The organism is Rhodococcus rhodnii NBRC 100604 (assembly GCF_001894925.1).
In the GTDB taxonomy this organism is placed as follows: Bacteria; Actinomycetota; Actinomycetes; order Mycobacteriales; family Mycobacteriaceae; genus Rhodococcus_F; species Rhodococcus_F rhodnii.
In genome coordinates, this window is the sequence record NZ_BCXD01000016.1 from 57,672 (window position 1) to 115,342 (window position 57,671).

The following is a 57,671-nucleotide window of genomic DNA, read 5'->3' on the forward strand; positions in this document are numbered from 1 at the left end:
ATGCGGCGCATGCCGGGCGCCGGGTCGCGTCCGATGCTGCCGAACACGGTCAGGACGACGATGCCGGAGAGGTCGAGTCCGCCGGGAATCTCCTCGACCGTGCCGTCGAGTTGCATGTGATAGAGCTCGTCGAGGGGGGCCGGGCTCGCGAGTTGTGCAGTGACGACGGCACCCGCGGACGTCCCGACGAATCTGTCGGCGGTGCGGAGGTCGACGCCCTGTTCGTGGAGGCCGTACGCGATGCCGACAGCCCAGGCGACGCCGGTGAGTCCGCCGCCACCGACGACGAGTGCGCGTTCGACGTCGCTCATCCGTCCATTCTGGCAATCCCGGCGCGTCGCGGTCGGGTGCAGCGAGAAATTCCAGGTGGATCGCGGATTTCTGCGCGTCGTCGCCACATGGAGTCACCCATGTGGTCTACGTTTCTGCGAGAGGCACGGTCACGGCACCGGCCGAAAGCGATCGAAAGGAAGTGACCATGGCACTGCCCACACTGACCCCGGAGCAGCGTGCGGCTGCGCTCGAGAAGGCCGCCAAAGCTCGGAAGGCGCGCGCAGAACTGCGCGAAAGCCTCAAGTCGGGCAACCAGACTCTCGCGGACACCCTCGCGAAGGCGGATTCGGACGAACTCGTCGGCAAGACGAAGGTCCTGTACGTGCTCGAGTCGCTGCCCAAGGTCGGCAAGGTGAAGGCCCGCAGCATCATCGAGGAGCTCGGCATCGCGGAATCGCGCCGGCTCGGTGGGCTCGGCGCCCGCCAGCGTTCGGAGCTGCTCGCGAAGCTCTCCTGATCGCCTGAGGCGGTTCTGCACCCCGAACAGCGTTCTGCACCCCTATCGGTCGCCCGATAGGGGTGCAGAGTTCTATTAGGGGTGCAGAACGGCGGGAAAGAACGGGGTGTGTTGTGGAACTGGGACTGACGACGTTCGCCGAGATCGACCCCGCCGCGGCCCGCGACGGCCGGACGCCGGGGCAACGGCTATGCGACCTGCTCGCGGAAGTGGAACTCGCCGAGCAGGTCGGGCTCGACGTCTACGGCGTCGGCGAGCATCATCGCGCCGACTACACGGCGTCCGCGCCCGCCGTCGTGCTGGCGGCGGCCGCGGCACGCACGAGCCGGATCACGCTGACCAGCGCCGTCACCGTCCTGAGCTCCGACGATCCGGTTCGCGTGTTCGAGGAGTTCGCGACGCTCGACCTGATCTCGGACGGACGCGCCGAGGTCATGGCGGGCCGTGGTTCGTTCACCGAGTCGTTCCCGCTGTTCGGGTACGACCTCGCCGACTACGACGACCTCTTCGCCGAGAAGCTCGACCTGCTCCTCGCGCTGCGCGACAACGAGACGGTGACGTGGGAGGGCCGGCATCGTCCCGCGCTCGACGACCAGAGCGTGTACCCGCGGCCCGCGCGGCCGTTGCCGGTGTGGGTCGCGGTCGGCGGCAACCCGAGGTCCGTCGTGCGTGCCGGTCTGCTCGGCCTGCCGATGGCACTCGCGATCATCGGTGGGCAGTATCGCGCGTTCGCACCGCTCGCGGACCTGCATCGCCGCGCGGTCGCGGAGGGCGGCCACGAGCACAGGCCCGTCGCGGTCCACGCCCACGGCTTCGTCGGCGAGACCGAGCAGCAGGCGATCGACGCGTTCTATCCGTCGTACGCGGCGGCGATGACGGCGCTCGGGCGCGAGCGCGGCTGGACTCCGATGAATCGCGGTGCCTTCGACACGATGCGGGGCGCGGACGGCTCGCTGGTGCTGGGCTCGCCCGAGCAGGTCGCCGAGAAGATCGTCGCGATGCGCGACACGCTGGGACTCGACCGGTTCATGCTGCATCCGAGCGTCGGCCCCGTGCCGCACGCCGACGTGATGCGCTCGATCGAACTGCTCGGCACGCGCGTCGCACCGCTCGTGAACGCTGCGACCTGACGGCTCGCCTGCGCGGATTCCCGGCCGCGGGCGTCAGCGGTTCCGTTAGCGTCGGATTCGTCGTGACGACGGAAGGTGTGTCCGATGACCGCTGCCGAGCAGCCCGCTTCGTCGGTGTCGACGTGGGCGCCGATGGCGTCGATGGCGTTCGCCGCGCTGTGGATCGCCCAGCTCGTGTCCAACCTCGGCACGTGGATGCAGACGGTCGGTGCGCAGTGGATGCTCGTCGGTGAGCCGAACGCGTCGACGCTGGTCTCGCTCGTGCAGACGGCGACGCTGCTGCCCGTGATGCTGCTCGCGCTCCCGGCGGGTGTGCTCGCCGATCTCGTGAATCGGCGCCGCATGCTCATCGCGGCGCAGTCGGCGATGGCGATCTTCGCGGCGATCCTCGCGGTGCTGACGTGGACGGGTCACACGACGCCGCCGGTGCTGCTGTCGCTGCTGTTCCTGCTCGGCTGCGGGCAGGCGATCACGGGTCCCGCGTGGCAGGCGATCCAGCCCGAACTCGTCCCGCGCGAGCAGATTCCCGCCGCTGCGGGGCTCAACAGCATGAACATCAACGTCGCGCGGGCGATCGGCCCCGCGATCGCGGGCTTCCTCGTGTCGCTGTCGGGCCCGACGCTGGTGTTCGCGCTCAACGCCGTGTCGTTCGTCGTGATCGTGGTGGTCCTCGTGCTGTGGCGGGAACCGGTGACGACGAGCTCGCTGCCGGCGGAGAAACCGTTCCAGGCGCTCGACGCCGGGTGGCGGTTCATCCGGGCCGCACCGGCGATCCGGCGCGTGCTGCTGCGGTCGGTGCTGTTCGTCGTGCCCGCGAGCGCGCTGTGGGCGCTGCTGCCCGTCGTCGCGCGGCACGATCTGGGGCTCGGCTCTTCGGGGTACGGCTTCATGCTCGGTGCGCTCGGCCTCGGTGCCGTGCTCGGTGCGCTCGTGCTGTCCCGGCTCCGGCGCCGGTTCTCCGAGAACGAACTACTCGCGGCGTCGGCGATGATCTTCGCGGCGGGGACCCTCGTGCTCGCGACGGTCCACGTGTTCGCGATCGTCCTCGTGGTGCTGCTGTTCGCGGGTATCGCGTGGCTGGTCGCGCTGTCGACGCTGAACTCCGCGATGCAGCTCATGCTGCCCGCGTGGGTCCGTGCCCGCGGGTTGTCGGTCTATCTGCTGGTCTTCATGGGCGGACAGGCGATCGGTGCGCTCGCGTGGGGCGTCGTCGCGGGCCGGCTCGGTGATTCCGCGGCACTGTCGATCGCGACGGTTCTGCTCGCCGCGGCCGCAGTGTCGGTGTGGTGGCTGCCGCTGCGCGAGCAGGAACGACCGATGGACGTCGAGGTGGCGACGCTGTGGCCCGAGCCGAATCTCGTCTTCGAGCCCGATCCCGACGACGGACCCGTCATGGTGCTCAGCAGCTATCGGGTGCGTGAGGGCGCCGAACGCGAGTTCCTCGACGCGATGGCCTATCTCGGTCGTTCCCGGCAGCGAACGGGTGCGATGGAGTGGCAGGTGTATCGCGACAGCACCGAGGAGAATCGCTTTCTGGAGACGTTCGTCGTGCGCTCGTGGGCCGAACACATGCGGCAGCATCGCGACCGGCTCACCGGGGTCGATCGCAGCAACGAGCAACTGGTCGAGACGTTCCTCACCTCACCGTCGACGACGAAGCACCTCATCGCGGCGAAGGCGCCGGCGGCGAAGCGGCACTGAACGGCGCCGTCTTCGGTCACCGTCGTGCGCGGATCCAGTTGCCCTGCTCGTCCGTCGTGACGCGGTGCACGAGCAGGACGGGCTCGCCGGGCGCGATGGCGAGCACGGCGAGGTCGAGCGACCACGGCACCTCGTCGACCTCGGGCACACCCCGAGCCTACGGGCGCGGCCCTCAGGAGGTGAGGACGGTGAGCGCCTCGTCGAGCGCCGTCGTGACCCACGCGATGTCGGCGCTCGCGAACGCGAGCGGCGGCCGGAGCTTGAGGACGTTGCCGTGCGGCCCGGCGACCGAGGTGAGGACGCCGCGCTCGCGGAGTTCCTCGAGGACGTCGAGCGCGAGCGCGCGATCGGGGGTGAGCGCGGTGCGATCGGAAACGAGCTCGAGGCCGACGAACAGCCCGGCGCCGCGGACGTCGCCGATCGCCTCGTGCCGGGTCGCGAGGCCGCGCAGCGCCGTGAGCAGTTCCGCGCCGATGGCGGCGCTGTGCTCCTGCAGGCCTTCGCTGCGGATCGTGTCGAGGACGGCGCGCGCCGCGGCCATCGAGACGGGATTGCCACCGAAGGTGTTGAAGTACGGGATCCGGTCGCTGAAGGCGTCGAGCACCTCGGTGCGCGCGACGAGCCCGGAGACCGGGATGCCGTTGCCCATCGGCTTGCCCATCGTCACGACGTCCGGGACGATGCCGTGCCGCGCGAAGCCCCAGAACGCCTCGCCGGTGCGCGCGAAGCCGGGTTGCACCTCGTCGGCGATGACGACGCCGCCCGCGCGGTGCACGACGTCCGCCGCCTCGCGCAGGTAGCCCGCAGGCCCGGGAAGCACGCCGTCCGACGAGAACAGCGAGTCGACGAGGAGTCCCGCGAATCGTGTTCCGGCACGTTCCATGTCGTCGATCGCGTCGCTCACGCGCTGCGCGAACCACGCGCCGAGGTCCGGTGTGTCGACGCGATAGGCGTCGGGGGCGTCGACGAGCCGCGCGGTGGGAGCGATGGGCTGGCCCGACCCCAGTGCGGGCGAGACGCTCGACGTCAGCTCGCTCGTGCCGTGGTACGCCTCGCGGGTGACGATCACGCCGTCGCCACCGGTCACGAACTTCGCGACGCGCAGCGCGAGGTCGTTCGCCTCCGAACCCGTGCACATGTACATCGCGCGATCGAGTTCGGCGGGAAGCGTCGTGAGCAGGTCGTCGGTGTAGTCGAGGATGGTCTCGTGCAGGTAGCGGGTGTGCGTGTTGAGCGTGCTCGCCTGCCGCGTCACGGCCTCGACGACAGCGGGATGGCAGTGCCCGAGGCTCGCGACGTTGTTGTACATGTCGAGATAGCGGCGGCCGCTCGCGTCCCACAGGTACTGGCCCTCGCCGCGGACGAGATGGACGGGACGGCGGTAGAACAGGCGGTAGGAGCCGCCGAGGCTCTTCTCTCTGCGCTCGGTGAGCGCCCTGGTCGCGGGGTCGAGCGCGTCGGCGTGCTCTGCGCGAAAGCTGTTGTCGTCCATGATCGTCGAACGCGCGGACATGCGTCACTCCTCGGTGTTTCGCCGGTCGGATCTCGGGCCCCACGCCCTCCGGTGATCGGTGTGTCCAGTCTCGCCGACGGACGTGGCGGTTCGCCCCTCCGGATGTATCGGACACGTGAACGACGGCGCCGGCAGATGAACGATCCGTTTCGTGTGGTGCGGGGTGTTTCGGTGGCGTGAACACGCCCGGCGAACCCTGGCATCGAACAGGATCGGTATGGGACGCTTCGGGTCCCACGCTCTCCTCTCGCTTCGAGGAGTCCGATGACGTCACACGTCCCCCTGAATCTCGGTGCCGAACGCACGCAGCCCGGTGCAGCGCCGCTCGCCGCGTTCGATCACCTGAGCCGAGGCGACAGCGCGCCGACGTGGCTCGCCGACGCCGTCCATGCCGGATGGGGGCTCCCGCCCGCCGCCACCGCAATCGAACTCGTCACGGTCTCGGAGAACGCGACCTTTCTCGTCCGGTCGAGCGAACACGACGACTTCGTCCTGCGGGTCCATCGGCCGGGGCACGTCGAGGACACGAGCCAGATCCTCGGCGAACTCGCGTGGGTCGCGGCGCTCGGCGACGCCGGCGTCGTCTCGGTCCCGGACGTCGTCCCCGGTGCGGCGGGGTCGGCCCTCGTCTCCTTCGTGGACGACGCGGGTTCCGAATGGCACTGCGTCGGATTCGGTTTCGTCGAGGGCGTCGTCCTCGAGGACGCGGGAGACCCGCGGCCGCACTACCGAGAGATCGGTGCCGCGACGGCCGTGCTGCACGATCACGTGACGCGCTGGTCGCTCCCGGACGGATGCAACCGCTTCACGTGGGCACTGCCCGACATGCTCGGCGAGACGAGCCGATGGGGCGACTGGCGCGGCGCAGACCTCACGGCGCCGCAGCGCGACGTCCTCGCCCGCGCCGAAGCGCTCGCCGTCGCGACGCTCTCGTCGTTCGACGGCGAATGGGGGCTCGTGCACGCCGACCTGCGGCCGTCCAACGTCATGGTCGGTCCGGGCGGGCTCTCGCTCATCGACTTCGACGACTGTGGATTCAGCTGGCTGCTCTACGATTTCGCGTCGGCACTCTCGTTCGTCGAGCACGAGGAGTACGCGCCGGACATCGCGAAGCTGTGGGTCGAGGGCTACCGCTCGGTGCGTGAGCTGCCCGACTCCCTGCTCGTGTACGCGAACACGCTCAGCATGATCCGGCGGCTCACGATGCTCGGATGGACGACGACGCACCGCTCGGACGCACTGCCGCCTGCCCTGTGGGACGCGCAGATTCCCGGTTCCGTCGCGGTGGCCGAGCGGTATCTCGCGTCGCAGACGTGGCTGTTCGACCGGTGAGGTCCGGACGTGAGCCCGGTGAGGTCGCGGGCCGTCAGGAGGCGTCGTCGGACGCTTCGGCGAGTGCCCTGGCGAGCATGCTGTAGGCGGTGACGGTCGGTGGGGCGAGCCGGCTCGGCTCGATCAGCGTGCCCGAGGCGAGGTGCTGGTCGTAGGGGATCTCGAGGATCGCGTGGATCTGGCCCTCGAGATAGCGGCGCAGCAGGTCGACGTCGACCTTCCAGCCGTTCGGGTCCTGATGCGAGATCGCGATGACGGTGCGCTGGAGCAGATCTCGTCCCGCGGCCGCGGCGATCGCGTCGAGCGTGAAGCGCATGCGGTTGATCGCGTCGACTCGGCACGGCACGACGAGGGCCATCGGCGCGTGCCGCGAGCGGAGGATCGGCGCGAGGTAGTCGGCGCCGAGGCGATGCCCGACGGAGTAGAGACCGCTCGCGTGGCGAGCACGCAGATAGTCGGCGATCGCGCGGTATTCGCGGTCGTTCGCGAGCGTCGTTCCCGTGCGCTGCAGGATGCGTGCCCCGGTGCTCGTGTGCGACGACGCGCGCATGAAGGCGTCGTCGCCGATGATGCCGTCGGACGTCGTCGCGAGGAGTTGCTCGATGCCGAGTTCGGCGGTCATGGCGTCGGCGCCGCGATCCGCGATGTCGTCTCCCGCCGGGGTCGCGTCCACCGCGACGATCGGAACACCCTGTGTCACAGCGATGTTCGCCAGGCCCAGCGCCGTCGTCGTCGCTCCCGCGCCGCCGCACGCCCCCGCCACGATCACCGCGGTGGGGTACGGCACCCAGGTGAGCGGGGGAGACATCAGCCCGCGCCCTCGATCCGGTCGACGAAGTGGCGACCGTCGACCTCGACGGTGGTGATCCGCTGCTTGTACTCCGCGCTCGTTCCGTCCGGCCTGAGTTCACCGAGCGTCACCGCATACACCCCGGGCTCCGTCGCAGGGGTGATCGTCAGGCAGTGCTCGGTCCCCTCGGGGATGTGCTGGTCGATGTTGGCCTGGACTTCGCCGGGAGGCACCATCGACGACTCCGGCGCGACGAAATCCCATGCACGCTCGCCACTGCGCAACACGTAGTAGGCGTGATCGAAGCCGAGGATCGCGTCGGCGCCGTTGCCGTGCCCGCCGGCGCCGGCGCCGACGATGGTGTCGCCGTAGGTGGCCTCGGAGCAGAACTCCCCGGCGGGTGCCGCGGCGTCGTCGGTGGGTCGTTCGGCGAGCGAGACACCCGCGTCACCGTTCGCCGGTGAGGCCTCGGCGGGCTCGTCCGAGCCGCCGAGCGCGATCAGTGCCGCGCCACCGAGTCCGAGCGCGAGGACGGCGACCGACGCGACACCGATGATCAGCGGCTTCGACGACCGCCGTGCGGGCTCGGGCGCGGGGTCCTCGGGTGTCGCCGCAGCAGGCGGCTGGACGGGCGGCGGCGGAGGCGTGGGCTGCGCGGCGGGCGCGGGGCGCGGCGGCTGATAGGCCGGCGCAGCAGGCGGGGTCGGCATGGGCGCAGACGCCGGCGGAGTGGGCCGGGTGGGTGCGGCAGGCGGAGCGGCCTGCTTCGGCGGTGCGACCGGCTTCGGTGTGACCGGTTCAGGAGCAGACGGTTCAGGAGCGGACGGTTTCGGGGCGGGCGGCTGGGCAGGAGGCTGCTTCGCTGCCGGCGGCTCGTCCTTCGACGGCCCGGGCGTCGACGGCCCGGGCGTCGTCGGCTCGGACGTCGTCGGGGCAGCCTCCGGGGGCTCGGGCTTCGCGGTGGGAGCGCTCGGCTCGGGCGCCTTCGGTGATGTCGGCTCGGCAGCCTTCGGCGGCGTCGGGACGTACGACTGTTGCGGCGGCGGTGCCGGCGTGTACGGCTGGGACGCGTACGGCTGCCCCTGCGTGAACGGCCCCTGCGGGTACTGCTGGCCCTGGGTGTACTGGGGCGGCGCGTACGGCTGCGGAGAGTACGGCTGCTGCTGCGGCGGATAGGGCTGCGCGGACGGTGCGTACGGCTGCGGTGCCTGGTTCCGCGGAGCCTGGTTCTGCGGTCCCTGATTCTGCGGAGCAGGGTTCGGAGGCATCGGGTTCCCGGAAGCCTGATCGCGGGGAGCGGGCGCGGGCTGGTGCGGCGCCTTCTTGTCGCGGGGTTCCTTCGACTTCCGGCCGAAGCCTCGCTTGCGGCCGCGCTGCGGCGCCGCGGCCTCGGGGGCGGGATCGGTGAGCCACATCGGCGTCGGTGCGGCGGGTGGCGGACCGAACGTCACGGGCGGCGGGGCAGGGGTGCCGTCCGCAGGGCCCGCTGCGGCGCCGTCGTTCGGTCCGGAGCGACCCTGTCCCTGGTCGGGACGTGAATCGTTCGTGTCCGCGGGCGCCGGGGTGAACGCGGGATACCACGTGTCACGACGGTCGCTCTGCCCCCCGCTTTCTGTCATGGCGGGAATTGTCTCACCGGAGTGCGAGAGGGTCGCGCCGGGGGAGTGCGCCGGCGCACCGTTCTCGCAGTTCGCCGCATGTACCGGGGTGACGAAGTCGATTCCCCGCCGCTGGTGGCGTCTCATACAATGGAGCGTGCCGGTCGCGGTGTTGCACCGGCGAGTGCGTGATCACGTCGAGAACGCCGTCGTGGCCACGGGCGGAACATTCGTTGTCGCTGGTCGAGGGTGCCGGATCTCGCGTTTGATCCGACGCGTTCCGGGGCGTGTGCGTTCCGGGGCTTCGTTCCGACGAGGAGCCGAGCGATGTGATCGACGTTCGTTTCACATGAGTAAACCGGGTGCAGACGTGCTCTCCGACACAGTTGTCGCAGGTGGACGAGGTATTAGCCGACCCTTAGTTGTGTACTTCTCACCTGTCTGAATTATCGTTCCGTTTACACGGTTGACTCACAACAGTCTCAACCGACCGAGAGCCGCGTCGCGAGGCTGCGCCAGATCGGTGCGAGCCGCACCCAGCGCCTGTGTGGAGCGAGAGCGTATCGGTGGTGCCTGTCACATCGAGGTGACGGTGCGCCTTTCAGGATGATGGCCATCAGCGCTGCTGGTCGTCGGTGCATCTCTTGGCATGCGAAGGCTAGGTATGAAGCAACTTCCAGGGCCGCAAGGCCTCTACCATCCCGCGAACGAGCACGATTCCTGTGGTGTCGCGTTCGTCGTGGACATGAAGGGTCGTCGGAGCAGGGACATCGTCGAGAAGGCGATCACCGCGCTGATCAACCTCGAGCATCGCGGTGCCGCCGGATCCGAGCCGAACTCCGGCGACGGTGCCGGCATCCTGATCCAGGTTCCGGACAAGTTCTTCCGTGCCGTCGTGGACTTCCCGCTGCCCCCGCAGGGCGCGTACGCGACGGGTATCGCCTTCCTGCCGCAGGGACGCAAGGCCGCCGAGCAGGCTGCCGAGGCCGTCGACAAGATCGTCGAGGCGGAGGGCCTGAAGGTCTTCGGCTGGCGTGACGTCGCGATCGACGACTCCTCGCTGGGCGCGCTCGCACGTGATGCGATGCCCACCTTCCGCCAGATCTTCATCGGCGCCGAGGACGGCTCGCTCGACGGCCTCGAGCTCGAGCGCAAGGCGTACATCGTCCGCAAGCGCACCGAGCACGAGCTCGGCAGCGAGGGTGCGGGCAAGGGCGCGACCGGTCAGGAGACCGTCTACTTCCCGAGCCTGTCCGGCCAGACGTTCGTCTACAAGGGCATGCTGACGACGCCGCAGCTCAAGGGCTTCTACGTCGACCTGCAGGACGAGCGCGTCGAGTCGGCACTCGGCATCGTGCACTCGCGCTTCTCCACCAACACGTTCCCGTCGTGGCCGCTCGCGCATCCGTTCCGCCGTGTCGCGCACAACGGTGAGATCAACACCGTCACGGGCAACGAGAACTGGATGCGTGCCCGTGAGGCGCTCATCGACTCGGACGTCTTCGGTGGCCCCGAGGCGCTCGAGAAGATCTTCCCGGTCTGCACCGACGGCGCATCGGACACCGCGCGTTTCGACGAGGTGCTCGAGCTGCTGCATCTCGGTGGGCGCAGCCTGCCGCACTCCGTCCTGATGATGATCCCCGAGGCGTGGGAGCACCAGGACGAGATGGACCCCGCCCGCAAGGCGTTCTACCAGTACCACTCGACGCTGATGGAGCCGTGGGACGGCCCGGCGTCGGTGTGCTTCACGGACGGCACCGTCGTGGGCGGCGTCCTCGACCGCAACGGCCTGCGTCCGTCGCGGCTGTGGGTCACCGAGGACGGCCTCGTCGTGATGGCGTCGGAGGTCGGCGTGCTGCCGATCGATCCGGCGACCGTCGTCAAGAAGGTCCGGCTGCGTCCGGGCCGGATGTTCCTCGTCGACACCGCCGAGGGCCGCATCATCGGTGACGACGAGATCAAGGACGAACTCGCTGCCGAGCACCCCTACCAGGAGTGGCTCGACGCGGGTCTCACCCACATCGACGACCTGCCCGCGCGTCCGTACACGTACATGTCGCACGAGCGAGTCGTGTTGCGGCAGCAGATGTTCGGGTTCACCGCCGAAGAAGTGAACCTGCTGGTGCGCCCGATGGCGGCGACCGGCGGCGAAGCCCTCGGCTCGATGGGCACCGACACCCCGATCGCGGTGCTCTCGGCCCGCTCGCGGATGCTGTTCGACTACTTCCAGCAGATGTTCGCGCAGGTCACCAACCCGCCGCTCGACGCGATCCGCGAAGAGGTCGTCACGAGCCTCGGCGGCACGATCGGCCCCGAGCACGACCTGCTCGAGCCCACAGCCGAGGCGGCACGGCAGATCTACCTGCCCCAGCCGATCCTGCACAACGACGATCTGTCCAAGCTGATCCACGTCAACGACGACGGGGACTTCCAGGACTTCCGCAGCGTCGTCGTGCGCGGCCTGTACCCGGTCGCCGACGGCGGCGCCGGACTGCGCAAGGCGCTCGACGACGTCCGGGCCCAGGTGTCCGAGGCGATCGCCGGCGGCGCGCGAGTCGTGGTGCTCTCCGACCGCGAGTCGAACGAGAAGTTCGCGCCCATCCCGTCGCTGCTGCTGACGGCTGCCGTGCACCATCACCTCGTCCGCGAGAAGACGCGTACGCAGGTCGGGCTCATCGTCGAGGCCGGCGATGCCCGCGAGGTGCACCACATGGCGCTGCTGCTCGGCTTCGGTGCCGCGGCCGTGAACCCCTACATGGCGTTCGAGACGGTCGACGAACTCGTCAACACCGAACAGCTGCAGGGTGTCTCGCGGGACAAGGCGATCGCGAACTACATCAAGGCGGCCGGCAAGGGCGTGCTCAAGGTGATGTCCAAGATGGGCATCTCGACACTCGCGTCGTACACCGGTGCGCAGTTGTTCCAGGTCATCGGACTCTCGCAGGAGATCGTCGACGAGTACTTCACGGGCCTCACCTCGCAGCTCGGCGGCATCGGGCTCGACGAGCTCGCCGACGAGGTCGCGGCGCGGCATCGCATCGCGTTCCTCGACAATCCCGAGGAGCGCGCGCACCGCGAACTCGAGATCGGCGGCGAGTACCAGTGGCGCCGTGAGGGCGAGTACCACCTGTTCAACCCGGAGACCGTGTTCAAGCTCCAGCACGCGACGCGGACGGGGCAGTACAAGGTCTTCAAGGAGTACACCCGGCTCGTCGACGACCAGTCGAAGCGTCTCGCAGTGCTGCGTGGCCTCTTCGAGTTCAAGGACGGTGTGCGCGAGCCGATCTCGATCGACGAGGTCGAGCCCGCGTCGGAGATCGTCAAGCGGTTCTCGACGGGTGCGATGAGCTACGGCTCGATCTCGAGCGAAGCGCACGAGACGCTCGCGATCGCGCTGAACCGGCTCGGTGCCCGCTCGAACTCCGGTGAGGGCGGCGAGGATCCGAACCGCTTCACCCCGGACGAGAACGGCGACTGGCGTCGCAGCGCGATCAAGCAGGTCGCGTCGGGCCGGTTCGGTGTCACGTCGCACTACCTGAGCAACTGCACCGACATCCAGATCAAGATGGCGCAGGGCGCCAAGCCCGGTGAGGGCGGCCAGCTTCCGCCGCACAAGGTGTACCCGTGGGTCGCCGAGGTGCGCGGTTCGACGCCGGGCGTCGGCCTCATCTCGCCGCCGCCGCACCACGACATCTACTCGATCGAGGATCTCGCACAGCTGATCCACGACCTGAAGAACGCGAACCCGCAGGCGCGCATCCACGTGAAGCTCGTCTCCGAGGTCGGCGTCGGCACGGTCGCCGCGGGTGTGTCGAAGGCGCACGCCGACGTCGTGCTCATCTCGGGTCACGACGGCGGTACGGGCGCGTCGCCGCTCACCTCGCTCAAGCATGCGGGTGCGCCGTGGGAGCTCGGCCTCGCCGAGACCCAGCAGACGCTGCTCCTCAACGGACTGCGCGACCGCATCGTCGTGCAGGTCGACGGCCAGCTCAAGACGGGCCGCGACGTCATCGTCGCCGCACTGCTGGGCGGCGAGGAGTTCGGCTTCGCGACGGCGCCGCTCGTCGTGTCGGGCTGCATCATGATGCGCGTGTGCCACCTCGACACGTGCCCGGTCGGCGTCGCGACGCAGAACCCGGTGCTGCGCAGCAGGTTCACGGGCAAGCCGGAGTTCGTCGAGAACTTCTTCCTCTACATCGCGGAGGAAGTGCGCGAGTACCTCGCGCAGCTCGGCTTCCGGACGCTGGACGAGGCGATCGGCCACGTCGAGATGCTCGACACCGCCAAGGCGATCGAGCACTGGAAGGGCAGCAAGGCGGGCAAGCTCGATCTCTCGCCGATCCTGCACCAGGCCGAGTCGGCGTTCATGGATCAGGACCTGTACTGCACCAAGACGCAGGATCACGGTCTCGACAAGGCACTCGACAACCAGCTCATCGAGCAGGCGCGCGAGGCCGTCGCGAACGGCACGCCGGTGCGGATCACGACGCACATCACCAACGTCAACCGGACCGTGGGCACGATGCTCGGTCACGAGCTGACCAAGGTGCACGGCGCGAAGGGACTGCCGGACAACACGATCGACATCGAGTTCACCGGTTCCGCCGGCAACAGCTTCGGTGCGTTCGTGCCCGCCGGCATCACGATGCGGCTCCACGGCGACGCGAACGACTTCGTCGGCAAGGGCCTGTCGGGTGGCCGGATCGTCGTCCGCCCGCCGGAGAAGACGGCCGAGGGCTTCGTGGCCGAGGACAACATCATCGCCGGCAACGTGATCCTGTTCGGTGCCACGGGTGGTGAGGTGCTGCTGCGCGGCGTCGTGGGTGAGCGGTTCGCGGTGCGCAACTCGGGGGCGACCGCCGTCGTCGAGGGCGTCGGCGATCACGGCTGCGAGTACATGACCGGCGGCAAGGTCGTCATCCTCGGGAAGACCGGCCGGAACTTCGGTGCCGGCATGTCGGGTGGTGTGGCGTTCGTCCACAACCCCGACCGCGACTTCGAGGCCAACCTCAACACCGAGCTCGTCGATCTCGAGGATCTCGAGAGCGAGGACTTCGTGTGGCTCAAGGGAGCCATCGAGCGTCATCGCGACGAGACGGGCTCGGAGGTCGCCGCGCGCATCCTGTCCGACTGGTCTCAGCAGGCGGGGCACTTCGCGAAGGTCATGCCCCGCGATTACAAGAAGGTTCTCATGGCAATCAAGGACGCCGAGATTCGTGGCGCCGATGTCGACGAAGCGATCATGGAGGCGGCTCGTGGGTGATCCGAACGGTTTCCTCGAACACGGCTCGCGTGAGCTGCCCGTCCGACGCCCGGTTCCGCTGCGGCTGCTCGACTGGAAGGAAGTCTACGAGGACTTCCCGAAGGACACCCTGCAGCGGCAGGCGAGCCGGTGCATGGACTGCGGTATTCCCTTCTGCCACAACGGCTGCCCGCTCGGGAATCTCATTCCGGAGTGGAACGACCTGGTCTACAAGGGCAACTGGGAGTCGGCGATCGAGCGGCTCCACGCGACCAACAACTTCCCGGAGTTCACCGGGCGGCTGTGCCCCGCACCGTGCGAGGCGTCCTGCGTCCTGGGTATCAACCAGGATCCGGTGACGATCAAGCAGGTCGAGGTCGAGATCATCGACAAGGCCTTCGACGAGGGCTGGGTCACGCCGATCCGCGCGTCGCGGCCGACCGGCAAGAAGGTCGCGGTCGTCGGCTCCGGCCCCGCGGGTCTCGCTGCGGCACAGCAGCTCACGCGCGCCGGGCACTCGGTCACGGTGTTCGAGCGTGAGGACCGCATCGGCGGTCTGCTGCGCTACGGCATCCCCGAGTTCAAGATGGAGAAGCGCCACATCGACCGCCGTCTCGCGCAGATGGAGGCCGAGGGCACCGTCTTCCGGACGAGCGTGAACGTCGGCGTCGACGTCACGGCCGATCAGCTGCGCGACGAGTTCGACGCCGTCGTGCTCGCGAACGGCTCGACCATCGGTCGCGATCTGCCGATCCCGGGACGCGAACTGGACGGAATCCATCAGGCCATGGAGTTCCTGCCGCTCGCGAACCGCGTGCAGCTCGGCGACGACATCACCGACGCGGACGGCATGCCGCCGATCAACGCGAAGGGCAAGAAGGTCGTCATCATCGGTGGCGGCGACACCGGCGCGGACTGCCTCGGCACGTCGCACCGTCAGGGCGCCGAGACCGTGCATCAGTTCGAGATCATGCCGAAGCCGCCGGAGACTCGCGCCGAGTCGACTCCGTGGCCGACGTACCCGCTGATGTACCGCGTGTCGTCCGCTCACGAAGAGGGCGGCGAGCGGGTGTTCTCCGTCAGCACCGAGGAGTTCGTCGGCGAGAACGGTCACGTGACCGGGCTCAAGGCGTACGAGGTCGAGATGGTCGACGGCCGCTTCGAGAAGGTCGAGGGGTCGGACTTCCAGCTCGACGCCGATCTGGTCCTCTTCGCGATGGGCTTCGTCGGTCCCGCGCGCGAGGGCCTGCTGACCGATCTCGGTCTCGAGTTCACCGATCGCGGCAACGTCGCGCGCGGCGAGAAGTTCGAGACGAACGTCGACGGCGTCTTCGTCGCCGGAGACGCCGGCCGCGGCCAGTCGCTCATCGTGTGGGCGATCGCCGAAGGGCGCTCGGCCGCCGCAGCGGTGGACGAGTACCTCGAGCAGAGCACGGCGCTGCCGGCGCCGATCCTGCCGACCACGGTCGCGCAACGCTAGCGACGTCAGGTACCCGAACGCCCCCTCCTCGGAGGGGGCGTTCGTCGTGTGCGGCTCAACTCGCGAAAATACCGACGACGAGGTTGATGGTGCCCGCGAGGATGACGGCGCCGAAGACGTACGACAGCAGGCAATGCCGCAGCGCGACGGCGCGGATGTCCGGGTTCGACACTCCGGTGTCGGACACCTGGTAGGTCATGCCGAGGTTGTAGCTGAAGTAGAAGAAGTCGCGAAATGCCGGGGGCAGGTCGGAATTGAAGTCGATGCCCCCGTCGTCGCCGTCGTAGTAGAGATAGGCGTAGCGGGTGGCGTACATCAGGTGCAGCGATCCCCAGGCGAGGAAGACGCCGAGCAGTGCCACGGCAGCGTCGACGGGGTCTGCACGTGAGCCACCGGCCACCTGCAGCGTGACGATGCCGCCGAGGCCGCCGGATGCCGCGACGACGAGCGCCACCTCGTCCACCACCGGACTGAAGTTCTCGCGGGCGACGTTGCGTGTCGTCGTCACGGCGTCCATGGGCCACAGCACTATCCAGCCCGACACCACGAACACGCCCCCGGTAGCGACGATGCCGGTCGAGATCGCGAGCGAGACAGTGGCGCCCGCTGCCGCCACCAGACCGGAGCCCACCGCACCCACCAGCAGGGACAGGGCGAGCCGGCGCACTGCGGACGTCGGGAACACGAGTGGCACGAACACCTCCGGTCGTCTGCGTCTAACGGGAAGGATGCCGTAGCGCACGCCCCGAGCGGGTCACATTCGCCCGCTCCGGTGTCCGGGCCGACACAGTCGCTTCGCCAGGGGTAACGCGTACGCAACCTGAAGCCCACAACGTGTTCATCGCGCACTGACACGATCCGCCTCGTGAGACGACTCGTCGCCCTCGTGGTGGGCATCATGGCAGCTGCTGTCCTTCCCGCGGTTGCCGCGGCTCCTGCTGCAGCCGATCCTGGTCCGTGTCCCAGCCTGTACGTGGTGGCTGTTCCCGGCACGTGGGAGACGGCCGACCGACCCGACGGGCGCCAGCCGGGCCCGGGCATGCTGTCCGCGGTCACGCGGGGTCTGCCGTCCTCGGTTCGCACCGACTACGTCACCTATGCCGCGACGGCCTTCCCGTGGGAAGGCGAGATCTACGGCCGCTCCAAGGCTCAGGCGATCTCGGCGGCGCGCGGGATGATCGGTGATATGGCGCGGACGTGCGCCGACACCGACATCGCACTGCTCGGATACAGCCAGGGCGCCGACGCCGCAGGCGATCTCGCGGCCGAGATCGGCTCTGGAGCAGGTGTGATTCCGGCCGATCGGCTTGTCGCAGTGGGGCTGCTGTCGGATCCGCGACGCAGCGAAACCGACAACCTCGTCGGGCCGCGTGTTCCCGGCAGCGGCGCCGCCGGTGCGCGTCCCGGTGGTTTCGGGTGGGCGACGCCGTCCGTCGTCTCCATCTGCGCCACGGGTGATCTGTACTGCTCGACGGAGAAGGACGACTTCGTGACGCGCCTCTCGGGGTTCCTGGCGCTCAGCTCGGGTGGGCCTGTCACAGGCACATTCACCGACGAGGCGCTCGCGCTGTGGCACGACCTCTGGGCGGCAGGTGGGCTGCCCGTGCTCGCCGCGCAGTTCGACAAGCAGGCGAACAACGCCCGCGTCGATCAGCTCACGACCTTCTACTCGTCGCAGGTGCACCACGACTACAGCCGCTATGTCGTCGACGGCCAGGGCACGACCGCGCTGCAGTGGATGAAGAGCTGGCTGCGCGCGAAGGCTTGAACCGTGCCGCGGTGAGGGCGCGAATCTGCGTCACCTGTTCGGTTCCTGACGCGGGCACTCTGCAGCCGTCTTCGGGAGGGGGAGTACGGTCGGTGCGATGCGGGTCTGGTACGTGAGTTACGGATCGAACATGCAGCGTCGGCGCCTGCGCTACTACCTCGAGGGTGGCCGGCCCAAGGGAGGCGCCCACGCACATCCGGGTGCGCGAGATCATTCCTCCCCCACCGGCGATGCCCCGCTCGTCCTGCCCGGCGCCCTGTACTTCGCCGGTGAGTCGCGGCAGTGGACCGGCGGCCGCGCGTTCTACGACCCGGATGGTTCGGGCACCGTCCTCGCCCGCGCCTATCTCGTGACCGAAGAGCAGTTCGCCGACATTCGGGCACAGGAGCCCGCGTGTTACGACCGCGTGCTGCAGGTCGGGGAGCGCGACGGGTTCCCGATGTACACGTTCACCACGCGCGCCCGGGCCGACGCGGTGCGCCGCGCCGCCCCGGCATCCGCCTACCTCGACACCATTCGCCGCGGCGTGCAGGAGGCTCACGGCTGGGACGACGAGCAGGCGGGGCGCTACCTCGGAGCGTGCGTCGAGACGGTCGCCGGTGTGCGCTGACCGGGCCGATCAGCGACGCAGAATCCGACGTGCCAGCCAGTTGCCGAAGAACTGCGACGCCTGCACGAGCAGCACGATCACGAGCGTCGCCACCAACGTGACCTGCCAGTCGAATCGCTGGTAGCCGTAGACGAGGGCGAAGTCGCCGAGTCCACCGCCACCGATCGTGCCGGCCATCGCCGACATGTCGACGATGGCGATGAGCACGAAGGTGTATCCGAGCACGAGCGGACCGAGAGCTTCGGGCAGCACGACGGTGGTCAGGATGCGCAGTGGGCCCGCGCCCATCGCGCGCGCCGCCTCGATCACGCCCGGATCCACGGTCACGAGATTCTGTTCGACGATGCGCGCGATCGCGAACGACGACGCCACGATCATCACGAAGATCGCGGCTTCCGTCCCGATGGTCCGCCCCACCACTGCGAGGGTGACGGGGCCGAGTGCGGCGAGCAGGATGATGAACGGGATCGGCCGCACGACGTTGACCAGCACGTTGAGCGTCGTGTGGGCGACGACGTTCTGGAGCACCCCGCCCTTGCGTGTCGCGTAGAGGAGAGTCCCCACGACCAGACCGATCAGGCCGCCGACGATCAGCGTGATCACCACCATGTAGACGGTGGTGCCGATCGACTCGAACAGTATGGGGCGCAGGCGTTCCCAGTCCGTGTTCATCGGATCACCTCCTCGACGGTCGTCACCTCTCGCAGCGACACGAGCACCCGATCGACGCCGTCGGCCGGTCCGATCAGCTCCAGCGTCAGGTTGCCGAACGACCGGCTCTGCAACGTCGTGATCGAGCCGTAGAGGATTTCGAATCGCACGCCGTGGCTCCCGGCATCGGACAGGACGTGCCCGATGCGGCTCGCGTCGCGCACCTCCGCGTTGACGATGCGGCCGCTCTCCGGTTGCCACAGTCGATCGAGGTCCGTGGTATCCGGCCTACTGCGCAGGACGGTGCCGACGAAGCTCTTCGACGCCGCGGTCTGCGGATCGGAGAACACGTCGAACACCGTCCCGAGTTCCACGACCCGGCCCTCGGCGAGCACGGCGACGCGATCCGCGATCGACCGGACGACATCCATCTCGTGGGTGATGACGACGATGGTGATTCCCAGCTCCTGGTTGACTTTCCGGAGCAGCCGGAGCACGTCCTGCGTGGTCTCGGGGTCGAGGGCACTGGTCGACTCGTCGGCCAACAGCAGTGCCGGCGACGTCGCGAGGGCGCGTGCGATGCCGACGCGCTGCTTCTGACCACCCGAGAGCTGGTCGGGGTACGCCGCCGCCTTGTCCTCGAGGCCGACGAATCGAAGCAGTTCGGCGACGCGTTCCCGCCGCCGGGCGCGAGGCCACCCTGCGACGACGAGGGGATAGGCGACGTTTCCGGCGACGGTCCGCGACCGCAGCAGATTGAACTGCTGGAAGATCATGCCGATCCCGGAGCGGACGTCGCGCAGCCGCGATTCCGACAGTCCTGTGATGTCGAGGCCGTCGACCTCGATCCGTCCCGAGGTCGGACGTTCGAGGCCGTTGATCAACCGGACGAGCGTGCTCTTGCCTGCGCCCGAATAGCCGATGACCCCGAAGATCTCGCCTCGGCGCACGGAGAGGTCGACGCCGTCCAGGGCGGTGAGGGTCTGCTTTCCGGCCGAGAACGTCTTGCCGACGTCGTCGAACCGGACGATCGTGTCCGACACTACTGCCTGCCACTACTGCCCGGCGCGGATGCCGGCTTCGACCCGCTCGAGGATCTGCTCGAGCGCCGCGCCGTCGCGTTCGACCTCCACCGAGGTGCCCTTCGACTCCTCGCGTACGGCGTCCTGGATCTCCGGGTCGTGCCAGATGCCTACGAGCTGCAGGTACGTCTCGTTCGTCTTGTCCTCGGCGCGCGTGACGAAGGCGTTGATGTACGGCTCGGCGGCGGGGCTCGACGGATCGTCCTTGTAGAGAGCGGATTCCGGGTCGATGCCGGAACGCTCGAGGAAGGTGTTGTTGACGATCGCGCCGTCCACGGAGGAGAGCGACAGCGCGGTCTGTGCAGCATCGATCGGCGTCACCCGCACCTTCGACGCCGCCTCGTCGATGTCGGCGGGGGTGGGCGACGGATTGTCGCCGCGCAGGCTCAGCAGACCTGCGCCCTCGAGCACGAAGAGGGCACGCGCCTGATTGCTCGGATCGTTCGGGATCGCGATCTCGCCGGCCTGCGGGATGTCGTCGATTGTTGCGTGGCGCTGCAGTACAGGCCGAGGGGCACGATCTGGGTCGCCCCGATCGGGGTCAGATCGTCGTCGGCGCCCACGTTGTATTCACCGAGGAACTGCAGGTGCTGGAACAGGTTGACGTCGATCTGTCCCTGCGACAGTGCGGTGTTGGGCTGCGAGTAGTCGGAGAAGTTGACCACCTCCAGCGTGATCCCGGCGTCGGCGGCCTTCTCCTCGAACAACTCCCACGAGCGGTCGCTCGCTTCGGTCGTTCCGATACGGATGGCATTCTGGTCCCCCGATCCGGACGAGCAGGCCGTGAGAACCGCCAGAACGGGTACGGCTGCGGCGGCGAGAACGCGGTTGATCTTCAACGAATGTCTCCACGATAGAAATCGGAACGGCCACCGATCGGATGGCCGAACCGGAAATCTATGGGCAGCGACGGCGCGGCGGAACGATTGTGCTCACCGCGATCGGATCCCGCCTCGCCTCGGAGGCGGTTCGCTGCGCGCAGATGGGCCGTGCATCGCGTGATCTCACCCGGTCGCCACGGTGTCGGGTAGGGCGGCCGGAGATCCACCGAGCACACCGCGGTGCTGCGGGTGGAAGGACGCTCGCCGCACCGTCACCCCCACGCGGTCGCCGACCCGCGGACGTGGTCCGCGCACGGCACACCGCACGCCGATTCCGTTGCACGCGATCACGACATCGCTCGCGTCACGGCCGAACAGCGACGACGTGACGATGCCGGAGGTCCACGCGTCGGGGGCATCCGGGGCCCTGAGCTCGACGTCGGCCGGCAGAACCGCGAGGGTGCCTGCTTCCTCGGCCGCATCCGACCCGGTGATCGCCCCGCGTGCGGCGACGACGGAGCCGTCGGTGTCGACGAAACCGGTGGCGTCCAGCCGTCCTTCGAGAAGGGTCGCGCTCCAGAGGAATTCGGCGACGAACGGTGTACCGGGTGTGGTGAGGAGTTCCTCGGGCGTGCCCACTCGCCGGAGCTCGCCGTCGCCGAGGACGACGACTCGATCGGCGAGGGCGAGTGCCTCGGCGCGGTCGTGTGTCACGTGCACGACGGTGAGCCCGTGCGCCCGGGTGAGCGCGCGAAGCTCGAGCCGGAGTCGGTCGCGCAACGGTTCGTCGAGTGCCGAGAGCGCTTCGTCGAGCAGCAGTGCGCGGGGCTGCGCGACGAGGGCGCGGGCGAGCGCGACTCGCTGCCGCTGGCCGCCGGAGAGCGTCGCGGGGTCCCGGTTCTCGTAACCACCGAGCCCGACGAGGTCGAGCGTGGCGGCGACCCGGGTGGCCCGCTCGCGGCGAGGCGTGCGCGTCACCTCGAGCGGATAGCCCACATTGCGTCCGACGGACCGGTGGGGCCAGATCGCATGCTGCTGGAAGACCATTCCGAGCCGGCGCTTCTCGGGCGGAACGGTCCCACGGTCGCCCGCGACGATGTCGTCGTCGATGCAGATCGTGGCGGTCGTGGGTGTGAGGAATCCGGCGATCGTCCGAAGCAGCGTCGTCTTGCCGGATCCGGACGGCCCCACGAGTGCGACGAACTCGCCGTCGCCGATGTGCAGGTCGACGCCCGCGAGTCCGACGGTGCCGTCGGGATAACGCAGACCAACGGACGTGAGGGTGATGGCGGACATCAGTGTGCTCCTGTCTGTCGTCCGGTGCGGGCCACGAGCGCGAGTCCGGCGGCACCGACGAGCGCCATCAGCAGTGACAGCGCTGCGGCGCCGTTGTAGTCGCCGGCCTGCTGGAGGTTGAAGACGGTGACGCCGAGGGTCTGCGTTCCGGGCGCGACGAGCAGCACCGACATCGTGAGTTCGCGTACCGCGGTGAGTGCGACGAGCGCACCGCCGGCCAGTGCGGCGGGGAGCGTCATCGCCCACGGAACGTCGCACAGCGAACGCAGTCTCGACGCACCCGCCGATCGCGCCGCCTCTTCGAGCGCGACGGGTGTCGTCGCGAGCGGGCCGCGGACGGCTTGGACGACGATCGCGAGAAAGGCCGTGACGTAGGCGCAGAGGATCACCCACTGCGTGTCGAACAGGCCGGTGTAGCGGCCGAGGACGAGCCAGCCGACGGCGAGGACGAGTCCGGGAATCGCCTGGGGCGCCATGGCGACGACGGCGAGTGCGGTGTTGTCGCGCGAGCGGGTGCGCGTCGTCACGACGCCGAGCAGAAGCCCGAGCACGACGCAGACGACCGCGGCGGAGACGGCGAGGGTGACCGAATTGCGCAGGCCCACGATCGTTCCCGGTGCGGTTACGGCCGCTCGGATGCTGTCGAGCGTCAGATTCGCCCACGTCAACGGGACGCCCGGCGCAGGGAGCAGCGCCTGGGTCGCGAGTGCGACGAGCGGGCCGGCCGTGACGGCCAGTGCCGCCGTCCACAGCGCCACCGCGGCAGGGATTCGGGCGCGATGCAGCGACATCGGTGCGTGTGCCGTGACGGCGCCGTCGAGTTCGGACGAGCGACGTGCGAGCCGCCGTTCGACGAGGACGGCGACGACGGCGCACGCGAGGAGACCGATGCCGATCGTGGCGACCGCTTCGAGGGGCCGGTCGACGGTGCCCGACTGGATGTAGCGGTACACCATCGTCGAGAGCGTGACGTAACGCTCGGGGAGCCCGACGAGCGCGGGAATCCCGAAATCGGCGAGATTGGACACCGCCGTGAGCGTGAACGCCGCGAGCACGGCAGGCCGCAGCAGCGGCAGCGTGACGGTGCGCATCACCGTCCACGGCGTAGCGCCCGCGATCCGGGCGACCTGCTCGAGGTCGGCGGGAATCCTTCGGAGCGCCACCGAGATCACCAGGTAGGCCATGGGATACGAGTGCACGGCGAGCAGGAGGATCACGCCGTCGCCGCCGTGGATGTTCCAGAGCGGTCCGCCGAACGTGTCGGCCCACCAGCGATTGATCATTCCACTCGGGCCCAGCAGCCCGATCCAGGCGATCGCCCCGACGAACGGCGGAACGAGCAACGGCGACAACAGGATCAGCCGCAGAGCGGACCGTCCTGGAAGATCGGTGCGGTCGAGCAGCAGAGCCATCGCGACGGCGACGGCGACGGCGATCGCGGCCGACGCCGTCGCCGAGGTGAGGCTCGCCCACGCCGCCGCGCCCACGCCGTCGTCGAGCAGGCGCCGGACATGGCGGCCGCTCGCGCCGAGGGCGACGACCATGAGCAGCGGTGCGACGACGAGGGCACCCACGACGAGCCACAGCCCGACGCGGCCGAGGGCGACGGCGTCGGGCCGGTGCTCGGCGCGGACACGCCGCGCCGAGCGGGGAACGTCAACCGACAAGATCGTCGAACTTCCGCACGGCCTCCTGCTGGACCGCGGTGATCTCCTTCGGGTCGGGATCGAGCAGGGGGAGGTCGGCGAGCGCGGGTGCGCCCTCGGGAGTGCCCACGTCGTCGCGCACGGGAAGGTACTGCTGCTCGACGGCGAGCGACTGGCCGCGAGCGCTCACGAGGAAGTCGACGAATCGTTGCGCCGCGTCCTGGTTGTCGGAGTCGGCGAAGATGCCGGCCGGCTGCGCGACGTACGGGACGCCGTCGGTGGGATAGGACAGCGCGATGGGCGAACCCTTCGCGGCGAGCTCGCGGACTAGGTAGTCGACGACGATCCCGATCGGCTGCGTCCCGGCGGCGACGGCCTGGCCCACGGGGCCGTTGCTCTCGGCCACGACGGGCTCGTTCGCGACGAGCGATTCGAGCCACTGCTCACCGAGTTCGGGGGTCTCGAGCCACACCGCGGTGTTGTAGGCCGCGGCACCCGAGACGTCCGGGTTGGGCATCGTGATCGCGCCGCGGTACGCCGGGTCGGTCAGGTCCTGCCAGCTCGTCGGCGGTGCGTCGACCGCGTTCGTGTTGTACGCGATCACGGTGGGGATGATCCGCGTTCCGACGTAGTACCCGTCGGGGTCGACGACGGAGGGATCGAGTGCGTCGACATCGGCCGGGGTGAACTGTGCGAGCAGGCCGTCGGACTTGTAGCGCTCGAACGTCGGTGCGTCCGCCGCGAGCAGCACGTCCGCGCCGATCGCGCCCGTCGTGCGCTCGGCTTCGATCCGCGCGGTGAGATCGCCGGTGCCCGCGCGAAAGACCTCGACCTCGATGTCGGGGTTGGCGGCGGTGAAAGCGGCGACCAGTTCGTCGATCTTCGCCTGCGGCTCGGAGGTGTAGACGGTGAGCGGTCCGCCGGCCGCACCGTCGGCGTCGGCGTCCGCTGCCCCGGGCTCGGAGCATCCGGCCAGTCCGGCGACCGCCACCAGACCCGCCGCAGCAGCGGCGATCCGAGTTCTCGACTTCACTGTTCTCCTCCTGAGACCGCTCACACCGCGAACGGACTGGTCACACGCCTTTTCGGGGAGCGCCGAGGGGGTGAGCGCTCCCGGAGCGAAACGGACGTTTCGCCGGGTGCAGCGTGCGGTGCGTGGTTGAACGAGCGGGGCGAGCGCAGCCAACCCCATGTGGCGTCGCGGTGAACTTTCGCGGTGCGAGCGCGGTGAACAAAGGCTCAGGTCCGCCGCCACCTGCTGGGTGGGAGCGTGACGAGGACGGCGCATGCCGCGAACACGAGCCACCCGCTCACGGCGGTGAGCTGGATGCGTTGCCCGACACCGAGCCACGCGCGATCGGGGTCGAGCAGGGCGGTGCCGACGAGCATCCAGCCGCCGCCGAGGAGGAAGGCGCCGACGACGATCAGCTCGAACGTCCGCAGCCACACCGGCCACGCCGCGACGAACACCAGGACGAGCAGCGCGAGCGCCGAGACGACGGCGCCGGTCGCCGCGGCGAAGCTCGTGAAGCCGTGCAGGCTCGAGGCCTGCTCGAGCAGTTCGTCCTCACAGCCCGGATCGCGTGCGCTGGTGCACCGCAACGGAAAGCGGGAGTCGAGGATCGTCGCCGCGCCGAAGAGGACGACGCCGAACCAGTGGATCGCCGTGAGCGCTCCGCTCGTGAATCCGTACGCGCCGAGCAGTCCGGCGACGACGGCGATCGTCCCCGTCACCATATCGGCTGTGCGGAAGAAGAATCCGTCGGGGGCGTCGAGCGATCCGAGTTCGCTCACGAACGACCGCGTCGCCGCGAGCCCCGTGTCGAGGACGTTCTCGGCGAGCCAGGACGCGTAGCAGATTCCGGCCGCGGTGAGCAGGACCGCGGTGACGACGCCGACGACGTCACGCGCGCCGCCTTGCGTTCGGTGCGGAGCGGTCATGCGCGCGGCTTCGCGAGCGGGAACGCGAGTGCCTCGCGGATACTGCCACCCGTCACGAGCATCACGATCCGGTCGACCCCCATCCCGAGCCCGCCCGTCGGGGGCATACCGCGTTCGAGGGCTTCGAGGAAGTCCTCGTCGAGTTCCATCGCCTCGTCGTCGCCCCCCGCAGCGAGCAGCGACTGCTCCGTGAGCCGCGCCCGCTGATCGACGGGATCGGTCAGTTCGCTGTAGGCGGTGCCGAGTTCGACGCCCCACGCGACGAGGTCCCATTTCGCCGCGACGCCCGCGATCGTGGGATGCGGCCGAGTGAGCGGCGACATGGACGTCGGAAAGTTGGTGTAGAAGGTCGGGAACTCGGTGTCGTCCTCGACGACGTCCTCGTACATGTTCTGCGCGAGTTCGCCCGCCTCCCACGAAGGCTCGTAGTCGATGTCGTGCCGATCGCAGATCGCGCGCAACTCGTCGAGCGGCGTCTCGGGCGTCACGTCCTCACCCAGTTTCTCGCCGACGGCCTCGTGCATAGTCTTGACGGGCCAGTCTCCCGAGATGTCGATCTCGACCGGGTTCCCGTCCGGACCGGGACGAATCGCGATCTCACGTCCGTGGGCTGCGACGGCGGCGGCCTGGATCAGCTCGCGGCACATCACCATCATCTTCTCGTAGTCGCTGTGCGCCTCGTAGGCCTCGAGGATCGTGAACTCCGGATTGTGCTTGAAGTCGGCGCCCTCGTTGCGGAAGACCCGGCCGATCTCGAAGACCTTCTCGACGCCCGCGACGCACAACCGCTTGAGATAGAGCTCGGGTGCGATGCGCAGATACAGGTCGAGGTTGTACGCGTTGATGTGGGTCACGAACGGCGCCGCGTTGGCTCCACCGTGAACCTGTTGCAGGATGGGCGTTTCCACTTCCATGAAGCCGCGGGCGTCGAGCGAGTCGCGCAACGACTTCACGATCGCGCTCCGGCTCGCGAGCAGCCGACGCGAATCGCTGTCGATCGCGAGATCGACGTAGCGCTGCCGAACCCGCGCCTCCGGGTCGGTGAGTCCCTTCCACTTGTCGGGCAGCGGATGCAGGCACTTCGCGTTCATGCGGCAGTTCCGTACCAGCAGCGACGGCGTGCCCCGGCGGCTCGTGCCCATCGGTCCGCTCGCCTCCACGAGGTCGCCGAGATCGAACTCGCGCGTGAACCGCGACACCTCGTCGGTGCCCATGCGTTCGGCGTCGAGGAGCAGTTGGAGGTCGCCGCTCCAGTCGCGCACCGTCGCGAAGACCACGCCGCCCAGCGCCCGGATCCGGAGGATGCGGCCCGCGATGCGCACCGTCGTCCCCGGCGGGGTGAGCAGCGCGTCCGCGGCGGAATACGTCGGGGGATAGGCGACCGGGTAGGGGTCGATCCCCGCCGACTCGAGGTCGGCGAGTTTGCGGAGCCGAACCTGCACCTGCTCGGGGCGGCGCGGCCCCGTGGGTGCGGGCGCGGCGAGGGCGTCGGGAGGGCTGCCGTCGGCGTGCAGCCCCTCGGCCGCGACGAGTGCCGGCGGGAGCGTCTCGTGCGTCCCGGTGTGCGGGTGGCGGCCCCCGAACCGGGGGACCGCGACGAATCCCTCGGCGATGCCGGACGCGACACCGACGCGGACGAGTTCGCGATTGTCCTCGAAACACAGGTATCGCGGCACCCACTGCGGGTCGTACTTCAGGTTCGAGCGGTAGAGCGCTTCGAGCTGCCACCATCGCGAGAAGAACACGAGAATCGAACGCCACACGCGCAGAACGGGTCCCGCGCCGATGCGGGCGCCCTCCTCGAACACGGACCGGAAGACGGCGAAGTTCAGCGAGATCCGTGCGATCCCGAACTGCTGTGCGTTCGTGCACAGTTCGGTGATCATGAGCTCGACGGTGCCGTTGGGGGCGTCCGGGCTGCGGCGCATCAGGTCGAGCGATGCGCCCGAGGAACCCCACGGCACGAGCGAGAGAACCGCCACGGTCTCGTCGCCACGGACCGCCTCGACCAGTAGGCAGTCGCCGTCGAGTCGATCGCCGAGTCGCCCGAGTGCCATCGAGAAGCCGCGTTCGGACGCCGTGTCGCGCCACGCGTCCGCGAGCGCGACGATCTCGGTCATACGCTCGGGCGGGACGTCCCGGTGACGCCGGATGCGGACGGTCACGTCCTGGCGTCGCGCCCGCGTCACCGCCTGGCGGACGGGTCGCATCGACGGCCCCGCGAGGCTGAAGTCCTTGGGGTACAGGATCGCCTCGTCACCGAGATGGATCACGCCGAGCCCCTGGCGGTGATACGCCGTCGCCCCCGCCTCGGACGCACCCATGACGGCGGGCGCCCAGCCGTAGCGTCGCGCGAGGTCGCGCCACGCCTCGATCGCGGCGGGCCACGCCGCGGGGTCGCCGACCGGATCGCCGCTCGCGAGGCACACCCCGATCTCGACGCGATACGTCACGGCGGCGCGGCCGTCGGGCGCGAACACGACTGCCTTGTCCCGACGGGTCGCGAAGTAGCCCAGCGAGTCGTCGCCGCCGTGCGCGAGCAGCAGGCCGCGGATCGCGGACTCGTCGGTGCCCGTCAGCGCATTGGACGCGCGCTGCGAACGGAACAGCGTCACGACGGCCGCGAGCAGGGCGAGCGCACCGAGGAGCCCGAGCAGCGTGTTGACGAATCCGTGTGGGCGCCCGGAGAACTGGTCGTTGGCGACGACGGTGAGCGCCGTGACGCGGTTGAGTGCCCAGTAGAAGCGTTCGGAGCCCGGCAGCGAGCCGGGGAACAGCTCGACCAGCCCCCACCCGAGCAGTGTTCCCGCGGCGAGCCCCGCGACGAGAACGCCGAGTGCCCGCCACACCGCGCCGCGGCGGACCCGGGTCGCGAACTCGCCGCGCGCGGCGACGAGCACGACGATCACCGCGGCGAGAACCACCGCCGCGACGACTGCGTTGATGTCGCGCGAGACGATCGCCGTCCCGACGTCGACGGCGAACACCGTCAGCAGATACAGCGTGAGGATCCACCACGCGATCCGCTTGCGCGCCGCGATCGCCGCGGCGAGCAGCGCCATCACCAGTGCCCACGACAGGCTCGTGTCGGGTGCGTCGAGGTAGTAGGTGTCGATGTAGTCGCGTGGGCCGTGGACGAGATAGCGGAGCGTCGGCGAGATGCTCCAGACCGCCACCGCCGCCGCGAAGACGCCGAGGACGACGCCCGCCCAGTGCGGCACCTGCGACCAGCGGCCCCCGGGCGGTGCGGCTCCGGGCGCCGCACTCACCGAGGCGGGCTCGGCGTCGTCAGGCGCGAGGCGCGTGTCGTCGCGCCGCCGTGTCGTTGTCTCGTGCGCCGGCATCGGCCCGTCCTTCCGCGTCCCGCACGCACGTGCGGGCTCGTGATCGTCGAGTGTGCCGCGCACCAGGCGCGCGCGGTGAGACTTCGCGGACTTCGACGACGCCGCGAGCGCAGCCACCACCACGCTGACGGACAATGGTGGTCATGAGCCGCCCCACCGACGTCCCCATCCGTGACGACGTGATTCGCCTCGGCCAGTTCCTCAAGCTCGCGAACCTCATCGAATCCGGCGCCGAAGCGAAAGAGGTCATCGCCGACGGCCTCGTCAAGGTCGACGGGGAGACCGAGACGCGGCGCGGCCGGCAGCTGCGGCCCGGCGACATCGTCGAGCTCGGTGGTGTCGAGGTCGTCGTCGTGCGCGAATAGCCGTCGCGCGAGTCCACCCCACTCCGGCTCGGCCCCGTCGTACGTTCGGGGTATGAGCGAACGAGCCGTGAGCGACCGGACGAGCCCACCGGAGTCCCGCGACACCGTCCGCGTCGTGGGGGTGTTCGTCGCGGCGGTGCTCGCGATCGCCGGGTCGTTCGTCGGCTCGGGAGCCGTGGTCGGCACGCCGGTCTCGGAGGCGGCGGGCGGCCTGTTCCAGCCGAGCTCGACGGCCGTCGCACCCGCGTCTCCCGCGTTCTCGATCTGGACCGTCGTGTACATCGGCTTCGTCGCGTACGCGATCCTGCAGGCGCTCCCGGCGTACCGCCGCGACCCGCGCCAGCGGGCGGTCGGCTGGTGGGCGGCGGCCGCGATGCTGCTCAACGCCGTCTGGATCCTCGCGGTGCAACTCGACGCGTTGTGGGTCAGTGCGGTCGTGATCGTCGTGCTGCTGCTCACGCTGCTGCGCGTGTTCACGATCCTCGTCGCGACGCGTCCCGCCGCGGGGACGAGCCCGATCGAGGCGACCGTCGTCGACGGCACGATGAACCTGTACCTCGGCTGGGTGTGCGTCGCGGTCGTCGCGAACCTCGCCGCGGCTCTCGCGTCCGTGTCGCCCGAACTGGGGCTCGGCGCCGAGCCATGGGCGATCGTCGTACTCGTCGTCGTCGCGATCGTGGGTGTCGTACTGGCGGTCGCCGGACGCGGCCGGCTCGCCGTCGCCGCCGCGATCGCGTGGGGCCTCGTGTGGATCGCCGTCGCCCGGCTCGACGAGGAGACCTTCCCGTCCACGCCCGTCGCGGTCACGGCGATCGCCGTCGCGGTCGTCGTCGTGGGTGCCACCGTCGCGCTGCGGGTGTCATCGCTTCGCCGCCGCGCGTGAGCGTTCCCGCTGCTCGGCCATCGCCGCGTCGAACTCCTCGCGCCACCCCGGATCGACGGTGACGTTCGAGCGCCGCGCCTCCTCGAGCCCGAGCTCGACGGGGAACCCGTACGTGTCGTAGAGGGTGAACAGGTCCGCACCCGTGAGCCGTCCGCCGCGCTCGCTCGTCTCGTGCATGAGCGCGATCCCACGGCGCACCGTCCGCCGGAACGACCGCTCCTCGCGTGCGACGACGGCGACGGCGTCGTCACGATGTGCGGCGACCTCGGGATAGCGATCGCGATACACGTCGGCGACGACGGGCACGAGATCGGCCGCGAACTCCTCGGTCAGCCCAAGGCCGAACGCGAACCGCACCGCCCGGCGGATCAGCCGGCGCAGGACGTACCCCTGCTCCTTGTTGCTCGGCCGCACGCCGTCGACCACGAGAAAGGTCGCCCCGCGCAGGTGATCGGCGACGACGCGCATCGCCGCGGCGTGCTCGCCGTAGTCGGCGCCCGAGAGCTCCACGAGCCGGTCCACGACGGGACGCAGCACCGACACCGCGAACACGTCGGGGGAATCGATCGCGGCAGCCGCGATCCGCTCCAGCCCGCCGCCGTAGTCGACGTTCTTGCGCGGCAGACTCTCGAAGCCCGTCTCGGTGCGCCGGTACTCGGTGAACACGCTGTTGCCGAGCTCGATGAAACGCCCGCAGTCGCAGTTCTGGTGGCAGTGCTCGCCGTACGCGGGGTCGTGCGGCACGTCGGGATAGAGATAGAACACCTCGGTGTCGGGGCCGCCCGGCTCGCCGACCGGCATCGCGTCGGCGCTGCCCATCCGGCACCACCAGTTCTTGTCGCCGTAGAACGCGATCCGCGCGCCGCCCGTGCCGAGCCGCGCGCCCGCCTCCTCCGTCCCGAGATCGACCCGCTCGGCGTCGAGGCCCGCGGCCTCGAACAGCCCCGCCCAGATGTCCGCGGACTCGGTGTCCTTCGGGAGCCCGAACCGCTCCATCCCCGAGAAACAGCTGACGTAGATCCGGGCCGGATCCAGACCGACGACGTCGGTGAGGAACTCGTGGAACCACGGGATCTGTTCGCGCTTGAAGTAGTCGCCGAGACTCCAGTTCCCGAGCATCTCGAAGAACGTCGTGTGCCGGTTGTCGCCGACCTCCTCGATGTCCTGCGCGCGCAGACACGGCTGACTGTCGGTCAGACGCGTGCCGTCCGGATGCTCCGCGCCCAGCAGATACGGCACGAGTTGCTGCATACCCGATCCGTTGAACAGCGTCGACGGGTCGTCGCGCGGGACGAGTGGGGCCCGCGCGATCACGTGATGCCCACGCGCGACGAAGAAGTCGAGGTACGCCTGCCGGATATCGTGAGCATCCATATCGGAACCCTAAGCGCGGATGGCGCCGCTGCGAAGGGAGTTTCGGACGTCACCCCCGCAGGTACGCGACGAGGGCGTCCGCGGTCGCGGTCATCCCGGCGGGGGTGACGTGGAGCGGCGCCGTGCCCGTCGCGATGGTGCGCAAGGACAGCGGCGTGAGCCACGGATCCTCCGCGCACGCCGAGTGCTCGGCGGCGATGTCGTTCATGTCGAGGTACTCGACGTCCTCGGCCGCCGCGACCGACCGCATCACCGTGTCGAGCACCTCCTGCCCCGCGCGGGCGACCACGACGCCCTCGGGCGAGAGGCCCGCCGCCGTGCAGTCGGTGTCGTCGCTCGTCGGCGGAACCAGCGGGACGTACCCGACGAGCACGATGCGCGCCGCCGGTGCCGTCGCCTTGACGGCCCGCACCGTCGCGACGAGATTCGACAGGGCCGTGACGGTACCGTCGAGCGTGCGATCGCTGCGTGCACCACCTTTCGCGAGATACGAGCAGGTCGTACGTCCGGCCCATTTCACGGGATCGCGGTACGACATCGGGAGCGCGATCTCCATGAGCGCCTGCCCGCAGCTGTCGAGCACCGCGTTGCCGACGTGCCCGATGTCGTTGCCGCCGACGTTGAGCGTCACGAGCCGGGTCCGTTCGGTGACGGCGGTGACCTGCGGCGGACGCTGCTCGCCGTCCGCGAGCTGTTGCGACTCGTCCAGCACCTCGGACGTCGTCGCGCCCGAGCACGTGACGTCGCGCAGGTCGAGGCCCAGTTCGCGAGCGACGAGGGTGGGATAGTTCGCGCCCGACCGCTCGCACGCCGCGTCGACGATGGGCTCGATGCTCGGCCCGGCGGAATACGAACCGCCCATCGCGACGTATTCGGCGGTGCCGGTGGGATGTTCGGTGGAGACCGTGGTGGGCTCGACGGGCTCGGCGCCGTACTCGGCGTGGCCGAGGGTGCTTGCCGATGCGGTGGGAACTGCCGCCGTGGCCGCCGCGACCACGGCCGTCACGAGAATCGATCGTCGAAGTGCCAGGGTCCGCATGCCGACACGCTAGCGCGAGCGGGACTCGTGTGCCACATCAGAAGTGCTGCGTCACAACGCTATTCGGAGAGCGACATACGTCTTCACGATGTCCGGACAACTCGCGCCGCGGTGTCCGGATAATCACGATCGCGCGTACCGAATCGCGGGCGTACCGTGAATCCGGTAGCGCGCATCGCTGCGCCCGTCCCCGCCGGACGCGAGCCGCGAAGCGATTCACCCGTGTCCACAGCAGCCGCGTCACCCGAGCCGCATCCCCCGAGCCGCATCCCCGGAAACTTTGCCGTCGTCCTCGAGATCGAGGTGTGCACATGTCGAGCATCGACCGTTCGGACCTCCCCGGAAGCCGGCCCTCACCCGCCGAGAATCCCCTGCACAAGCACGCATGGTGGATCCTCGCGACGGTGGGCCTCGCCCAGCTCATGGTCGTGCTCGACGCGACGATCGTGAACATCGCGCTGCCCTCGGCCCAGCGCGAACTGGGCTTCTCCGACGCAGACCGCCAGTGGGTCGTGACGGCGTACTCCCTCGCCTTCGGTGGCCTGCTGCTCGTCGGCGGGCGCATCGCCGACCGCGTCGGCCGCAAGATCGCGTTCGTCACCGGTCTGGTCGGCTTCGCCGCCGCATCCGCGCTCGGCGGCGCCGCACCCACCTTCGGCGTCCTCATCGGCGCGCGCGCGGCACAGGGCCTGTTCGGCGCACTCCTCGCGCCCGCCGCGCTGTCGATCCTCACCGTGACGTTCGCGGGCTCGAACGCGCGCGCCAAGGCCTTCGGCGTCTTCGGCGCGATCGCGGGCGCGGGCGGCGCGATCGGACTGCTCGTCGGTGGCGTGCTCACCGAGTTCCTCGACTGGCGCTGGTGCCTGTACGTCAACGCGGTCTTCGCCGCGGTCGCCGCCGTCGGCGCGTTCGTGTTCCTCCGCAACAGCAGGCCCGACGACGTCGATCCCGTCGACGTTCCGGGTGCCGTGCTCGCCTCGCTCGGCCTGCTCGCCGTCGTCTACGGCTTCTCGAGCGCCGAACGCGACGGCTGGTCGCACCCGATCACGATCGGCTGCCTCGTCGGCGGCGTGGGCCTACTCGCGGCGTTCGCCGTCGTCGAGTTGCGGGTGCGGTACCCGCTGCTGCCGCCGAGAGTTCTCGCCGATCGCTTCCGCGGCGGCGCCGTGATGTCGATGCTCGTCGCGGCCGTCGGGATGTTCGGCGTCTTCCTCTTCCTGACGTACTACCTGCAGGTCACGCTCGGATACAGCGCCGTGCGCACCGGGCTCGCGTTCCTGCCGATGCCGGTGATGATCGCGCTGTTCGCGACGGTCGTCATGCCCCGCGTCGTCACCCGCATCGGGCCGCGGCTGCTCGTCGCGCCCGGCATGCTCCTCGCCTCGGGGGCGATGGCGTGGTTCACGCTCATCGACGAGAACACTCGCTACGTCACCGGCATCCTGCCGCGGCTGCTCGTCATGGGTGCCGGGATCGGGCTGATCTTCTCGGGGGTCATCACCAACGCGACGCTCGGCGTCGCACCGCACGACGCGGGCATCGCGTCCGCGACCCTCAACACCGCACAGCAGGTCGGCGGCTCGATCGGGGTGTCGCTGCTGAGCACCGTCGCCGTCACGGCAGCGACGAACTACTCGACGTCGCACGTCGGGCAGGCGGTGAGCCCTGAATCCGCGGCCGCGCTCGCACAGGCGGCCCAGCTCACGAGCTATCACACGGCGTTCGCGTGGTGCGCCGCGATCTTCCTCGCCGGAGCGATCGTGTGCGGCGCCGTGCTGCCGGGACGGCCGTCGCCGCTCGTGACAGGGCAGCGCGGCGTTTCCCGGCAGCCGGCGCCGATGAGTTCCACGCGCGGTGTCGGTCGGTAGTGACAGCATCCCCTCAACCCGGTTTCGACGAAAGGCACCACGATGTCCGAGTATTCGGCGCCCGCGGGCGCACCCATCTGGTTCGACCTCATGAGCAGCGACCCGGCCGCCGCCGCCGAGTTCTACGGCCGGATCTTCGGATGGGAGGTCGAGGGGCCGCCGCGCGACGAGTTCGGCGGCTACCAGGTCTTCACGAAGAACGGCAAGCGCGTCGCCGGTCTGATGCCCCACATGGAGGGCGGTGGGCCGTCCGACGTGTGGTCGGTGTACCTGCGGACCGACGACCCCGCCGTCACCGCGAAGTCGATCGAGGAGGCGGGCGGAACCGTCCTCGTTCCGGCGATGGACGTCGGCGGCGAGGGCACGATGATGGTGGCCGTGGACAGCGCCGGCGCCACCGTCGGCTTCTGGAAGCCCGGCACGAACGCCGGTTTCACCGAGTGGGGCGGGCACGGCTCGCCGTACTGGTTCGAGAGCCAGTCCAAGGAGTACGCGAAGTCGGTGGACTTCTACGAGAAGGTCCTCGGCGCGCGGATCGAACCCGTCGGCACGGGAGGCGATCCCGATCAGGCCGGCCCGGACGAGTACGGGCAGGTGTTCCTCGGCGACACGTCGTACTCGGGAATCATGAACTCCGCGAAGCTGTTCCCGCCCGAGGTCCCCTCGTTCTGGCAGGTGTACGTCTACGTCGACGACGTCGCGGCCACCGTCGCGCAGGTCGAGCAGCTCGGCGGCGCGATCGTCATGGCCGGTGAGGAGACGCCGTACGGCACGCTCGCGGCGGTCCGCGATCCGTTCGGCGCGCTGTTCTGCCTGGGGCACCCGCCCGAAGGGATGTGAGCGGCGCCGTCAGTCGTCGGTGTTCGCGCCGGTGCCGTACTCCGACAGGAACAGCGCCTCGGCGACGGCGACGTTCTCGATCTCCGACGGATCGACGCTCTCGTTCGCGGCGTGGATGAGGCACTGTGGTTCCTCGACGCCGAAGAGCGCGATCTCGGCGTCAGGGAACTGCTCCGCGAGCACGGTGCACAGCGGGATCGAGCCGCCCTGCCCGATGGTCCCGACCGGCGCGTCGTACGCCCGTGACAGCGCGTCGACCAGCGTGCGATAGCCGGGGCCGTCGGTCCGTGACCGGAACGGCGAGCCCACCTCGTCGCGTTCGATGCGCACGCGGGCGTGCCACGGTGTGACCGCCTCGAGGTGGGACGCGAGGGCGTCCTGTGCGACGCGCGGGTCGACTCCCGGTGGTACGCGCAGGTTCAGGCGTGCCGACGCGCGCGGCTGGACGGCGGCGGCCGAGCCCACGAGCGGCGGAGTGTCCATGCCGAGGATCGTCACGGCGGGCCGCGCCCACACCGAATCCGCGACCGAGCCGCTGCCGACGAGATCGACGTCGTCCAGCACGCCGGCGTCGGCGCGGAAACGTTCGGGATCGTAGGCGACGCCCGGCCACGTTCCGTGGGCGTCGAGACCCCGGATCGTGGTGTCGCCGTTCTCGTCGTGCAGCGTCGCCAGCATCGCGACCAGGGCCGTGAGCGCGTCGGGCGCGGGCCCGCCGTACATGCCCGAATGCACGGCGCCGCTCAGCGTCTCGACGTGCACCGTGAGATTCGCGATGCCGCGCAGCGACGCCGTGGTGGTGGGCTGACCGACGGCGGCGTTGCCGGTGTCCGCGATGAGGATCATGTCCGCCGCGAACAGCTCCGGACGCTCCGCGACCAGGTCCTCGAGGCCCGCGCCGCCCTGCTCCTCCGAGCCCTCCGCGGCGAAGCGGATGTTCACGGGATACTGCTCGCCCGCCGTCGTGCGCAGTGCCCGCAGCGCGAGCAGATGCATCACGAGATTGCCCTTGCAGTCGGCCGCACCGCGCCCGTACCAGCGGCCGTCGCGCTCGTGCAGCTCGAACGGCGGTGTCGTCCACAGGCTCTCGTCGCCGGGCGGCTGGACGTCGTGATGGCAGTAGAGAAGGACGGTCGGCGCCCCGGCCGGGCCGGGAGCGCTGCCCACGACGGCGAACGAGCCGTCCGACGTCTCGATCGTCTCGGCGTCGTCGAAACCGATGCCGTGCAGGGAATCCCGCACCCAGGCCGCCGAACGCTCGCATTCCTCGGGCGGGAACTGGCGGGCGTCGGCGACCGACCGCATCGCCACGAGCGTCGCCAGCTCGTCGCGGGCGCGCGGCATGTCGGCGTGGACGGCGGTGCGGAGATCCTGCATCGCGATCATCTCGATTCGGTCAGCGGACGACGACGCCGTCCGGGTCGCTGTAGACGGTCTCACCGGGATTGAACGTCACGCCACCGAACGTGACGGGCACGTTCTTCTCGCCCGACCCGGTCTGCGTGCTCTTGCGCGGGTTGGTGCCGAGCGCCTTGATGCCGATGTCCAGGGTCTGAAGGATCGCGGCGTCGCGGACGGCGGCGTTCACGATGACGCCCGACCAGCCGTTCTCCACCGCGCGGCCGGCGATGATGTCGCCGACGAGTGCCGTGTGCACCGATGCGTCGCCGTCGACGACGAGCACGCCACCGTGGCCGGGCTCGCTCAGCGTCTGCTTGACCAGCAGATTGTCCTGGAAGCACTTGATCGTCGTGATCGGTCCCGCGAACGAGTCGCGCGTGCCGAAGCGCAGGAACTGGGTGTCGCAGCTGCGGATGTCGGGGCCGATCTCGTCGGCGAGGTCTGCAGTGGCGACGGGGGTGACGGATTCGCTCATGGTTACCGACAATAGTTCGCCGGTGGTGGCAGGATCGGGGCCCATGACGATCGCAGTGACCGGAGCCACGGGCGTGATCGGCGGCGGAGTGTTCGCGCGGCTCGCCGAACGACAGGAGGTGCGCCTCGTCGGGCGCGACGGCAGCAGGCTGTCGGCGCTCGCCGGCACGTTCCCGGACGCCAGCGTCGCCGTCGCACACTACGGCGACGCGGCAGCGATGGAATCGGCGCTCGCGGGGGTGAACACGATGCTGCTCGTCTCCGCGCACGAGAGTCCGACGCGGCGCGACGACCACGCGACGGCCGTCGCCGCCGCCGTCCGTGCGGGGGTCGGGCGCATCGTCTACCTGTCGTTCCTCGGGGCCGGGCCCGAGTGCACGTTCACCTTCGGCCGCGACCACTGGTACACCGAGCAGGAGATCCGCGAAAGCGGTGTGGCACACACCTTTCTGCGCGATTCCTGGTACCAGTCGATGATTCCGGCGATGGTCGACGACGAAGGCGTCATCCGCGGACCAGCCGGGGACGGGCGAGTGTCCGCCGTCGCGCCCGCGGACGTCGTCGACTCGGCCGCCGAGGTCGTCGAAGCGGGCGCCGAACGCGACCCGAGCCCGTACGACGGCGAGACCTACGAGCTGACCGGGCCGGCGGCATTCACGCTGGCCGAAGCTGCGACGCAGTTGAGCGACGTGACCGGCACGACGATCCGCTACGCCGAGGAGACCATCGAGGAGGCGTACCTCTCGCGGGAGGTGTACGACGCGCCGAAATGGGAGGTCGACGGGTGGGTGACGTCCTACGCCGCCGTCGCGACCGGAGAACTGTCCACCGTCACCGACGACGTCTCGATGCTCACCGGGCGGCCCGCGACATCGTTCGCGCAGTACCTCCACGACCACCCCGAATCGTGGGCGCGACTCCGCTGACGAGGGCCGGTTGTCCACAGCTCGACGGTTGTCCCCAAGTGCGGAAATAAGTCTTGTGTCGAACGGGTGTACGAACTAGATTTGTCGCATGGGGTCGGGGGATTCGCAGACGCAGGTATGGCAGCTCGGTGACGCCGAGTTGTCTGCGGCGGTGCTGGACGTGTCGCGGCAGATCGAGGTGTTGCAGGCCCGGCGCATCACGCTGATGGGCGAGCTCGACGACCGTGGTCTCGCGACCGGGGCGGGCTACCGGGATGCCGGGGCCTGGCTCGCAGCGCATTCGATGCTCGAGATCGGTGAGGCGCGCGACGTCGCAGCGTTGGGGACGAGCCTGCGGTCGGAGCTCGAGATCGCCGCCGCTGTCGCCGAACAGCGGATTTCGCCGCGGCACGCGAGCATGCTGTGTGCGTTCTTCGACACGCCGCCGTCGCTGCTCGCAGCGCTGGCGGAGAACGATCCCGACGAGCATGCGGCAGTGATCACCGCATGCCGCGATGCGCTGCTCGCCGCGGCAGTGCCGGGCCCGGAGACCGCGACGAGGTCGGTACGCACCGCGATCGAAACGTTGCGGGCGCGCCTCGACATCGACACCGACGGGCCGACGACCCGTGAACGCGACGACCTCAACACACTCACCCTCTCGAACACCCTGAACGGCAGGGTCGTGCTGCACGGCGACTTCGACGCCCTGTCCGGTGAGATCCTGTCGACCGCTCTGTCGAAGCTGTCCGCACCGCGCCCGGCAGCGGACGGCACGCGCGATCCCCGTTCTGCCGGGCAACGGCGAGCGGACGGGCTGATCGAGATCTGCCGACGCCACCTCGACGCGGGCGACAGCGGACACGAAGCCGCCGAGAAGCCCCACGTGACAGTCCTGATCCACCATCGAGACCTGAAAGCACAGCCGCAGGACCACGACGAGCGGGTGACCGTGTCCGTCACGGCCCTACTCGACGGCATCGGTCTGCCCTTGATGCTGTGGGGCGGAACACTGACGCCTGAGACGGCGCGGGCGGTGGCGTGCGACGCGCACGTGACGCCGATCGTGATCGACGACCACGGCGTCCCACTGAACATGGGCCGCACCACCCGGCTCGTCACCCCGGCACAACGCCGCGCACTCACCGTCCGGGATCGCGGCTGCGCGTTCCCGACCTGCACAGCACCCGTGAGCTGGTGCGAAGCACACCACATCGAGCACTGGGCCGACGGCGGACCCACAGACCTCGACAACACAGTCCTGTTGTGCGGCAAGCACCATCGCCACATCCACCACAGCAACTGGCGAATCGTCCCGACACCGAGGGGCAGACCCCGATTCGAGCCTCCCGGCTTCGAACCACCCGGTTCGGGTCGCCCGTCGGCGGCGTGACGGCAGACCGTCAGTCGATGCGCCCGTGCCGACGTTCGTAGTCGTTGCGCACTGCGTCGCGGCGCCGCCGCTCGCGCTCGCCGACGAGATCGGGGTCGAGGCCGTGCTGCTGCAGCCGGTGTCGTCGGTAGATCGTCATCAGCGCGATCGCGAAATACGCGAGCGGGACGACGAGCAGGGCGATCATGGCAAGCGGAACCCAGATCGGCCCCGGAATGAGCAGGAACAACAGCAGCAACAACGTCGCCGGCACGACGAAGCGCACGAGATACCGCATCGTCGAACCGGGACCGGTGACGTCGCGCAACACCCAGTCCTGCATCGAGCGTGGCAGCGGCCGGCCGAACAGATACCCGACGTACTGCGGGAAGGTCGGAGTGGTGCGTTCGGTCATGGTCACAAGGATAGGGTTCCCGCCGTTCGGCCCCGATCCGCGTGCCGCGCGCAGGTGACGGTCGGCATCTGTGACCCCGCGCACCGAGGGGGTAGGTTAGGTGTAACCGCAAGAACTACTCACCAGTAGGGGGCTGACATGCCTGCTCCGTCCGCCGCGACCTTCGATCGCCTTCGCCGTCTGGTGGCGATCGACGACGCCGACTCTCGACCCACTCGTTCGGTCGTCGAGGTGTTCACCGGCAGGCAGCTCGCGACCATCCCGGTGGGTACGGCCGCCGACGCCGTCGCGGCGGTCGAGCGGGCCCGCGTCGCGCAGCGAGAGTGGGCGAAGCGCCCGGTATCGGAGCGGGCCGAGATCTTCCACCGCTACCGCGACCTCGTGCTCGACAACCGTGACGCGCTCATCGACATGGCGCAGGCCGAGACCGGCAAGTCGCGGGTGTCGGCGCAGGAAGAGGTGCTCGACATCTCGATGACCGCGCGCTACTACGCGCGGATCGCGAAGAAGGCGCTCGAGCCCTCGCGCGTGCAGGGCATGTTGCCGTTGCTCACCAAGACAGTCGTGCGCTACCAGGCGAAGGGTGTCGTCGGCGTCATCTCGCCGTGGAACTACCCGATGACGCTCGCGGTGTCGGACGGTATCGCGGCGCTCATGGCGGGTAACGCCGTCGTCCTCAAGCCCGACAGCCAGACTCCGTACTGTGCGCTCGCCTGCGTCGAGCTGATGTACCGCGCCGGGCTTCCGCGTGACCTGTTCGCCGTCGTCCCCGGGCCAGGTTCGGTCGTCGGTACGGCGTTGGTCGAGAACACCGACTACCTGATGTTCACGGGCTCGTCGGCGACGGGTGCGCTGCTCGCCGAGCAGGCCGGCCGCCGCCTCATCGGCTTCTCCGCCGAGCTCGGTGGCAAGAACCCGATGATCGTGACCAAGGGCGCGAACCTGCGTGAGGTCACCGATGCCGCGGTCCGCGCGTGCTACTCGAACTCGGGCCAGCTGTGCATCTCGATCGAGCGGATCTACGTCGAGCGGCCCGTCGCGACGCAGTTCACGCGGATGCTCGGTGAGCGCGTGAAGAAGATGACGGTCGCGCCCGGCTACGAGTTCGGTGTCGAGATGGGGTCGCTCATCTCGGAGGACCAGCTCGAGACGATCTCCGGCCATGTCGACGACGCCGTCGTCAAGGGTGCGACGGTCGTCGCGGGCGGCAAGCCGCGTCCCGACCTCGGCCCGCTGTTCTACGAGCCGACGCTGCTGACGGACGTCCCCGAGGACGCCGAGGTGTATCGCAACGAGACCTTCGGGCCGGTCGTCTCCGTGTACCCCGTGGATTCGGTGGACGAGGCGATCGCGCAGGCCAACGACACCGAATACGGACTCAACGCGAGCGTGTGGGCGGGATCGAAGGACGAGGGCGAGGCGATTGCCGCGAAGATCCACGCCGGGACCGTCAACGTCGACGAGGGCTACGCGCCCGCGTGGGGCAGCACGGGTGCGCCGATGGGCGGCATGGGTGTGTCGGGCGTCGGCCGTCGCCACGGCGTCGAGGGCCTGCGCAAGTACACCGAGCCGCAGACGATCGCCGTGACGCGCATTCTCAACCTCGGCGGCCCCCGCGGCCTCCCGCCGAAGATCTGGGCGAAGATCATGCCGCGCTTCGTCTCCGCCATGAAGTACCTCCCGGGCCGCTGATCGGCGAAAGATCCAGGGGTTCAGAGGATCCCGTGCTCGCGGGCGTAGGCGACCGCCGACGTCCGCGAGTTCACGCCGAGCTTGCCGAAGACGTGGACGAGGTGTGACTTCACGGTCGCTTCCGACAGCAGCAACTGCTTGCCGATGGCGCGGTTCGACAGCCCGTCGGCGACGAGGCCCAGCACTTCGATCTCGCGCGCACTCAGGCTCGTCCGGGGCCGCCGCACGCGCGTCATGAGGCGCGATGCGACGGCGGGTGACAGCACGCTCTCGCCCGCGGCGGCGCTGTGGACGGCGGCGAGCAGTTCCGCCGGCGGCGTGTCCTTGAGCAGATACCCCGCGGCTCCGGCCTCGATCGCGCTGAGAATGTCCGCGTCGGTGTCGTAGTTCGTGACGACGAGCACCTGCGGCGGATCGGCGAGCGCACGGATCCTGGCGGTGGCGTCGACGCCGGACGCTCCAGCGCCGAACCGCAGATCCATGAGCACCAGGTCGACGTCGTGATCACGGCAGAACGACACCGCGTTCTCGGCTGAGCCGGCCTCGCCGACGATCGTGAGGTCGGACGCACCGGGAGCGCCGGATTCGAGGAGCGCGCGCAGCCCGGCACGGACGATCGCGTGGTCGTCGGCGAGCAGCAGCCGGATCATGTGTCGCCGCCGTCCGGGACGGGGATGGACACCGCGACCGCCGTCATGCCCGGCTCGGACTCGACGCTCGCGGTGCCGCCCAGCGTCTCGACGCGGCGCGCGATCGACTCCAGCCCGAACGACGCTGTCGTGGTGTCGAATCCGGTGCCGTCGTCGACGACGTCGAGGCTGACGTCGCCGGGCCCGTAGGTGAGGGTGACGCGCATCCGCGACGCGTGCGAGTGGCGGACGACGTTGGAGACGGCGCCCTGCGCGATGCGGACGAGCGCTGCTTCGATCCGCATCGGCAGCCTCACCTGTTCTCCCTCGACGAGCATCTCGGCCTCGATGTCGCTGTCGCCGGCGCGGGCGGTGATGCGCGCGAGCGCGTCCGCCAGTGTCGTGTCGTCGAGGGGTGCGGGTGCGAGATCGGCGATGAGACGCCGTGTTTCGGCGAGCGATTCCGCGGCCGTCTGCCGTGCGAGTCGGATCCGGTCGAGCGACGGATGGTCGGGTGCGGCCGATTCGACCGAGTGCAGCAGCATCTGGATGCTCGAGAGCCCTTGTGCCACGGTGTCGTGGATCTCTCCCGCGAGCCGGGCGCGTTCCGTCATCGTCCCGGCTGTGCGTGACTGGTTCGCGAGTTGCTCACGGGTGTGCATCAATTCGTCGATGAGGCGCTGGCGTTCGGCGGCCTCGCGGAACAGTGCGCGATAGCCGAGGGCGATCCCCGTCGCCACGGCGGCACCGATCACCGGTCCGATGACGACGGCGGCCGACAGCCCGCTCTGGGCGGCGGTCCCCGCGATGGCCACGATCGTTCCCGCGACGACGGCGACGTAGTTCCACGGTGGCCGCAGCAGGTGGAGATAGAGGAAGAACAGCCCGAACACGAGATACCCGGCGTCCGGGCCGAACATCATGAGCGCACACCACACGACCGACAGCGCGGCGAGCCACACCCACGTCGCCGGTGGCCGGACGCGCCGCGCGATGCCCCAGAGATACACGGCGACGAACGCCGCGACCAGCACGACGACCACGACGGTGTGCTGTTGCTCCTGTACGACGGCCCGCACCACGACGATCGCGGCCAGCACGATCACGAGGACGTGCAGGCTCGTCTCGATGCCCCGGAACACCGGGGCGAGTGGCGACGGGTGCGCGAGCGGCGACGGCTGGGGGCGGTTCTGCTCGGCGTGCATTTCCTCCACGGTAGCGCGCCGGTGGCCGACTGCATCCATCGAAAGTTGCAGCGGTCCACCCACCTTACGACGGTCGCCGGTCCCGTCCGACGTCCGATGGAAACGGCCTCGCACACGGCCAACCTAGATCACGGGGCCACTGAGCGGTGGCCGATCGAACGGAAGGACACAGCGTGTACGTGGCACTGCGAGACCTCAGGGCGGCGCGAGGGAGATTCGCGCTGATCACGGCGGTGGTGGTGCTCGTCGCCCTGCTCGTGAGTTTCCTCAGCGGGCTCACCGCCGGACTCGGGCACCAGAACATCTCCGCACCGTCGCAGATCGCGGCGGAGCGCGTCGTCTTCGCCGACGGCGGATCGGGGCCGTCGTACGACGAGTCGTCGCTGACGGGCGACCAGATCGCGCAGTGGCGTTCGGACGCCGAGACGGTCGATCCGATCGGGCTCACCCGCGGTCAGGCAGGAGTCGACGGCGGTGCCGAGGCGACGGTCGCCCTGCTGGGGGCGAACGGCGGTTTCGATCGCCCGTTGCCCGAGGCGGGGACGGTGCTGCTCAGCGAGGGCGCCGCGACCGATCTCGGAGCGAGTGCCGGCGACACCGCTCGCATCGGCGACGCGACCTACACCGTCGCGGGCGTGGGCGGCGACGACTGGTTCAGCCACAGTCCCGTCGTGTGGATGGCGCTCGAGGACTGGCAGCACGCGAACCCGCGCGGTGGCGACGCGACGGTCCTCGCCGTCTCGGGCGTCACCGACGAGGATGCGGCGAACGCCGCCGCGGACACCGTCGCGACGTCGGTCACCGGTTCGTTCGAGGGAATCGCTTCCTATCAGGCCGAGAACATGTCGCTCAGCCTCATGACGACGATGCTGTTCGCGATCTCGGCCCTCGTGATCGGTGCGTTCTTCACCGTGTGGACGGTTCAGCGCACCCCTGACATCGCGACGCTCAAGGCGCTCGGCGCGACGACCGGATCGCTCGTGCGCGACGCACTCGGGCAGGCGTTCGTGATCCTCGTGCTCGGTGTCGCGCTCGGCATCGGACTGACGACGGCGTTCGCGGTGTTCGCGGGAGGTGCACTCCCGTTCGTCGTGGACGTGTCGACGACGCTCGTGCCCGGCGCGGCGCTCGTCGGACTGGGGCTCGTGGGCGCGGCGTTCGCGCTCCGGTTCCTCGTGACGACCGATCCCCTGACCGCACTCGACCGCTGACTCGGCGCGATTCGACCCACCACGATTCGGAGAGAAGACATGTCCCACACCAACACTCGTATCGGAGAATCCGCGCTCTCACTGCGCGACGTGACGCTCACCTACCCGGACGGGCAGAGTCGCGTGACAGCACTCGACGACGTCTCGCTCGACGTCGCGGCGGGCGAGATCGCCGCTGTCACCGGGCCGTCCGGCTCCGGAAAGTCCACGTTGCTCGCCGTCGCGGGGGCGCTCGTGCGCCCCGATCGGGGCAGCGTGCTCTTCCGGATGCCCAGTGGCGTCGCCGATCTCGCGTCGCTCGGGCGCCGTGAGGCGTCGCGGGTGCGCCGTGAGCACATCGGGATCGTGTTCCAGGGGTCGAACATGGTGTCGTCGCTGACGGCACGCGAACAGCTCGAAGCGATGGTGCATCTCGGGCAGCGTCTCGTGGTGCCCGCCTCGGTGCGGCGCCGCACTCGCGAGCGGGCTCTCGAGCTGCTGGACGCGGTGGGCCTCGCCGATCACGCGAACAAGCGCTCGAACCAGCTCTCGGGCGGTCAGCGGCAGCGGGTCAATCTCGCTCGCGCGCTGATGAACTCGCCGTCGATGCTCGTCGTCGACGAGCCGACCAGCGCGCTCGATCAGGAACGCGGCGCCGCCATCCTCGATCTCGTCGTGAGCGTGGCGCGGGAACAGGACGCGGCGACGCTCCTCGTGACGCACGACCTGCGACACCTCGACCGGATGGATTCGGTGTACCGCGTCGTCGACGGCAGGCTCGAGGCCGCGTCGCAGGCAGCGCTCGCCTGAGCCCCTGAGCCCCCCTGAGCCCCTAGGCCGTCGTCGCGAGTGCGGCCGCGAGCCCGAACGCCACGGCCATGACGATCACCTCGGCCACGGCCCGCCGCAGCGATCCCTCCGCCGTGACGCGATGTCGCTCGGCGTCGGGCACCCAGGTCCGGCGCCACCGGCGGGCGAGGGCGAGCAGCCCGACGAGCACGACGGCCTTCGCGACGACGATCCGCCCGTAGCCCGTCGACACGAGGGCGAGCGGGTCGCCGAGCGCGACGGCGGCGTCGACGACGCCCGTGACGGTGAGGGCGAGCACGCACCGCCACGCGAGCGTCGAGTAACGCGGGAGCCACAGCGCCCAGCCGCTGCGGCCGCGGACGGTGAGAGCGAGCGCCCCGAGCACACCGATCCACACCGCGGCGGCGAGGACGTGGATCGAGTCCAGGACCGAGCCGAACGGCTGCTGTGCCATGTGCCCTGCCGCCGGACGTGCGACGAGCGCGACCGCCGCGAGCACCACGACGGGGACGTACGCGCGATCCCAGCCCGTCCGGTAGGCCGCGACGAGGACCGCGGTCGCGGCGACGACGAGTGCGAGCGTCGCCGCGCCGACCCGGCCCGTCGCGACGTCCGTCACGAAGTACCGGAAATCGGCGAGTGTGGTCCCGCCGCCGCCCGTCGCCTCACCTGCGGCGAGCGCGAGATGGACGGCCTCGGCGATCGCCCAGCCGCCGGCGATCGCCGCGACCGGTCGCACTGTGTCTGCGGTGTCGGCGCGCCGCCGATCCTCCCGGCCGATCGCCCACATCACGCCCGCGCCGAGCACCGTCGACCCGAGTCCGAGGGCGAGGACGCGCACGACACTGGACGGTTCGGGCCCTTCCGGCCGGGCGAGCAGCCACGCGAGGGCGACGCCCACGAGCGCGGCGGGTCCGGCGGCGAGCAGCATTCGCCGCCGCGCGAACTCCGGCCACGCTCGTGGCGCGTCCGTCACTAGGACTTCGGCTTGCGCAGGGCGAAGAACACGCCTGCCGCGACGATGACGACGGCACCGACGACGAACGGCCACAGCGGCACGCCGCCACCGCCCTCGTCGTCACCGGCGGCGGCTGCGTCCGCCGCCGCGCCAGGAGTGCCCGATCCCTCCGTGGTGAGGGTGAACGGAATGGTGCCGCTCACGGGGTGACCGTCGGCGGACGTCACGCGGTACGCGATCGTGTACTCACCGGCGGGTCCGAGCTCACCGAGATCGGCGCTCACGGTGTTGCCCTCGACCCGAGGATCGCTCTTCGTCCACAGGTTGCCGTCGGGCCCGACGACGGTGAGCGACGCGAACTGGGTCTGCAGAGCCTCGTTGAACTGCACCTCGACGCGTTCCGGTCCGGCGTCGACGCTCGATTCCGGTGCGGGATTCGATCCGGTCGTCACCGAGTGCGCGGACGCCGTTCCGACGCCGAGCGCTGCGGCGAGCACGAGCACGAATCCGGCCACGACGGCCGCTGCGCGCGTGTTCACGAGCGCCTCGATCGGACGAGCGCGACGAGACCGAACGCGGCTCCGAGCGCGCCGAGGACGAGTCCTGCGCCGCCGAGCCAGCGTGCGGTGTCGTCGCTGGCGTCGGCGGTGGCAGCGGCCTCGCCGTCGTGCTGTGCGGGGGTGTCGCCGCCGTGCGAGTGGCCGTGCCCGCCCGAGCCCGCCGCGAGGGTGAGCATCGGCGCCGGGTACTCGGGCTCGCTGCCGTCGTCACCGACCGGCTGGTCCCATGCGACGACCTCGCCGTCGCTGTAGCCCTGCTCGGTGGGGAAGGAGACGTCCTCGGACTCGGGGAGCGGCCCGGCCGACAGCATGAACTGCCCGAACTCTCCCGGTGCGATGCCGGTGCCCGGATCGGCCGTCCACGTCACTGCCGTCGCTTCCTGCGACGCGGGGTCACGGTCGACGACGGCCGTCCAGCCTGGAACGGGCTCGGTGCGTGCCGACGTGAGGTTCGGCAGCTCGACGCGCACCGACGTCGTCGACGCGGTGTCCGATTCGGTGGGGACGCGGAAGGTGAGGACGCCGTAGCCGCCCTGTTCGGCGCCGGGCGCGACGACGCTGACGTGCGCGGAGGCGACGCCCGCGCCTGCGACGAGCAGTCCTGTTGCGGCGCCGAGTGCGACGGCGCCACGTGTGATCACGTTCATGAAGGTGTGCCTGTTCTTCGAAGGGGAGTTCCGGGAAGAGATCAGGCGGGTGGGCCGCGGCCGAGGACGTCGGCGACGACGAGGCGCGCACGGGGACGTGCGGGAGCGGCGATCGGGCGCAGGGGAGGCGCCGCCGTCGGCACCGGAATAGGAAGCAGGACGGCCCGGACGACGTGCACGACCGGGCCGTAGAGGCGTTCGACCGCACACACGGCGACGCCACACGCGAGTGTCGCGAGGGCGTGGGCCGCGAGCATCGGGCCGTCGGGAAGCATCGCGTGACCGGGCATCGCGAGGGCGAGGCCCGCGTGGCCGAGCACCTGCCCCGCGAGCAGAACTGCGACGAGACCGCGCCGGGTGGTCGCGAGCGCCGGGATCGACGCGGTCACGTACCCGACGGCACCGCCGACCGCGAGCACCAGAGCGAGGGCCGTCCCCATCGCGACGTGCCCACCGCCGGCGCCGTGTGCGGCGATCGACGTCGCGACGACGAAGCTGCCCGCGACGGCGCCACGGAACGCCGCGGTCGGCGTCGCGGGTGGTACGCGCATCGGGGCCCCCGATGGTGGTGGTCGGATGTGTGCGGCGACCAGCGTACCGGCGTTGTGCCGGGTTTCCCGAACCGCAGGCCTGGTCAGCGCACGCCGAGGCGGGCGAGGACGTCGGCCTCGACGCCGTCGAGCTCGTGCGCGATCGCACGGTGTGCGGCCTTGCGTCGCTGCGGCGGCATCGCCTCCGCGGCGTGGACGGCGGTGCTCAGCTCGTCGAGCCGGGTGCGCGTGGCGTCGGCGAACTGCTGGGCCTCGGCGTCGTCGGGACGGCGGGCGAGGACGTCGGCGACGGACGTCTCGGCGGCGGCGATGCGGGCCGCGAGCTTCGCGCCGTGTCCGGTGAACTGTGAGAGCTGATCGACCTCGATGCCCATTCGCGAGGCCCGCCGCTGATCGGCGACGCCGCGCGCCGCCGTCGCCGCGCGGTACGCGATCGGCAGCAGGACGGGCGCGAGCACGCGTGCGATACCGAGGTAGCGGCGCACGTTGGCGGCCGACAGTCCCTGCCGGGCGGCGGCCTTCTTCTGCTCCTCGAGGGCTTCGAGGCGTGCCTTCTCGATCCGCTTGTCGGCGTCGCGATCGTGCTTGGCCTGCTTGCGGATGGCCTTGGCCGCGGACTTCTCCCGCTTGTCGAGCCGCTTCGCGGTGAGCTTCGCTTCGAGTTTCGCCTTCTCCGTGAGGGCTTTCGCCTCAGCCCTGCGCGTCGCGCGCGACGTGCGCTTTCCGAACAGCCCCATCGAAAAGACCCCTCACTCGAAGTGTTCGCCCTCAGGTCGGTTGCGTGATCGATCGTGTCGAGGCTATCAATTGCGCCGCCGCCGTATCGGTCAGCGTGCACGGGGTGCTTAGGGAATGTGGGTGGGGAGCGACATAATGGCCGCATTGTGTCTTTCGAACCCGAGATCGCTTCGCCGCCGCCCCCACCCGCAGGGCGCCGGCTCCTGCTCGACGCGAGCGCGCTGACGCGGTGCCGTCATCGCGTCCACCTCGACAACGAGTATCCGCAGCAGCTCGCCGGAGCCCCCGAGGACGCCGGTGTCCGGCAGCGGCAGGAGGCCGCGACGGCCAAGCGTGACGAGGTGCGCGAGCTGTATCTGGAGCGCGAAGGCCATCGCTGGACCGTCGTCGACCGGACGCTTTCCCGCGCCCAGCGCGCTGCGGCCACCCTCGCGGCGTGTGCGGCAGGAGCGCAGCGCATCTGGGGCGCCGTCCTGCCGGACGAACCGGACACCGGGCGGCGCGGTCACGCCGAGTTCCTCGTCCGCGAACCCGAGGGCGACGGCTACTTCCCCGTCGTCGTCGTCAACCACAAGGTGACGGATCCGGGTTCGGGCGCGTTGTTCTCGGATCTGTACGAGTGGGATCCGAAGCCCGATCCGGATCGCAAGCCGCGCACCCAGCTACGTGATCAGGTCCGGCTCGCGCACCTGTACCGGATGCTCGAGCGGCACGGCGTCGCGGCGCGCGAGCCCTTCGGCGGCGCGATCGGGCCCGCCGTCGACGGCATCTACGTCCACGATCTGTCGGATGCACTGGAGAACTACGACCTGCGGCTCGCCGATCGGGTCGCGGTCGCGCGCGGCGAGCGGGAGACGGCGCCGTCGCAGATCGGCGAATGCCGGTCGTGCCCGTGGTGGCCGCAGTGTCGCGAGCAACTGACCGAGCGTCGCGACGTGTCGCTCGTCGCGGTCGGGTCTCGTGCGGAGGTGCTGCGCGACATCGGGATTCGGACGATCGACGAGCTCGCGGCGTACACCGGTGAGGAGCCGGAGAGCTGGCCGCACGGGTCGTTCGAGGACGCCGTCACCACGGCGAAGGCGTGGCTGGCCGGAGTTCCGTTGGTGCGCAAGGTCGCCGACGTCTCCGTCACGCGCGCCGACATCGAGGTCGACGTCGACATGGAGAGCTACCAGGAACGCGGTGCGTACCTGTGGGGGACGTTGCTCAACGTCGACGGCGTGAGCGCGTACCGGCCGTTCGTGACGTGGGATCCGCTTCCGACCGCCGACGAGGGCCGTTCGTTCGCGGAGTTCTGGCAGTGGCTCATGGCCGAGCGCGCTGCAGCGGCGGCGAGCGGAAAGACGTTCGCGGCGTACTGCTATTCGCGTGCGGCGGAGGACAAGTGGCTGCTCGCGTCCGCACGCCGTTTCGCGGGGACGCCCGGCATTCCCACCGTCGAGGAGGTCCGGGAGTTCATCGACGGACCGCAGTGGGTCGACGTCTATCAGGCGGTGAGCGAGCAGTTCGTGTGCCCGAACGGCAAGGGGCTCAAGAAGGTCGCGCCGGTCGCGGGCTTCCACTGGCGCGACGGCGAAGCGAGCGGTGAGGCGTCGATGGGCTGGTATCGGCTTGCCGTGGGGTACGACGGCGAGCCGGACGCGGGCCAGCGCGAGCGCCTGCTCGAATACAACGAGGACGACGTCGTCGCGACGAAGGTGCTGCGTGAGTGGATGACCGATCGTGCGGCGGCCGAGATTCCGCTCGCCTCGGAGTTGTAGGCGGCGGAGCCGCTCGTGCGTGACTTTCGGGCCCAGGGACCGGAGAGTCACGCACGAGCGCGAAGCGCCTGCTTACCGCGGTGCCATACGCAGTGCGCCGTCCATGCGGATGACCTCGCCGTTGAGGTAGTCGTGCTCGACGATCATCTGGACGAGCTGCGCGTACTCGTCGGGACGTCCGAGGCGCGATGGGAACGGCACGCCCGCCTCGAGGCCCGCGCGGTACTCGTCGGTGACGCCCGCGAGCATCGGGGTGTCGATGATGCCGGGGGCGATCGTGTCGACGCGGATACCGAATTTCGCGAGGTCACGCGCGGCCGGGACCGTCATGCCCGCGACACCGCCCTTGGACGCCGAGTACGCGATCTGGCCGATCTGGCCCTCGAACGCCGCGACGGACGCGGTGTTGACGACGACGCCGCGCTGGCCCGTCTCGTCGACGGTCTCGGTCCGGCTGATCGCGTCGGCGGCGAGGCGCATGACGTTGAAGGTGCCGAGCAGGTTCACCGTGATGACGGTGCGGAACAGCTCGAGGTCGTGCGGGCCGTGCTTGGACAGGATCCGGCCGGCCCAGCCGACGCCCGCGCAGTTGACGACGATGCGCAGCGGCACACCCGATTCGACGACGCGATCGACGGCCGCCTTCACCTCGGCGTCGCTCGTGACGTCCGCGGGCACCAGCGTGACGCCTGCGGGGACGGAGTCGCCGGCCTTGTCGATGGACTGCTGCAGGTCGATGCCGAACACCGTCGCACCCGCGTCCGCGAGTCGCTTCGCCGTCGCGGCGCCGAGCCCCGACGCCGCACCCGTGACGAGCGCTGCGCTTCCCTGAATCTCCACGTCGTACCTCTCCTCGAAGGACCTACCTGTGTCGCCGCGTCACATGCGGCGTGCCGTGCGATCTGCACCATAGCGAAACGGGTGGGGTGGCTACCGTTCCCCGGTGACGCGGGCGATGCGCTGTTCGAGGCGCGCGATCTGGCCGCGGGCGTCGATGTCGTGGCCGAGGACGTGGACGTGCAGGACGTCGCCGTCGAGATCGACCGAGAGTGTGCCCGGCATCAGGGCGTTGAGGTCGGCGAGCGCGACGCGGGCCGCGGGCGAGGTGAGCCCGATCCGGTATTCGATGACGTGGGGATCGACGCCGACGGGCCGCCGGATCGATCTGCGCGCCACGTCGATGCCGCCGAGCAGCGACTGCCACAGGAACCAGCCACCGAGCGCACCGAGCGCGACGACGCGGCGGGGGAGCGGGACGGCGGGCGTCGTCGGGGGAACGAGCCACAGGCTGATCGCGACGGCGACGGGCACGATCACGACGCCGTACGAGAACATGCTCGCATCGCCTTCGGCGAGTGCCCACCAGACCGCGCCGAATCCGGCGATCCGCAGGAGTACGGACGCGAGCAACCGGAGCGCGCTCATACCGAGATCACCACGATCACGATCGTGGCCGCGGTGACGAGTGCGAGCGCCGCGCCCGAGCCGAGCCAGGTGCCGATGTGGGCGTCGGCGCGCTCCGCCGAGTCGTGACTGCGCGCGTGCCATCGTCTGCGGACGCGGGCGATCGCCTCGGCGTCGGCCGCGGACGCCGCCTGCGAGGCGCGGCTCAGCGTCGTGCGCACGGCCTCGACGACGCGTTCCTCGGGGACGACGAGATCGCCCGGTGGGACGGTCTCGCCGTCGGGGTGCGCGGCCCACTGCGGGAGCAACCGGCGGTGTGCCGGCCACCATGCGACGGCGGCGAGTGCGACGCCGAGCAGGATCGGCCAGGTCGCGTCCCACAGCGTCGTGGTGTCGAGTCCGGGCACGGAGACGACACCGGCCCACTGTCCGGCGAGGTACCACGTGAGCACGGTGCCGCCGAGGATGAGGATCGACCACGACACGACGGCGCCGTCGACACCCCACGCGTGCTCGCGCGACCCGGTGATCAGCAGCCAGCCGCCGCGCAGCAGCAGGATCGTCGACACCGTCCCGACGAAGGGCAGCAGGTCGGCGAGCGAGAACCACAGGAACGTCGAATCGCCGAGCGCCTCCTTCGACGCGTACTTCGCGACGGCGCCGCTCCCGAACGGCGCACCGGCGACGGCGAGCGCGAGCAGCGCGAGCCCGCCGAGCACCCACCAGCGGATCCAGCCGTAGGCGTGATTGCGCCACACCGAGACGCCGAGGAACAGCCCGCCCTTCGCGATGCCGTGGTGCACGGCGTAGACGATCCCGGCGAGCACGCACGCGGGAGCGACCTCGGGGCTCGCGAGCGCGGTGCCGACGAGGACACCGAGAAAGCCCATCTGGCTGATGCTGCTGTACGCGAGGGCGACCTTCGGGTCCTTCTGCAGGACGCCCGGTGCGAGCGCCGCGAACGCGCCGACGAGCGAGAGTGCCACGATCGCGGCGCCCCAGCCGGGCAGCGCGATCTCGCCGAGGGGCAGGAACCGCAGCCAGCCGACGAGACCCGCCTTGATCATGGTTCCGCTGAGCACGGCACTCGCCGGCGGCGGTGCGGCGGGATGCGCGAGCGGGAGCCACACGTGCAGCGGGAACGTCCCCGCCTTGATCCCGAAGCCGAGCACGAGGAGCGCGATGACGATGTTGCGGTGGTCCGACGCCGCGACGGCCGCGGGCGCGTCGACGAGCATCCGTCCGCCCGCCTGGACGACGAGCAGCATCGCGGCGAGCACCGCCATCTCGCTGAGCATCGTGAGGCCGATGTAGATGCGGCCCGCACGCCGTGACGCCGCGGTGCGGCCGTGGACGACGAGCCCGTACGCGGCGAGGCTCATGAGCGCGAACGACAGGTAGAACGTGACGGTGTCGGCGGCGACGAAGACGCCGGCGTTGCCGACGAAGCTCAGCAGCAGGAACGCCGTGAGGGTGTCGCGGCGTTCGGTGCGCGACGACCACACCGTGATCGCCGCCGCGCCGTACAGCAGGCCTGCGACGAGCAGCAGCGGCCGGCCGATCGTGTCGACCTGCAGGTACGTCCCGAGCAGCAGCCACGTCGCCTCGACGCTTCCGGCCTCGGGGCCCGCGAGGGCGAGCGCGATGCTCGGAACGAAGGTCAGGGCTGCATATTTCGTCAGCAGATCCGAGGTGCGCCGCGAGCCCGCGCGGGTGAGCCACAGGCCCACCGCGGTGAGCAGCGGCAGCAGGATGGCCGCCGCCCAGACCCACGGCCAGGGCCCGGTCGCGCTCGTGATGTGGTCGGCGGTGCCGACGAGGGGAGTCGTCATCGTCCGTACGTCCCTTCGACGATGTACTGCGCCATCTCGAGCGGCGAGTACGGCAGCCCGGCGAACACGCCGACCGCGATCGCCGCGAGCGCAGTGACGAGCGTCGGGACGAGCAGCGGCAACGGCGCCTCCGCCCGTGCCCGCTGCCGGGACGGGGGTGTCGTCCACGTCGTCGCGGGATCGGGCTCGCCCCACCACATCCGGTACACGATCGGGAGGAAGTACGCCGCGTTGAGCAGGCTCGACGCGACGAGGACGGCGACGACCCAGCCCTTGTCGGCCTCGAGCGCGCCGATGCCGAGATACCACTTGGAGACGAAGCCGGCGATCGGCGGAATCCCGATCATGCCGAGCGCGGCGATCGTGAACGCCGTGCAGGTCAACGGGAGTCGCCTGCCGACGCCATTCGTCGCGCGGACGGTCGTGACGCCGATCGTCTCGGCGAGGATGCCCGCGACGAAGAACATGGTGATCTTCATGAGGCCCTGGTTGACGATGTGTGCGACGCCGCCGGTCGTCGCGGTGACGCTCACCATCGACGCACCGAGCACGACGTACGACACCTGGCTCACCGTCGAGTACGCGAGCCGGGCCTTGACGTTGTCGTGGCGCAGCGCCTGTACCGAGCCGTAGAGGATCGTGAAGCACGCGAGGATCACGAGCGGTGCGAGGACGCCGAGGTCGTCGGCGACGTAGACGCCGAACACGTCGTCGATGACGAGGACGATGCCGAAGACGCCCGCCTTGACGACGGCGACGGCGTGCAGCAGCGCGCTCACCGGGGCAGGCGCGACCATGGCCCGCGGCAGCCAGCCGTGCAGCGGGAACAGCGCGGCCTTGACGCCGAGCCCGATCATGAGCAGCACGAAGATCGCGATCGCCGTCGCGGGACGCTCGCGGGCGAGGTCGGCGACGGCGGGCGCACCCGCCTCGCGGAACTCGACCGGTCCGACGAGGTACGTCAGCCACACGACGCCGAGCAGCAGCACGATGCCGCCCGAGAAGGTGTACGCGAGGTAGGTGCGGACGCCGTCGAACGTCGCGCGTTTCTGCGAGTGCGCGACGAGGGGATACGTCGCGAGGGTGAGCAGCTCGTAGAAGATCAGGAAGGTGACGAGGTTGCCGGACAACGCGATTCCGGTCGTCGCGGCGACGCACAGGCTGAAGAACGCGAAGAACCGGCTCTGGTTCGGGCCCTCGAGGTAGCCGATCGCATAGATCGTCGTCAGCAGCCACAGCAGCGCCGAGAGCCCGAGGAAGTACAGCGCGAACGGCTCGAGGCGCAGCACCAGGTCGATGCCGGGGAGGAACGACGTCCGCCATTCGATGCGATCGCCGCCGACGACGGGCGGCACGAGCGCGACGACGAACCCGATCTTGAGGACGGCGCCCGCGAGGTTGAGCGTCGTGCGGATCCCGGACCGGCGTTCGGGCAGGAAGAAGATGACGACGGCCGGGATCAGCGACGTCAGCAGGATGACGGGGGCGACGATGCTCACGAGAGCACCCCCAGCAGGTCGGCGATCCCGATCGCCTGCAGTCCGCCGACGGCGGCGACGACGGCCGCCACGAGTGCGCTCCAGCGCATCCGGGCGGGGATCGGCGCCGGCTGCTCACCGCCGACGTCGACGCGCAGCATGATCGTGAGGACGCGTGCCGTGTAGGCGAGCGTCAGCAGGGTGCCGCCGAGCAGGGCGAGCAGCCACCACCACTGCCCCGTGCCGAGGGTCGCCCACAGCGCGTCCCACTTGCCCGCGAAGGCGAGCGTCGGCGGGAGGCCCGCGAGACACACGCCCGACGCGCCGAACGCGAACGCCAGCATGGGGAATCGGTTGCCGCTGCCACGCAGCGCGCCGAGCCGGTCGGTCCCGTAGCCGGTGACGAGTGCGCCGGCGGTGAGGAACATCGCGGCCTTCGCGACGCCGTGCGCGAGCACGAGCAGCAGGACGCCGCGCCACGCGTGCTCCGCGGCGTCGACGAGGCCCGGCGCGGCGTCGTGTGAGAGTGCCGGGGTCACGAGCGGGAACAGCAGGAAGAAGTAGCCGATCTGCGCGACCGTCGAGTACGCGACGACGCGCTTGAGTGCCCGCTGTCGCAGCGCGAGCACGCTGCCCCACACGACGGCGGCGGTACCGAGCGCGCCCAGCAGCTGCGCCAGGGCCTGCGCGCCCGCGACGCCACCGAGTTCGACCCACACACGCACGAGGACGTAGAACGACGCCTTGATCACGAGCGCGGACATCAGCGGGCTCACGGCCGCGGGTGCTCCCGCGTGGGCGGGCGGCAGCCATCCGTGCAGCGGGAACAGTGCGGTCTTCAGTGCCATCGCGACCGTGACGATCGCGAGTGCGACGAGTGCCGTCGCGCCGTCGTGCTCGCCGGCGCCGCCCGCGAGAACGTCGCCGACGGACGCGATGTCGAGAGTCCCGGTCCGGGCGTACAACAGTCCGACGGCGATGAGGAACGCGAGCGATCCGAGGACCGCGACGAACAGATAGCGCAGCGCCGGTTCGATCGAGTCCCGCCCGCCGATCGCGACGAGCGCGACGGCGCCGATCGTGACGAGTTCGAGCGAGACGTACGTGTTGAACAGATCGCCCGACACGAAGACGGCGGCCAGGCCCGCGTACAGGAACATCCACAGCGGCCAGAACCAGCGCGAGAGCGTGCGCGCGGCCGTCGCGAAGATCGTCACCGCGGTGCCGACGAGACCGGTGAGCAGCAGCATCACCGCGGCGAGGCCGTCGACCCGCATCGTGATCCCGACGGGAACGGGCCAGTCGCCGAGCGCGAGCCGCAGCGGTCCGTCGGCCGCGACCCGCACCGCGACAAGCACCGCGAGCAGCGTGAGCAGCGCGGTCGTCGCCGTCGTGAACCACGCGGCGAACCGCTCCGGCGTCAGCGCAGCGACGCCCGCGGCGACCAGCGGCGCGAACACCAGCACGGGCAGGAGCTCGTTCATCGAGTCTCGTCCCGGTCCGTGCGCTCACGCCGTGCGCGCTCCGCGAACCGTGCCATGACGAGCGCGAGTCCCGTGATGCTCACCGTGATGACGATCCCGGTGAGCACGAGCGCGTGCATCACCGGATCGGGCTGCGCGCCGTCGCGCGCGAGATCGGCGGCGATCGAGATCAGCACCACGAGCGTCCCGATCCCGGCGACGTTGAGCGCGACGATCCGGTGGATCGTGTCCGTCCGGAAGATCATCCGCGCGGCGCCGAGCACGAACAGGACGACGCCGAGCACGAGGAACCACTCGGGGCGCGTCATCGCCGGCTCCCGTGCTCGTGGGCCCGGCTCTCGTCGTCCGCCGGGCGATCGGGGCTTCCCGCGAGCAGCAGCCCCGCGAGAGCGATCGCGATGCTCACCGTGAGCGCCGCTTCGACGCCCAGGATCACCGAACCGCCCCACGGCTCGTCCATCACGAGCCAGCCGTCGCCGAACACGTACGTGAGCACGGCCGTCGCGATGAACACGCCGAGACCGACGAACGCGATCGGCCGCAGCCATCGCCCCGTCGGCACCGCCCTGCCGAATCCGCCGAGGTGCAGCAGGACGAGGGCGCCCGCGGCGATCGCACCGGACTGGAACGCGCCGCCCGTGCGGGTCGATCCCGCGACGAGCACCCACGCCGCGACGACGAACAGCAGCGGCACCACGATCCGGACGTACGACGTGAGAACGGGCCCTGGCTCGCTGACGCGGCCGACGGCGTCGAGCCGGCCACCGCGGTGGAACGCGAGCGCGGCGATCGCGGCGGCGGCGAGCACCGCGATCTCGAGCAGCGTGTCGTACGTACGGAAGTCGAGGAGTACCGCCGTGATCGGGTGCGAGACCGGGGTGTTCGCGACGTCGTCGAGCGCTTCCTCGCCCAGCCGGTCGGCGCCGCGGCCGTCCCGGAGTGCGACGACGAACGTCACCGACAGGACGATCACGACGGCGACACCGACCACGAGTTCGAGGGCACCGAGCAGCGGCCGGCGACGCTGCTCGTCCGGCGTCGGAAACTCGGTGACGGCGGCGA

Annotated in this window: 50 protein-coding genes and 1 pseudogene (2 of these 51 cut by a window edge); 18 read left to right on the forward strand and 33 right to left on the reverse strand. The window is 70.1% G+C overall.

Features of this window, described 5'->3' with window-relative positions; genetic code table 11:
• Positions 1-311: the start of a patatin-like phospholipase family protein gene (locus tag RR1_RS13215; protein WP_010840422.1), read on the reverse strand. It extends 526 nt beyond the left edge of the window; 311 of the gene's 837 nt are visible here — the first part of the coding sequence; it begins with the start codon at positions 309-311; its stop codon lies beyond the left edge, outside the window.
• Positions 312-478: 167 nt separating this feature from the next.
• On the opposite strand from RR1_RS13215, the gene mihF reads away from it, so the two are divergent.
• The 3 genes from mihF (at position 479) to RR1_RS13230 (ending at position 3,621) form a co-directional block, all read left to right on the forward strand.
• Positions 479-790, forward strand: a complete 312-nt coding sequence (mihF, locus tag RR1_RS13220; RefSeq protein WP_040775688.1) for an integration host factor, actinobacterial type — start codon at positions 479-481, stop codon at positions 788-790.
• 113 nt (positions 791-903) lie between these two features.
• Complete coding sequence (locus RR1_RS13225) at positions 904-1,920, forward strand: LLM class flavin-dependent oxidoreductase (RefSeq protein WP_010840424.1); 1,017 nt, start codon at positions 904-906, stop codon at positions 1,918-1,920.
• 84 nt (positions 1,921-2,004) lie between these two features.
• Positions 2,005-3,621: an MFS transporter gene (locus tag RR1_RS13230; RefSeq protein WP_010840425.1), complete on the forward strand. Its 1,617-nt coding sequence runs from the start codon at positions 2,005-2,007 to the stop codon at positions 3,619-3,621.
• A 16-nt stretch (positions 3,622-3,637) separates the two neighbouring features.
• Here the strand turns inward: RR1_RS13230 and RR1_RS22905 are convergent, their stop codons facing one another.
• Complete coding sequence (locus tag RR1_RS22905; protein WP_010840426.1) at positions 3,638-3,769, reverse strand: hypothetical protein; 132 nt, start codon at positions 3,767-3,769, stop codon at positions 3,638-3,640.
• A 24-nt stretch (positions 3,770-3,793) separates the two neighbouring features.
• A complete protein-coding gene (locus tag RR1_RS13235; RefSeq protein WP_010840427.1) occupies positions 3,794-5,134 on the reverse strand; it encodes an aspartate aminotransferase family protein in 1,341 nt (446 codons plus the stop codon).
• 264 nt (positions 5,135-5,398) lie between these two features.
• On the opposite strand from RR1_RS13235, the gene RR1_RS13240 reads away from it, so the two are divergent.
• Positions 5,399-6,466: a phosphotransferase enzyme family protein gene (locus RR1_RS13240; protein ID WP_010840429.1), complete on the forward strand. Its 1,068-nt coding sequence runs from the start codon at positions 5,399-5,401 to the stop codon at positions 6,464-6,466.
• A gap of 34 nt (positions 6,467-6,500) precedes the next feature.
• On the opposite strand, the gene RR1_RS13245 is transcribed toward RR1_RS13240, so the two are convergent.
• A complete protein-coding gene (locus tag RR1_RS13245) occupies positions 6,501-7,274 on the reverse strand; it encodes a hypothetical protein (RefSeq protein WP_010840430.1) in 774 nt (257 codons plus the stop codon).
• A complete protein-coding gene (locus tag RR1_RS21640) occupies positions 7,274-8,875 on the reverse strand; it encodes a DUF8176 domain-containing protein (protein WP_143153833.1) in 1,602 nt (533 codons plus the stop codon). The genes RR1_RS13245 and RR1_RS21640 overlap by 1 nt, the downstream gene beginning before the upstream one ends.
• A 643-nt stretch (positions 8,876-9,518) precedes the next feature.
• On the opposite strand from RR1_RS21640, the gene gltB reads away from it, so the two are divergent.
• Entirely contained in the window at positions 9,519-14,117 is a 4,599-nt protein-coding gene (gene gltB / locus RR1_RS13255) for a glutamate synthase large subunit (protein WP_010840432.1), read from the forward strand.
• Complete coding sequence (locus RR1_RS13260; RefSeq protein ID WP_010840433.1) at positions 14,110-15,576, forward strand: glutamate synthase subunit beta; 1,467 nt, start codon at positions 14,110-14,112, stop codon at positions 15,574-15,576. Before gltB ends, RR1_RS13260 begins: the two co-directional genes overlap by 8 nt.
• 55 nt (positions 15,577-15,631) lie before the next feature.
• On the opposite strand, the gene RR1_RS13265 is transcribed toward RR1_RS13260, so the two are convergent.
• Entirely contained in the window at positions 15,632-16,276 is a 645-nt protein-coding gene (locus tag RR1_RS13265) for a DUF1345 domain-containing protein (protein WP_010840434.1), read from the reverse strand.
• Between the two features lie 165 nt (positions 16,277-16,441).
• On the opposite strand from RR1_RS13265, the gene RR1_RS13270 reads away from it, so the two are divergent.
• Positions 16,442-17,344: a cutinase family protein gene (locus RR1_RS13270; RefSeq protein ID WP_010840435.1), complete on the forward strand. Its 903-nt coding sequence runs from the start codon at positions 16,442-16,444 to the stop codon at positions 17,342-17,344.
• 130 nt (positions 17,345-17,474) lie between these two features.
• Positions 17,475-17,954, forward strand: a complete 480-nt coding sequence (locus tag RR1_RS13275) for a hypothetical protein (RefSeq protein WP_242452500.1) — start codon at positions 17,475-17,477, stop codon at positions 17,952-17,954.
• Positions 17,955-17,963: 9 nt separating this feature from the next.
• Here RR1_RS13275 and RR1_RS13280 read toward each other — a convergent pair whose 3' ends face one another.
• The 8 genes and pseudogenes from RR1_RS13280 to lysX all read right to left on the reverse strand — a co-directional run bounded on the left by RR1_RS13280 (position 17,964) and on the right by lysX (position 28,660).
• Positions 17,964-18,626, reverse strand: a complete 663-nt coding sequence (locus RR1_RS13280) for a methionine ABC transporter permease (RefSeq protein ID WP_010840437.1) — start codon at positions 18,624-18,626, stop codon at positions 17,964-17,966.
• Positions 18,623-19,648, reverse strand: coding sequence for a methionine ABC transporter ATP-binding protein (locus RR1_RS13285; RefSeq protein WP_010840438.1), 1,026 nt, complete (start codon positions 19,646-19,648; stop codon positions 18,623-18,625). Before RR1_RS13285 ends, RR1_RS13280 begins: the two co-directional genes overlap by 4 nt.
• A gap of 12 nt (positions 19,649-19,660) precedes the next feature.
• Positions 19,661-20,526: pseudogene (locus RR1_RS13290) on the reverse strand (MetQ/NlpA family ABC transporter substrate-binding protein).
• A 165-nt stretch (positions 20,527-20,691) separates the two neighbouring features.
• Positions 20,692-21,804, reverse strand: coding sequence for an ABC transporter ATP-binding protein (locus RR1_RS13295; protein ID WP_010840441.1), 1,113 nt, complete (start codon positions 21,802-21,804; stop codon positions 20,692-20,694).
• Positions 21,804-23,471: an ABC transporter permease gene (locus RR1_RS13300; RefSeq protein ID WP_010840442.1), complete on the reverse strand. Its 1,668-nt coding sequence runs from the start codon at positions 23,469-23,471 to the stop codon at positions 21,804-21,806. The genes RR1_RS13295 and RR1_RS13300 overlap by 1 nt, the downstream gene beginning before the upstream one ends.
• Entirely contained in the window at positions 23,461-24,483 is a 1,023-nt protein-coding gene (locus RR1_RS13305; protein ID WP_010840443.1) for an ABC transporter substrate-binding protein, read from the reverse strand. The genes RR1_RS13300 and RR1_RS13305 overlap by 11 nt, the downstream gene beginning before the upstream one ends.
• A gap of 206 nt (positions 24,484-24,689) precedes the next feature.
• The gene (locus RR1_RS13310; RefSeq protein WP_010840444.1) at positions 24,690-25,391 is read right to left on the reverse strand and encodes a DUF998 domain-containing protein; all 702 of its coding nucleotides are present in this window, start codon (positions 25,389-25,391) and stop codon (positions 24,690-24,692) included.
• Positions 25,388-28,660: a bifunctional lysylphosphatidylglycerol synthetase/lysine--tRNA ligase LysX gene (gene lysX / locus RR1_RS13315; RefSeq protein WP_051111350.1), complete on the reverse strand. Its 3,273-nt coding sequence runs from the start codon at positions 28,658-28,660 to the stop codon at positions 25,388-25,390. The genes RR1_RS13310 and lysX overlap by 4 nt, the downstream gene beginning before the upstream one ends.
• A 218-nt stretch (positions 28,661-28,878) precedes the next feature.
• Between lysX and RR1_RS13320 the strand changes: the two genes are divergently transcribed.
• A complete protein-coding gene (locus tag RR1_RS13320; protein ID WP_040775761.1) occupies positions 28,879-29,100 on the forward strand; it encodes an RNA-binding S4 domain-containing protein in 222 nt (73 codons plus the stop codon).
• A 52-nt stretch (positions 29,101-29,152) separates the two neighbouring features.
• Positions 29,153-29,983 carry a TspO-related membrane protein gene (locus tag RR1_RS13325; RefSeq protein ID WP_010840448.1) on the forward strand — a complete coding sequence of 277 codons (831 nt, stop codon included), beginning with the start codon at positions 29,153-29,155 and terminating at the stop codon, positions 29,981-29,983.
• On the opposite strand, the gene RR1_RS13330 is transcribed toward RR1_RS13325, so the two are convergent.
• Both RR1_RS13330 and RR1_RS13335 read right to left on the reverse strand, forming a co-directional pair.
• Entirely contained in the window at positions 29,960-31,357 is a 1,398-nt protein-coding gene (locus tag RR1_RS13330) for an alanine--tRNA ligase-related protein (RefSeq protein WP_010840449.1), read from the reverse strand. The two genes, RR1_RS13325 and RR1_RS13330, sit on opposite strands and share 24 nt — an antisense overlap.
• A gap of 49 nt (positions 31,358-31,406) precedes the next feature.
• Positions 31,407-32,396: an SGNH/GDSL hydrolase family protein gene (locus tag RR1_RS13335; RefSeq protein ID WP_010840450.1), complete on the reverse strand. Its 990-nt coding sequence runs from the start codon at positions 32,394-32,396 to the stop codon at positions 31,407-31,409.
• Positions 32,397-32,707: 311 nt separating this feature from the next.
• Here RR1_RS13335 and RR1_RS13340 point away from each other — a divergent pair, with 311 nt between their 5' ends.
• Positions 32,708-34,264 carry an MFS transporter gene (locus RR1_RS13340; RefSeq protein ID WP_051111351.1) on the forward strand — a complete coding sequence of 519 codons (1,557 nt, stop codon included), beginning with the start codon at positions 32,708-32,710 and terminating at the stop codon, positions 34,262-34,264.
• 42 nt (positions 34,265-34,306) lie between these two features.
• On the forward strand, positions 34,307-35,104 hold the full coding sequence (locus RR1_RS13345; RefSeq protein WP_010840452.1) for a VOC family protein: 798 nt from the start codon (positions 34,307-34,309) through the stop codon (positions 35,102-35,104).
• A gap of 9 nt (positions 35,105-35,113) precedes the next feature.
• Here RR1_RS13345 and RR1_RS13350 read toward each other — a convergent pair whose 3' ends face one another.
• Both RR1_RS13350 and rraA read right to left on the reverse strand, forming a co-directional pair.
• Entirely contained in the window at positions 35,114-36,490 is a 1,377-nt protein-coding gene (locus tag RR1_RS13350; RefSeq protein ID WP_010840453.1) for a dipeptidase, read from the reverse strand.
• A 10-nt stretch (positions 36,491-36,500) separates the two neighbouring features.
• Positions 36,501-36,980, reverse strand: coding sequence for a ribonuclease E activity regulator RraA (rraA, locus tag RR1_RS13355; protein ID WP_040775693.1), 480 nt, complete (start codon positions 36,978-36,980; stop codon positions 36,501-36,503).
• 43 nt (positions 36,981-37,023) lie between these two features.
• Between rraA and RR1_RS13360 the strand changes: the two genes are divergently transcribed.
• The gene (locus RR1_RS13360; RefSeq protein ID WP_010840455.1) at positions 37,024-37,905 is read left to right on the forward strand and encodes an NAD(P)H-binding protein; all 882 of its coding nucleotides are present in this window, start codon (positions 37,024-37,026) and stop codon (positions 37,903-37,905) included.
• An 88-nt stretch (positions 37,906-37,993) separates the two neighbouring features.
• The gene (locus RR1_RS13365) at positions 37,994-39,277 is read left to right on the forward strand and encodes an HNH endonuclease signature motif containing protein (RefSeq protein WP_010840456.1); all 1,284 of its coding nucleotides are present in this window, start codon (positions 37,994-37,996) and stop codon (positions 39,275-39,277) included.
• A 10-nt stretch (positions 39,278-39,287) separates the two neighbouring features.
• Here RR1_RS13365 and RR1_RS13370 read toward each other — a convergent pair whose 3' ends face one another.
• Positions 39,288-39,671, reverse strand: a complete 384-nt coding sequence (locus RR1_RS13370; protein WP_040775698.1) for a DUF5313 family protein — start codon at positions 39,669-39,671, stop codon at positions 39,288-39,290.
• Positions 39,672-39,809: 138 nt separating this feature from the next.
• On the opposite strand from RR1_RS13370, the gene RR1_RS13375 reads away from it, so the two are divergent.
• Positions 39,810-41,363, forward strand: a complete 1,554-nt coding sequence (locus tag RR1_RS13375; RefSeq protein ID WP_010840458.1) for a succinic semialdehyde dehydrogenase — start codon at positions 39,810-39,812, stop codon at positions 41,361-41,363.
• 20 nt (positions 41,364-41,383) lie between these two features.
• Here the strand turns inward: RR1_RS13375 and RR1_RS13380 are convergent, their stop codons facing one another.
• Both RR1_RS13380 and RR1_RS13385 read right to left on the reverse strand, forming a co-directional pair.
• Positions 41,384-42,013, reverse strand: coding sequence for a response regulator (locus RR1_RS13380; protein ID WP_010840459.1), 630 nt, complete (start codon positions 42,011-42,013; stop codon positions 41,384-41,386).
• Positions 42,010-43,197, reverse strand: a complete 1,188-nt coding sequence (locus tag RR1_RS13385) for a sensor histidine kinase (RefSeq protein ID WP_051111352.1) — start codon at positions 43,195-43,197, stop codon at positions 42,010-42,012. Before RR1_RS13385 ends, RR1_RS13380 begins: the two co-directional genes overlap by 4 nt.
• 173 nt (positions 43,198-43,370) lie before the next feature.
• Here RR1_RS13385 and RR1_RS13390 point away from each other — a divergent pair, with 173 nt between their 5' ends.
• Together RR1_RS13390 and RR1_RS13395 are read left to right on the forward strand one after the other, a co-directional pair.
• Positions 43,371-44,408 carry an ABC transporter permease gene (locus RR1_RS13390; protein WP_040775703.1) on the forward strand — a complete coding sequence of 346 codons (1,038 nt, stop codon included), beginning with the start codon at positions 43,371-43,373 and terminating at the stop codon, positions 44,406-44,408.
• Between the two features lie 60 nt (positions 44,409-44,468).
• Complete coding sequence (locus RR1_RS13395) at positions 44,469-45,197, forward strand: ABC transporter ATP-binding protein (RefSeq protein ID WP_143153837.1); 729 nt, start codon at positions 44,469-44,471, stop codon at positions 45,195-45,197.
• A 22-nt stretch (positions 45,198-45,219) separates the two neighbouring features.
• On the opposite strand, the gene RR1_RS13400 is transcribed toward RR1_RS13395, so the two are convergent.
• The 5 genes from RR1_RS13400 to RR1_RS13420 all read right to left on the reverse strand — a co-directional run bounded on the left by RR1_RS13400 (position 45,220) and on the right by RR1_RS13420 (position 48,650).
• Positions 45,220-46,128, reverse strand: coding sequence for a CopD family protein (locus RR1_RS13400; protein WP_010840463.1), 909 nt, complete (start codon positions 46,126-46,128; stop codon positions 45,220-45,222).
• 44 nt (positions 46,129-46,172) lie between these two features.
• A complete protein-coding gene (locus tag RR1_RS13405) occupies positions 46,173-46,694 on the reverse strand; it encodes a copper resistance CopC family protein (protein WP_040775706.1) in 522 nt (173 codons plus the stop codon).
• The gene (locus RR1_RS13410; protein WP_010840465.1) at positions 46,691-47,362 is read right to left on the reverse strand and encodes a YcnI family copper-binding membrane protein; all 672 of its coding nucleotides are present in this window, start codon (positions 47,360-47,362) and stop codon (positions 46,691-46,693) included. The genes RR1_RS13405 and RR1_RS13410 overlap by 4 nt, the downstream gene beginning before the upstream one ends.
• Positions 47,363-47,403: 41 nt before the next feature.
• Positions 47,404-47,913 (reverse strand): hypothetical protein, encoded by a 510-nt coding sequence (locus RR1_RS13415; RefSeq protein ID WP_010840466.1) that lies wholly within the window; start codon positions 47,911-47,913, stop codon positions 47,404-47,406.
• Positions 47,914-47,996: 83 nt separating this feature from the next.
• A complete protein-coding gene (locus tag RR1_RS13420; RefSeq protein WP_010840467.1) occupies positions 47,997-48,650 on the reverse strand; it encodes a DUF6474 family protein in 654 nt (217 codons plus the stop codon).
• Between the two features lie 204 nt (positions 48,651-48,854).
• Between RR1_RS13420 and RR1_RS13425 the strand changes: the two genes are divergently transcribed.
• Entirely contained in the window at positions 48,855-50,411 is a 1,557-nt protein-coding gene (locus RR1_RS13425; protein ID WP_040775771.1) for a TM0106 family RecB-like putative nuclease, read from the forward strand.
• 72 nt (positions 50,412-50,483) lie between these two features.
• On the opposite strand, the gene RR1_RS13430 is transcribed toward RR1_RS13425, so the two are convergent.
• From RR1_RS13430 to RR1_RS13460, 7 genes are all read right to left on the reverse strand, one after another.
• A complete protein-coding gene (locus RR1_RS13430; RefSeq protein WP_010840469.1) occupies positions 50,484-51,251 on the reverse strand; it encodes an SDR family NAD(P)-dependent oxidoreductase in 768 nt (255 codons plus the stop codon).
• A 90-nt stretch (positions 51,252-51,341) separates the two neighbouring features.
• Positions 51,342-51,836, reverse strand: a complete 495-nt coding sequence (locus tag RR1_RS13435) for a Na+/H+ antiporter subunit E (RefSeq protein ID WP_010840470.1) — start codon at positions 51,834-51,836, stop codon at positions 51,342-51,344.
• On the reverse strand, positions 51,833-53,647 hold the full coding sequence (locus tag RR1_RS13440) for a complex I subunit 5 family protein (protein ID WP_010840471.1): 1,815 nt from the start codon (positions 53,645-53,647) through the stop codon (positions 51,833-51,835). Before RR1_RS13440 ends, RR1_RS13435 begins: the two co-directional genes overlap by 4 nt.
• Complete coding sequence (locus RR1_RS13445) at positions 53,644-55,146, reverse strand: proton-conducting transporter transmembrane domain-containing protein (RefSeq protein ID WP_010840472.1); 1,503 nt, start codon at positions 55,144-55,146, stop codon at positions 53,644-53,646. Before RR1_RS13445 ends, RR1_RS13440 begins: the two co-directional genes overlap by 4 nt.
• Positions 55,143-56,609, reverse strand: coding sequence for a complex I subunit 5 family protein (locus tag RR1_RS13450; protein ID WP_010840473.1), 1,467 nt, complete (start codon positions 56,607-56,609; stop codon positions 55,143-55,145). The genes RR1_RS13445 and RR1_RS13450 overlap by 4 nt, the downstream gene beginning before the upstream one ends.
• A complete protein-coding gene (locus tag RR1_RS13455) occupies positions 56,606-56,917 on the reverse strand; it encodes an NADH-quinone oxidoreductase subunit K (RefSeq protein WP_010840474.1) in 312 nt (103 codons plus the stop codon). Before RR1_RS13455 ends, RR1_RS13450 begins: the two co-directional genes overlap by 4 nt.
• Positions 56,914-57,671: the 3' portion of a hydrogenase subunit MbhD domain-containing protein gene (locus RR1_RS13460; protein ID WP_010840475.1), read on the reverse strand. The gene runs 208 nt beyond the window's last position; only the last 758 of its 966 coding nucleotides appear in the window; its start codon lies beyond the right edge, outside the window; the stop codon is at positions 56,914-56,916. The genes RR1_RS13455 and RR1_RS13460 overlap by 4 nt, the downstream gene beginning before the upstream one ends.

Excerpts from the sequence above, each read along its gene's own strand:
- mihF (WP_040775688.1), top strand. The coding sequence starts at position 479 with ATGGCACTGCCCACACTGACCCCGGAGCAGCGTGCGGCTGCGCTCGAG.
- RR1_RS13230 (WP_010840425.1), top strand. The coding sequence starts at position 2,005 with ATGACCGCTGCCGAGCAGCCCGCTTCGTCGGTGTCGACGTGGGCGCCG.
- RR1_RS13235 (WP_010840427.1), bottom strand. The coding sequence starts at position 5,134 with ATGTCCGCGCGTTCGACGATCATGGACGACAACAGCTTTCGCGCAGAG.
- RR1_RS13240 (WP_010840429.1), top strand. The coding sequence starts at position 5,399 with ATGACGTCACACGTCCCCCTGAATCTCGGTGCCGAACGCACGCAGCCC.
- RR1_RS13245 (WP_010840430.1), bottom strand. The coding sequence starts at position 7,274 with ATGTCTCCCCCGCTCACCTGGGTGCCGTACCCCACCGCGGTGATCGTG.
- RR1_RS21640 (WP_143153833.1), bottom strand. The coding sequence starts at position 8,875 with ATGACAGAAAGCGGGGGGCAGAGCGACCGTCGTGACACGTGGTATCCC.
- gltB (WP_010840432.1), top strand. The coding sequence starts at position 9,519 with ATGAAGCAACTTCCAGGGCCGCAAGGCCTCTACCATCCCGCGAACGAG.
- RR1_RS13275 (WP_242452500.1), top strand. The coding sequence starts at position 17,475 with ATGCAGCGTCGGCGCCTGCGCTACTACCTCGAGGGTGGCCGGCCCAAG.
- RR1_RS13280 (WP_010840437.1), bottom strand. The coding sequence starts at position 18,626 with ATGAACACGGACTGGGAACGCCTGCGCCCCATACTGTTCGAGTCGATC.
- RR1_RS13295 (WP_010840441.1), bottom strand. The coding sequence starts at position 21,804 with ATGTCCGCCATCACCCTCACGTCCGTTGGTCTGCGTTATCCCGACGGC.
- RR1_RS13310 (WP_010840444.1), bottom strand. The coding sequence starts at position 25,391 with ATGACCGCTCCGCACCGAACGCAAGGCGGCGCGCGTGACGTCGTCGGC.
- RR1_RS13320 (WP_040775761.1), top strand. The coding sequence starts at position 28,879 with ATGAGCCGCCCCACCGACGTCCCCATCCGTGACGACGTGATTCGCCTC.
- RR1_RS13325 (WP_010840448.1), top strand. The coding sequence starts at position 29,153 with ATGAGCGAACGAGCCGTGAGCGACCGGACGAGCCCACCGGAGTCCCGC.
- RR1_RS13330 (WP_010840449.1), bottom strand. The coding sequence starts at position 31,357 with ATGGATGCTCACGATATCCGGCAGGCGTACCTCGACTTCTTCGTCGCG.
- RR1_RS13335 (WP_010840450.1), bottom strand. The coding sequence starts at position 32,396 with ATGCGGACCCTGGCACTTCGACGATCGATTCTCGTGACGGCCGTGGTC.
- RR1_RS13340 (WP_051111351.1), top strand. The coding sequence starts at position 32,708 with ATGTCGAGCATCGACCGTTCGGACCTCCCCGGAAGCCGGCCCTCACCC.
- RR1_RS13345 (WP_010840452.1), top strand. The coding sequence starts at position 34,307 with ATGTCCGAGTATTCGGCGCCCGCGGGCGCACCCATCTGGTTCGACCTC.
- RR1_RS13350 (WP_010840453.1), bottom strand. The coding sequence starts at position 36,490 with ATGATCGCGATGCAGGATCTCCGCACCGCCGTCCACGCCGACATGCCG.
- rraA (WP_040775693.1), bottom strand. The coding sequence starts at position 36,980 with ATGAGCGAATCCGTCACCCCCGTCGCCACTGCAGACCTCGCCGACGAG.
- RR1_RS13360 (WP_010840455.1), top strand. The coding sequence starts at position 37,024 with ATGACGATCGCAGTGACCGGAGCCACGGGCGTGATCGGCGGCGGAGTG.
- RR1_RS13365 (WP_010840456.1), top strand. The coding sequence starts at position 37,994 with ATGGGGTCGGGGGATTCGCAGACGCAGGTATGGCAGCTCGGTGACGCC.
- RR1_RS13370 (WP_040775698.1), bottom strand. The coding sequence starts at position 39,671 with ATGACCGAACGCACCACTCCGACCTTCCCGCAGTACGTCGGGTATCTG.
- RR1_RS13375 (WP_010840458.1), top strand. The coding sequence starts at position 39,810 with ATGCCTGCTCCGTCCGCCGCGACCTTCGATCGCCTTCGCCGTCTGGTG.
- RR1_RS13380 (WP_010840459.1), bottom strand. The coding sequence starts at position 42,013 with ATGATCCGGCTGCTGCTCGCCGACGACCACGCGATCGTCCGTGCCGGG.
- RR1_RS13385 (WP_051111352.1), bottom strand. The coding sequence starts at position 43,197 with ATGCACGCCGAGCAGAACCGCCCCCAGCCGTCGCCGCTCGCGCACCCG.
- RR1_RS13400 (WP_010840463.1), bottom strand. The coding sequence starts at position 46,128 with ATGCTGCTCGCCGCCGGACCCGCCGCGCTCGTGGGCGTCGCCCTCGCG.
- RR1_RS13410 (WP_010840465.1), bottom strand. The coding sequence starts at position 47,362 with ATGAACGTGATCACACGTGGCGCCGTCGCACTCGGCGCCGCAACAGGA.
- RR1_RS13415 (WP_010840466.1), bottom strand. The coding sequence starts at position 47,913 with ATGCGCGTACCACCCGCGACGCCGACCGCGGCGTTCCGTGGCGCCGTC.
- RR1_RS13420 (WP_010840467.1), bottom strand. The coding sequence starts at position 48,650 with ATGGGGCTGTTCGGAAAGCGCACGTCGCGCGCGACGCGCAGGGCTGAG.
- RR1_RS13435 (WP_010840470.1), bottom strand. The coding sequence starts at position 51,836 with ATGAGCGCGCTCCGGTTGCTCGCGTCCGTACTCCTGCGGATCGCCGGA.
- RR1_RS13440 (WP_010840471.1), bottom strand. The coding sequence starts at position 53,647 with ATGACGACTCCCCTCGTCGGCACCGCCGACCACATCACGAGCGCGACC.
- RR1_RS13450 (WP_010840473.1), bottom strand. The coding sequence starts at position 56,609 with ATGAACGAGCTCCTGCCCGTGCTGGTGTTCGCGCCGCTGGTCGCCGCG.
- RR1_RS13455 (WP_010840474.1), bottom strand. The coding sequence starts at position 56,917 with ATGACGCGCCCCGAGTGGTTCCTCGTGCTCGGCGTCGTCCTGTTCGTG.